General features: G+C 36.0%; 48 protein-coding genes and 10 pseudogenes (1 of these 58 only partly in view). 23 read left to right on the top strand and 35 right to left on the bottom strand.

Annotation, left to right across the window (positions count from 1 at the left end):
- Positions 1-242: 242 nt before the first annotated feature.
- From ACQH1X_RS07035 to ACQH1X_RS06995, 9 genes and pseudogenes are all read right to left on the bottom strand, one after another.
- Entirely contained in the window at positions 243-1,472 is a 1,230-nt protein-coding gene (locus tag ACQH1X_RS07035) for an IS256-like element ISWpi15 family transposase (RefSeq protein ID WP_425385843.1), read from the bottom strand.
- Between the two features lie 85 nt (positions 1,473-1,557).
- The gene (ruvB, locus tag ACQH1X_RS07030) at positions 1,558-2,538 is read right to left on the bottom strand and encodes a Holliday junction branch migration DNA helicase RuvB (RefSeq protein WP_425386103.1); all 981 of its coding nucleotides are present in this window, start codon (positions 2,536-2,538) and stop codon (positions 1,558-1,560) included.
- Positions 2,535-3,107, bottom strand: coding sequence for a Holliday junction branch migration protein RuvA (gene ruvA / locus ACQH1X_RS07025; protein WP_425386688.1), 573 nt, complete (start codon positions 3,105-3,107; stop codon positions 2,535-2,537). Before ruvA ends, ruvB begins: the two co-directional genes overlap by 4 nt.
- 190 nt (positions 3,108-3,297) lie before the next feature.
- A pseudogene (locus ACQH1X_RS07020) lies at positions 3,298-3,987 on the bottom strand (transposase); the annotation flags it as partial.
- 212 nt (positions 3,988-4,199) lie between these two features.
- A pseudogene (locus ACQH1X_RS07015) lies at positions 4,200-4,391 on the bottom strand (IS110 family transposase); the annotation flags it as partial.
- 39 nt (positions 4,392-4,430) lie between these two features.
- A complete protein-coding gene (locus tag ACQH1X_RS07010) occupies positions 4,431-5,660 on the bottom strand; it encodes an IS256-like element ISWpi15 family transposase (RefSeq protein WP_425385843.1) in 1,230 nt (409 codons plus the stop codon).
- A 123-nt stretch (positions 5,661-5,783) separates the two neighbouring features.
- Positions 5,784-6,956, bottom strand: coding sequence for a CCA tRNA nucleotidyltransferase (locus tag ACQH1X_RS07005; protein WP_425386102.1), 1,173 nt, complete (start codon positions 6,954-6,956; stop codon positions 5,784-5,786).
- Positions 6,957-7,031: 75 nt separating this feature from the next.
- Positions 7,032-7,373 (bottom strand): annotated as a pseudogene (locus ACQH1X_RS07000) (hypothetical protein); the annotation flags it as partial.
- Positions 7,374-7,798: 425 nt separating this feature from the next.
- Positions 7,799-8,065 (bottom strand): hypothetical protein, encoded by a 267-nt coding sequence (locus ACQH1X_RS06995; RefSeq protein WP_425386101.1) that lies wholly within the window; start codon positions 8,063-8,065, stop codon positions 7,799-7,801.
- 118 nt (positions 8,066-8,183) lie between these two features.
- Between ACQH1X_RS06995 and ychF the strand changes: the two genes are divergently transcribed.
- The 5 genes from ychF (at position 8,184) to ACQH1X_RS06970 (ending at position 16,513) form a co-directional block, all read left to right on the top strand.
- Complete coding sequence (gene ychF, locus ACQH1X_RS06990; RefSeq protein ID WP_425386100.1) at positions 8,184-9,278, top strand: redox-regulated ATPase YchF; 1,095 nt, start codon at positions 8,184-8,186, stop codon at positions 9,276-9,278.
- 751 nt (positions 9,279-10,029) lie between these two features.
- Positions 10,030-11,223, top strand: a complete 1,194-nt coding sequence (locus ACQH1X_RS06985) for an ankyrin repeat domain-containing protein (protein WP_425386099.1) — start codon at positions 10,030-10,032, stop codon at positions 11,221-11,223.
- Positions 11,216-13,021, top strand: a complete 1,806-nt coding sequence (locus ACQH1X_RS06980; protein WP_425386098.1) for a pentapeptide repeat-containing protein — start codon at positions 11,216-11,218, stop codon at positions 13,019-13,021. The genes ACQH1X_RS06985 and ACQH1X_RS06980 overlap by 8 nt, the downstream gene beginning before the upstream one ends.
- Positions 13,005-13,610 carry a guanylate kinase gene (gene gmk / locus ACQH1X_RS06975; protein WP_265026619.1) on the top strand — a complete coding sequence of 202 codons (606 nt, stop codon included), beginning with the start codon at positions 13,005-13,007 and terminating at the stop codon, positions 13,608-13,610. The genes ACQH1X_RS06980 and gmk overlap by 17 nt, the downstream gene beginning before the upstream one ends.
- Before the next feature lie 302 nt (positions 13,611-13,912).
- Positions 13,913-16,513, top strand: coding sequence for an ankyrin repeat domain-containing protein (locus tag ACQH1X_RS06970; RefSeq protein ID WP_425386097.1), 2,601 nt, complete (start codon positions 13,913-13,915; stop codon positions 16,511-16,513).
- Positions 16,514-16,532: 19 nt separating this feature from the next.
- Here the strand turns inward: ACQH1X_RS06970 and ACQH1X_RS06965 are convergent, their stop codons facing one another.
- The 4 genes and pseudogenes from ACQH1X_RS06965 to ACQH1X_RS06950 form a co-directional block, all read right to left on the bottom strand.
- On the bottom strand, positions 16,533-17,762 hold the full coding sequence (locus tag ACQH1X_RS06965) for an IS256-like element ISWpi15 family transposase (RefSeq protein WP_425385843.1): 1,230 nt from the start codon (positions 17,760-17,762) through the stop codon (positions 16,533-16,535).
- A 90-nt stretch (positions 17,763-17,852) separates the two neighbouring features.
- Positions 17,853-19,658: a succinate dehydrogenase flavoprotein subunit gene (gene sdhA, locus ACQH1X_RS06960; RefSeq protein WP_425386096.1), complete on the bottom strand. Its 1,806-nt coding sequence runs from the start codon at positions 19,656-19,658 to the stop codon at positions 17,853-17,855.
- 612 nt (positions 19,659-20,270) lie between these two features.
- A complete protein-coding gene (locus ACQH1X_RS06955; RefSeq protein WP_425385766.1) occupies positions 20,271-21,218 on the bottom strand; it encodes an IS110 family transposase in 948 nt (315 codons plus the stop codon).
- 223 nt (positions 21,219-21,441) lie between these two features.
- Positions 21,442-21,764: pseudogene (locus tag ACQH1X_RS06950) on the bottom strand (IS4/Tn5 family transposase DNA-binding protein); the annotation flags it as partial.
- A gap of 84 nt (positions 21,765-21,848) precedes the next feature.
- Here ACQH1X_RS06950 and ACQH1X_RS06945 point away from each other — a divergent pair.
- Positions 21,849-22,672: pseudogene (locus tag ACQH1X_RS06945) on the top strand (IS630 family transposase).
- Between the two features lie 110 nt (positions 22,673-22,782).
- Here ACQH1X_RS06945 and ACQH1X_RS06940 read toward each other — a convergent pair.
- The 8 genes from ACQH1X_RS06940 to ACQH1X_RS06905 all read right to left on the bottom strand — a co-directional run bounded on the left by ACQH1X_RS06940 (position 22,783) and on the right by ACQH1X_RS06905 (position 27,666).
- Positions 22,783-23,217, bottom strand: coding sequence for a transposase (locus ACQH1X_RS06940; protein WP_425386687.1), 435 nt, complete (start codon positions 23,215-23,217; stop codon positions 22,783-22,785).
- A 78-nt stretch (positions 23,218-23,295) separates the two neighbouring features.
- Positions 23,296-23,505: a hypothetical protein gene (locus tag ACQH1X_RS06935; protein WP_425386095.1), complete on the bottom strand. Its 210-nt coding sequence runs from the start codon at positions 23,503-23,505 to the stop codon at positions 23,296-23,298.
- Positions 23,474-23,599 carry a hypothetical protein gene (locus tag ACQH1X_RS06930; RefSeq protein ID WP_265026112.1) on the bottom strand — a complete coding sequence of 42 codons (126 nt, stop codon included), beginning with the start codon at positions 23,597-23,599 and terminating at the stop codon, positions 23,474-23,476. The genes ACQH1X_RS06935 and ACQH1X_RS06930 overlap by 32 nt, the downstream gene beginning before the upstream one ends.
- Positions 23,596-23,868: a hypothetical protein gene (locus ACQH1X_RS06925; protein WP_425386094.1), complete on the bottom strand. Its 273-nt coding sequence runs from the start codon at positions 23,866-23,868 to the stop codon at positions 23,596-23,598. Before ACQH1X_RS06925 ends, ACQH1X_RS06930 begins: the two co-directional genes overlap by 4 nt.
- A 223-nt stretch (positions 23,869-24,091) precedes the next feature.
- The gene (gene dxr / locus ACQH1X_RS06920) at positions 24,092-25,255 is read right to left on the bottom strand and encodes a 1-deoxy-D-xylulose-5-phosphate reductoisomerase (protein WP_425386093.1); all 1,164 of its coding nucleotides are present in this window, start codon (positions 25,253-25,255) and stop codon (positions 24,092-24,094) included.
- 72 nt (positions 25,256-25,327) lie between these two features.
- Complete coding sequence (locus ACQH1X_RS06915; protein ID WP_425386092.1) at positions 25,328-25,831, bottom strand: hypothetical protein; 504 nt, start codon at positions 25,829-25,831, stop codon at positions 25,328-25,330.
- A 358-nt stretch (positions 25,832-26,189) separates the two neighbouring features.
- Positions 26,190-26,891 (bottom strand): ABC transporter ATP-binding protein, encoded by a 702-nt coding sequence (locus ACQH1X_RS06910; protein WP_425386091.1) that lies wholly within the window; start codon positions 26,889-26,891, stop codon positions 26,190-26,192.
- Positions 26,884-27,666, bottom strand: coding sequence for an ABC transporter permease (locus ACQH1X_RS06905; RefSeq protein WP_341821248.1), 783 nt, complete (start codon positions 27,664-27,666; stop codon positions 26,884-26,886). Before ACQH1X_RS06905 ends, ACQH1X_RS06910 begins: the two co-directional genes overlap by 8 nt.
- A 351-nt stretch (positions 27,667-28,017) precedes the next feature.
- Between ACQH1X_RS06905 and rpmF the strand changes: the two genes are divergently transcribed.
- From rpmF to ACQH1X_RS06890, 3 genes are read left to right on the top strand one after another with little or no spacing between them, the layout of a single operon-like run.
- Positions 28,018-28,200: a 50S ribosomal protein L32 gene (gene rpmF / locus ACQH1X_RS06900; protein ID WP_425386090.1), complete on the top strand. Its 183-nt coding sequence runs from the start codon at positions 28,018-28,020 to the stop codon at positions 28,198-28,200.
- A 10-nt stretch (positions 28,201-28,210) separates the two neighbouring features.
- Positions 28,211-29,248 carry a phosphate acyltransferase PlsX gene (gene plsX, locus ACQH1X_RS06895; protein WP_425386686.1) on the top strand — a complete coding sequence of 346 codons (1,038 nt, stop codon included), beginning with the start codon at positions 28,211-28,213 and terminating at the stop codon, positions 29,246-29,248.
- Positions 29,241-30,197 (top strand): beta-ketoacyl-ACP synthase III, encoded by a 957-nt coding sequence (locus ACQH1X_RS06890; RefSeq protein WP_425386089.1) that lies wholly within the window; start codon positions 29,241-29,243, stop codon positions 30,195-30,197. Before plsX ends, ACQH1X_RS06890 begins: the two co-directional genes overlap by 8 nt.
- 228 nt (positions 30,198-30,425) lie before the next feature.
- Here the strand turns inward: ACQH1X_RS06890 and ACQH1X_RS06885 are convergent, their stop codons facing one another.
- Positions 30,426-31,178 carry an IS5 family transposase gene (locus tag ACQH1X_RS06885; RefSeq protein ID WP_425385758.1) on the bottom strand — a complete coding sequence of 251 codons (753 nt, stop codon included), beginning with the start codon at positions 31,176-31,178 and terminating at the stop codon, positions 30,426-30,428.
- Between the two features lie 66 nt (positions 31,179-31,244).
- Between ACQH1X_RS06885 and ACQH1X_RS06880 the strand changes: the two are divergent.
- From ACQH1X_RS06880 to ACQH1X_RS06855, 6 genes and pseudogenes are all read left to right on the top strand, one after another.
- Positions 31,245-31,639 (top strand): annotated as a pseudogene (locus ACQH1X_RS06880) (IS4/Tn5 family transposase DNA-binding protein); the annotation flags it as partial.
- Between the two features lie 223 nt (positions 31,640-31,862).
- On the top strand, positions 31,863-32,810 hold the full coding sequence (locus ACQH1X_RS06875; protein WP_425385766.1) for an IS110 family transposase: 948 nt from the start codon (positions 31,863-31,865) through the stop codon (positions 32,808-32,810).
- Between the two features lie 204 nt (positions 32,811-33,014).
- Entirely contained in the window at positions 33,015-33,194 is a 180-nt protein-coding gene (locus tag ACQH1X_RS06870; protein ID WP_425386697.1) for a hypothetical protein, read from the top strand.
- A gap of 45 nt (positions 33,195-33,239) precedes the next feature.
- Positions 33,240-33,958: pseudogene (locus ACQH1X_RS06865) on the top strand (IS630 family transposase); the annotation flags it as partial.
- 74 nt (positions 33,959-34,032) lie between these two features.
- Entirely contained in the window at positions 34,033-34,785 is a 753-nt protein-coding gene (locus ACQH1X_RS06860; RefSeq protein WP_425385758.1) for an IS5 family transposase, read from the top strand.
- 23 nt (positions 34,786-34,808) lie between these two features.
- A pseudogene (locus ACQH1X_RS06855) lies at positions 34,809-35,079 on the top strand (transposase); the annotation flags it as partial.
- 149 nt (positions 35,080-35,228) lie between these two features.
- On the opposite strand, the pseudogene ACQH1X_RS06850 reads toward ACQH1X_RS06855, so the two are convergent.
- Positions 35,229-36,132 (bottom strand): annotated as a pseudogene (locus ACQH1X_RS06850) (IS4-like element ISWosp8 family transposase).
- 489 nt (positions 36,133-36,621) lie between these two features.
- Positions 36,622-37,029, bottom strand: coding sequence for an RDD family protein (locus ACQH1X_RS06845; protein ID WP_425386088.1), 408 nt, complete (start codon positions 37,027-37,029; stop codon positions 36,622-36,624).
- 214 nt (positions 37,030-37,243) lie between these two features.
- On the opposite strand from ACQH1X_RS06845, the gene icd reads away from it, so the two are divergent.
- The 3 genes from icd to metG all read left to right on the top strand — a co-directional run bounded on the left by icd (position 37,244) and on the right by metG (position 41,093).
- On the top strand, positions 37,244-38,671 hold the full coding sequence (icd, locus tag ACQH1X_RS06840; protein WP_425386087.1) for an isocitrate dehydrogenase: 1,428 nt from the start codon (positions 37,244-37,246) through the stop codon (positions 38,669-38,671).
- 27 nt (positions 38,672-38,698) lie between these two features.
- On the top strand, positions 38,699-39,337 hold the full coding sequence (nth, locus tag ACQH1X_RS06835; protein ID WP_425386086.1) for an endonuclease III: 639 nt from the start codon (positions 38,699-38,701) through the stop codon (positions 39,335-39,337).
- Positions 39,338-39,545: 208 nt separating this feature from the next.
- Positions 39,546-41,093 (top strand): methionine--tRNA ligase, encoded by a 1,548-nt coding sequence (gene metG / locus ACQH1X_RS06830; RefSeq protein ID WP_425386085.1) that lies wholly within the window; start codon positions 39,546-39,548, stop codon positions 41,091-41,093.
- A gap of 129 nt (positions 41,094-41,222) precedes the next feature.
- Here metG and ACQH1X_RS06825 read toward each other — a convergent pair whose 3' ends face one another.
- From ACQH1X_RS06825 to ACQH1X_RS06805, 5 genes are all read right to left on the bottom strand, one after another.
- Positions 41,223-42,173 (bottom strand): IS481 family transposase, encoded by a 951-nt coding sequence (locus tag ACQH1X_RS06825; protein WP_425385848.1) that lies wholly within the window; start codon positions 42,171-42,173, stop codon positions 41,223-41,225.
- Complete coding sequence (locus ACQH1X_RS06820) at positions 42,095-42,610, bottom strand: hypothetical protein (protein ID WP_425386084.1); 516 nt, start codon at positions 42,608-42,610, stop codon at positions 42,095-42,097. The genes ACQH1X_RS06825 and ACQH1X_RS06820 overlap by 79 nt, the downstream gene beginning before the upstream one ends.
- 364 nt (positions 42,611-42,974) lie before the next feature.
- Positions 42,975-44,276 (bottom strand): group II intron reverse transcriptase/maturase, encoded by a 1,302-nt coding sequence (gene ltrA / locus ACQH1X_RS06815; protein WP_425385808.1) that lies wholly within the window; start codon positions 44,274-44,276, stop codon positions 42,975-42,977.
- A gap of 26 nt (positions 44,277-44,302) precedes the next feature.
- Positions 44,303-44,689 (bottom strand): hypothetical protein, encoded by a 387-nt coding sequence (locus ACQH1X_RS06810; protein ID WP_246433168.1) that lies wholly within the window; start codon positions 44,687-44,689, stop codon positions 44,303-44,305.
- A 978-nt stretch (positions 44,690-45,667) separates the two neighbouring features.
- Complete coding sequence (locus ACQH1X_RS06805; protein WP_425386083.1) at positions 45,668-46,702, bottom strand: aspartate-semialdehyde dehydrogenase; 1,035 nt, start codon at positions 46,700-46,702, stop codon at positions 45,668-45,670.
- Positions 46,703-46,842: 140 nt separating this feature from the next.
- Here ACQH1X_RS06805 and ACQH1X_RS06800 point away from each other — a divergent pair, with 140 nt between their 5' ends.
- Entirely contained in the window at positions 46,843-47,292 is a 450-nt protein-coding gene (locus ACQH1X_RS06800) for a hypothetical protein (RefSeq protein ID WP_425386082.1), read from the top strand.
- 22 nt (positions 47,293-47,314) lie between these two features.
- On the opposite strand, the gene ACQH1X_RS06795 is transcribed toward ACQH1X_RS06800, so the two are convergent.
- The gene (locus tag ACQH1X_RS06795) at positions 47,315-48,592 is read right to left on the bottom strand and encodes an APC family permease (protein WP_265025817.1); all 1,278 of its coding nucleotides are present in this window, start codon (positions 48,590-48,592) and stop codon (positions 47,315-47,317) included.
- Between the two features lie 122 nt (positions 48,593-48,714).
- On the opposite strand from ACQH1X_RS06795, the gene ACQH1X_RS06790 reads away from it, so the two are divergent.
- Together ACQH1X_RS06790 and ACQH1X_RS06785 are read left to right on the top strand one after the other, a co-directional pair.
- Positions 48,715-50,133, top strand: a complete 1,419-nt coding sequence (locus ACQH1X_RS06790) for a hypothetical protein (RefSeq protein ID WP_425386081.1) — start codon at positions 48,715-48,717, stop codon at positions 50,131-50,133.
- Between the two features lie 343 nt (positions 50,134-50,476).
- The gene (locus ACQH1X_RS06785; protein ID WP_425386080.1) at positions 50,477-51,643 is read left to right on the top strand and encodes an aspartate kinase; all 1,167 of its coding nucleotides are present in this window, start codon (positions 50,477-50,479) and stop codon (positions 51,641-51,643) included.
- Here the strand turns inward: ACQH1X_RS06785 and ACQH1X_RS06780 are convergent.
- The 4 genes and pseudogenes from ACQH1X_RS06780 to ACQH1X_RS06765 all read right to left on the bottom strand — a co-directional run.
- Positions 51,608-51,817, bottom strand: a complete 210-nt coding sequence (locus tag ACQH1X_RS06780; protein ID WP_425386079.1) for a hypothetical protein — start codon at positions 51,815-51,817, stop codon at positions 51,608-51,610. The genes ACQH1X_RS06785 and ACQH1X_RS06780 overlap by 36 nt on opposite strands.
- Positions 51,818-51,828: 11 nt before the next feature.
- Positions 51,829-53,130: a group II intron reverse transcriptase/maturase gene (gene ltrA / locus ACQH1X_RS06775; protein WP_425385808.1), complete on the bottom strand. Its 1,302-nt coding sequence runs from the start codon at positions 53,128-53,130 to the stop codon at positions 51,829-51,831.
- Between the two features lie 26 nt (positions 53,131-53,156).
- The gene (locus ACQH1X_RS06770; protein WP_246433168.1) at positions 53,157-53,543 is read right to left on the bottom strand and encodes a hypothetical protein; all 387 of its coding nucleotides are present in this window, start codon (positions 53,541-53,543) and stop codon (positions 53,157-53,159) included.
- 82 nt (positions 53,544-53,625) lie between these two features.
- Positions 53,626-53,778 (bottom strand): annotated as a pseudogene (locus ACQH1X_RS06765) (IS256 family transposase); the annotation flags it as partial.
- A 199-nt stretch (positions 53,779-53,977) separates the two neighbouring features.
- On the opposite strand from ACQH1X_RS06765, the gene ACQH1X_RS06760 reads away from it, so the two are divergent.
- A complete protein-coding gene (locus tag ACQH1X_RS06760; RefSeq protein ID WP_425386696.1) occupies positions 53,978-54,196 on the top strand; it encodes a hypothetical protein in 219 nt (72 codons plus the stop codon).
- Between the two features lie 3 nt (positions 54,197-54,199).
- Here ACQH1X_RS06760 and secA read toward each other — a convergent pair whose 3' ends face one another.
- Positions 54,200-56,860 (bottom strand): preprotein translocase subunit SecA, encoded by a 2,661-nt coding sequence (gene secA, locus ACQH1X_RS06755; protein ID WP_425386078.1) that lies wholly within the window; start codon positions 56,858-56,860, stop codon positions 54,200-54,202.
- A 249-nt stretch (positions 56,861-57,109) separates the two neighbouring features.
- Between secA and ACQH1X_RS06750 the strand changes: the two genes are divergently transcribed.
- A protein-coding gene (locus tag ACQH1X_RS06750; protein ID WP_425386077.1) for a tetratricopeptide repeat protein crosses the window boundary here: on the top strand, positions 57,110-57,671 show its 5' portion. The gene runs 3,134 nt beyond the window's last position; the window shows 562 of its 3,696 coding nt (coding positions 1-562); it begins with the start codon at positions 57,110-57,112; its stop codon lies beyond the right edge, outside the window.

The raw sequence follows: 57,671 nt of genomic DNA, 5'->3' as shown, positions 1-57,671 counted from the left end.
TGAATAGGAGGGTTTCGTTATGATAGTAATCTATGTAATTCTATGTGTAATCTTTATAGCTATTTTAGATAGTTCACTAGTAACCGTTCACGGAGTATTCCCAATTAAGAAGGAATAGCGACTAAATTCTGTAATTTCTGGACAGGGTTCTGATTATTCAAACGTGAAGTAAAAAATATCGAGAGCATTCTTTCAACGAACTTTTCTCGGGAGTGTTAAATAAACTGTGTCAAACCGCATTTTTAGTTCGACTCAATTTTCAATCTGCCAGGAAAGAAAACATCAAGTTGAGAGATAGTTAATGCCCAATCATGTACAGGCATCGTCCACTTTTCCTCTGCCTTCTTTATAGCACAATATACCTGCTTATACAAGGCATTTATGCTGGTAAATGAGCCTTTGGTCTTAGTGAATTTCCTAATTTGCCTATGTAGCCCCTCTATGGGATTGGTGGTGTAGATTATCCTCCTAACTGGACCAGAATACTTAAAATAACCAGACAAGTTTTCCCAATTATTCTGCCAAGATTTTATAACCATAGGGTACTTTGTGCCCCATTTTTCATCCAATTCCAACAGATAATTCTCGGCAATTTCCTTGCTTGAAGCTTGATATACCTTCTTTAAATCGCTCAAAAAACTCTTCGCATCTTTACTGGCCACATACTTCAGTGAGTTGCGTATCTGATGCACTATACACATCTGCACTTCCGCATTAGGAAAGACACTGTTTATAGCTGCAGGAAAGCTTTTTAGCCCATCAACGCAGGCAATAAGGATATCTTCTACTCCTCTTTCTTTGAGGTCATTTAACACTCCCAACCAGAAGTTAGCTCCTTCACTTTCAGCCAAATAAAAACCTAATACTTCTTTTTTGCCATTTTGATCTATGCCTAATATGTTATACATGCATTTACTTACGCAATGCCCGTCCTCTTTGACTTTAAAAAACATGCCATCCATGAAAACTATCGGATATACAGACTGCAGCGGGCGACTACGCCATTCGTTGATTACTGGTAGCAATTTGTCAGTAATACTTGATATCTCTGCCGCCGATATTTTGTGATCATAAATTTCCTCAACATGTGACACTATATCTCTATAGCCCATACCACTGGCAAATGTGCTCAAAATCTTCGTTTCAAGCTCTGGATGTAAGTTTGTTTGCCTTTTTTTGACTATTTGTGGTTCGAAACTTCCTTCTCTATCTCTTGGTGTTAATAGCTCTGCACTTGTACGTAAAGTTTTTGCATTTCTCCCATTTCTTCGATTATTCTCTTCGCTTTTAGCCGACAAGTGGTTTTCTATTTCACCTTCCAGGCTTACCTCCAGCAACTTTTTTATAAACGGTGTTAATGCTCCATCTCTTCCTGTCAACGGTCTTCCTTCTCGTATAGACGACAGGATATTTGTTTCTAATTCTTTATAATCTACCAAACCGGTAGTTCTGTTTACTACTTTCTGACTCATTGTCAAACCTCCATTTTTTTATATCAATTTATTACTTTTTTTCGGTTTGACACAGTTTATTTAACACTCCCATAAATTATGATGTTTAATGTTGAAAGCTCAAATACTCCTTTGCTTGGTCGGTTAGAACGCGTCCTCTTGGTGTGCGCTTTACAAAACTAATTTTGATTAAATAAGGTTCTACTGTTTCTTCAATATTGCCAACATCCTCAGATAGTGCAATAGATATAGTGTCAATTCCAACAGGTCCTGAGGTGTTGAATAAAAATCTTAGATAATGCATATCAAGTTTATTAAGTCCCATTTTATCTACACCCAATTTTAGCAATACAGAATCAGCGACTTCACAAGTGATTTTTTTATCATCTTTCACTTCAACAAAATCCCTTATTCTTCTGAGTAACCTCAAAGCAATTCTTGGAGTGCCACGTGCACGGCAGGCAATTTCCCGTGCTGCATTCTCTTCAATTTCAGTAGAAAGAACTCTTGCGCCTCTTTTTATAATATCGACTAGCTCTTCAAAAGAATAAAACTCAAGATGCAAAGGAATGCCAAAGCGATCTCTGAGTGGCGCAGAAAGTAATCCAAGCCGTGTAGTTGCTCCGATTAACGTAAATGGTGGTAGATCTATCCTTAAAGTGCGAGTAGATGGACCTTCACCTACTAATATGTCCAAGCAAAAATCTTCCATAGCAGTATATAAAACTTCTTCGATGCTGCGATTTAATCTATGGATTTCGTCGATAAATAGAACATCTTTTGCATTTAAAGTGGTAAGCACTGCGGCCAAGTCTCCAGCTTTGCTAAGTAAAGGACCAGAAGTTGCGCGAAAGCTTACCCTTAATTCTTTAGAGATAATTTGTGCTAAAGTTGTTTTGCCAAGCCCTGGAGGACCATATAATAAAACGTGATCTAAAGCTTCAGTTCTCGTCTTTGCAGCGTTTATAAACACTTTTAAATTTTGTATTAAGTCTTTTTGCCCGACAAAATCATCAAGTTGTTCAGGTCTGATGTTGATATTGCGTACATCTTCAGTATATTCTTTATCGCACGATATTGATTTCATAGTGTTTTAAGCGCCATGCGAATAATATCCTTAGTGTCCAGATTTGACGATTCGTCTTGTATTTTTTTTATCGTATCATAAGCTTTTGTTTTTTCATATCCGAGATTGATCAATGCTGAAAGGGCATCTTCATTGATTGGATGAAAATTATTGTTATTTATTTCTAATTTACTCACTTTGCCACTTAATTCAGTGATGATTCGATTTATGAGTTTTAGGCCAAGACCACTCATCTTGAGTGCTACTTTATCTTCATTCATAATTGCCAAAAATAGCTGTTCTGGAGTTAATTTACTCAAAATTGACATTGCAGTTTTATAGCTAACGCCGCTTACTTTAACTAGCAATCTCAAGCACTGTTGTTCTTCTTTGCTTATAAAACCATATAGCTGAGTAGTGTTTTCTCTGTTATTTGCATGGGTTTCGATAAGTAATTTGATTCTACTTCCAATTGCACAAGCACTTAAAGTTTTGGCTGAAAGATACACCATATAGCCAACATCATTCACATTCAGGATTATGTGATCGCTGCGCACTTCATCAACTATTCCGCTTAGATTTCCTATCATTTTTAGCACTGTATAGAGTTCAGTTTAAATACTCCTGGATCTTAGGTCAAGCAAACGAACATTATAACAGAGAGCCAAGTAGCCCCTTTTTTGTCATCCGAGCCCCTATGATGTCATCCCAGTGCGTGACACTGGGATGGCTTTGTTGCATAGCACCTTAAGCAGTGATGGTTTACGACAAATTTATGTAATGTTCTGCTGCATCCTTTTTTGGTAGAACTTTTGTCTTTATATCGTATTTCTTACACAATTTATAAAGTTTGTGCCTATCGTATGCCCTATCTGCATATAATGCTTTTATTTTGTGCTGAAAATTAACTTCTTCAAGCAAATCGCAAGCTCCATAGTGGTCAGAGTAGACGCCATTACTGTATCTTGCAGCTATAGCTTTTTTACTATTCACACTTAACATAACATGTAACTTTCTTACTTGCTCGTAGCTTCGGTACTTTCTATCTGCACTGTTTTCCTTACTGTGGCCAGGAGTGTTACTGTAAATGCTGATACTTGTGCTATCTATGATAATTTCAATATTTTCCATGTTGCTTTTATCAACCCTGCAATCATTTATCTTAATATTAAGTTTTTTAAACCTTCTTGATGCTTGTGAATAGCTGATAACTGCCAAATTTTTTCCTATTTGTTGCAGATATCCTTTTATAAACCCCACCGTTTGTCTTAAACCAATTCTAAAAAGATTGACAATTATATGCACCAAAATTACGACTTTATCACTGTAAATATAGTTGCCGCCCTGCATTTTTGGACTATTTTCATACCAATTTTCGATAGCTTCATCGATGTAATGAAAAATATTTCCCCTTTTTTCAAGGAATTTGTTATATTCGTTTTGGTTACTGACTTTCATTTTCTGTGGCATATTTTTTCTTCAACAGTTAAATGGTTATTTATAATGAATTTTGTCAGTAGCTACCAGATTTTTTCGGTTGCTATGCAACAAAGCCCACTGGGATCCAGATTGGGCACTAAGTTGGTAAGCATAAAAGTGGCTGATCTTATGTTAAAACACAACGTTCTTGATGAGATTACGGCAAGGCTGGATTCCAGTGTCAAGCACTGGAATCTACCGTCTTAGGAGTCAAGATAAAAATTGTTATTTTTTATCATGGCATTCAAACAAACGATAATTTTTCTCATGACAGCAACTAAAGCAACTTTGCCAGAGTTAACTAAACGCTGATAAAGTACTTTCATTCTCCTGTTATGACGCATAGCAACAAGAGCTGACATGTATAGTGCTTTTCTTGCATGAAACCTACCTCCTTTGAGGGAGTGTTAAATAAACTGTGTCAAACCGCATTTTTAGTTCGACTCAATTTTCAATCTGCCAGGAAAGAAAACATCAAGTTGAGAGATAGTTAATGCCCAATCATGTACAGGCATCGTCCACTTTTCCTCTGCCTTCTTTATAGCACAATATACCTGCTTATACAAGGCATTTATGCTGGTAAATGAGCCTTTGGTCTTAGTGAATTTCCTAATTTGCCTATGTAGCCCCTCTATGGGATTGGTGGTGTAGATTATCCTCCTAACTGGACCAGAATACTTAAAATAACCAGACAAGTTTTCCCAATTATTCTGCCAAGATTTTATAACCATAGGGTACTTTGTGCCCCATTTTTCATCCAATTCCAACAGATAATTCTCGGCAATTTCCTTGCTTGAAGCTTGATATACCTTCTTTAAATCGCTCAAAAAACTCTTCGCATCTTTACTGGCCACATACTTCAGTGAGTTGCGTATCTGATGCACTATACACATCTGCACTTCCGCATTAGGAAAGACACTGTTTATAGCTGCAGGAAAGCTTTTTAGCCCATCAACGCAGGCAATAAGGATATCTTCTACTCCTCTTTCTTTGAGGTCATTTAACACTCCCAACCAGAAGTTAGCTCCTTCACTTTCAGCCAAATAAAAACCTAATACTTCTTTTTTGCCATTTTGATCTATGCCTAATATGTTATACATGCATTTACTTACGCAATGCCCGTCCTCTTTGACTTTAAAAAACATGCCATCCATGAAAACTATCGGATATACAGACTGCAGCGGGCGACTACGCCATTCGTTGATTACTGGTAGCAATTTGTCAGTAATACTTGATATCTCTGCCGCCGATATTTTGTGATCATAAATTTCCTCAACATGTGACACTATATCTCTATAGCCCATACCACTGGCAAATGTGCTCAAAATCTTCGTTTCAAGCTCTGGATGTAAGTTTGTTTGCCTTTTTTTGACTATTTGTGGTTCGAAACTTCCTTCTCTATCTCTTGGTGTTAATAGCTCTGCACTTGTACGTAAAGTTTTTGCATTTCTCCCATTTCTTCGATTATTCTCTTCGCTTTTAGCCGACAAGTGGTTTTCTATTTCACCTTCCAGGCTTACCTCCAGCAACTTTTTTATAAACGGTGTTAATGCTCCATCTCTTCCTGTCAACGGTCTTCCTTCTCGTATAGACGACAGGATATTTGTTTCTAATTCTTTATAATCTACCAAACCGGTAGTTCTGTTTACTACTTTCTGACTCATTGTCAAACCTCCATTTTTTTATATCAATTTATTACTTTTTTTTCGGTTTGACACAGTTTATTTAACACTCCCATGAGTCCCCTAATATTGCAAGCATACATTCATTGAGCAGCCGGAAAGCAGTTAGAGTATGCTCTTAGCATAAAGCACCAGCTCCTCTTTTGTTAAAATATAGGAGCTATCTTCCCAATGTTGTTTTAGCAACTCCAAGCTCCTACCCAAACTTTTTCCTGGCTGGTGACCTATACTTATTAAATCATCGCCAGATAAAGGAAATTTTGGAATATTGAATGTATTAGCAAACGAAATGTATTTATCAACATTTTCTCCAGACTCAACACCACAAATTTTTACTAAATCACAATATAATTCTCTACCAAATAAAGATATGTATTTTTTTTGCTCTTTTTCTGAGAGTTCTGTTTTGATATTGTTGGATAGTAAAAACGACAGCTTTTTCTTTTGCTTGTTCGAAAGACGTAGAAACTTGCTTACATATTCTCCAAGACTTAGCCTGTCATTTTTGGTAGTCCTAAGGAGTAACGCTAATTTTACTAGTGCATCAGTGCCCAAAAGAAGTGACGAAGACAGAATTTCGCATTTTACTTCTTTTGGGATAATCTTTTGCAAAACATCAGATTCTTGCATGCTCTTAAGTGTTGGAAAAGGATCATTGCACTCCAGCAATTTAAGTATTTCATCTCTTATTCTCTCTCCAGAGAGGTTTTGGATCATATGCGAACGCTTTTTGCATACGCTTAGTATTTCATCACTAAAATCTCCGACACATATTTTTGCATGAAAACGAAATGCTCTTAAAATACGTAGATAGTCTTCTTTAATTCTATCTTCAGCGTTGCCTATAAAGTTTAACCTTCGCGCCTTTAAGTCCTCTATACCACCAAAGTAGTCATATATATGGCCATGCTTATCTGCATATAGAGCGTTAAATGTAAAGTCACGCCTTGAAGCATCAGCTTGCCAATTATTAGTAAATTCTACTTTTGCATGCCTGCCATCACATTTCACATCATGCCTTAGTGTTGTGATCTCAAAAGATCTTTGATTTAGAACCGCAGTTATAGTCCCATGTTTTAAGCCAGTTGGAATAGTTTTTATATTACGGAGTTTTAGCGCTTTAATCGTTTGATTGGGAAGCAAATTAGTAGCTAAATCGATGTCGTGGACATCACGCTGCAAAATTGAGTCTCTCACACACCCGCCGACAAGCCTAGCCTCACCACCAAATTCCTCTATGGCATCAATAATTAAACTAGTTTCATGGTCAACTTGCATTTAGGTTAGTACGTACTGCAAGTTCATATTATATGAAATGCTTGCAAAAGCCCTATATAAAAATATACAGGGCTATTAAAATTTTACAAGTTGTGGTTGTTGATGAAATGTTTTTTCTATTCTTGTTTCCTCGATACCACATCTTGGTAAACTTGAAGGGTTTTGCTCTTCAGAGCGCTCTATGTGCTGCTTTATATCACTAACGCACTGCTCCACAACATCACCAATTTTTCCATCAGCATTTTTTGCCAATAACTCATCAAATCTCTTCCCAACCTCTGCTCTCTCAGAGATATCCTTTGAAAGGTTACAATACTCTAAGATCTCATCTAGCTGCAGTTTTTTTGCTAATAGGAAATCTTCTTGTTCTTGCTCTTGTTTAAGTTTGGTTTCCTCTTGCAGTTGTTTTGCTAAACTTTTGTTTATATCAAGCAATGGTTCGAAATGAGAATAGCCTTTGTTTATTATATGCACAATACTACTATCATTATAATCAACTTTATTGTATTCACCTGCACTTTTTGAACCTGAATTGTCTATTAATTCATGCAAAAACCGATCTTGTTGGGTGTCAATAGCATGCAATGGGTTACTCTCTATAACATGTAATTTTACACCATACTTTTCACAAAGTATCCTAGCTTCAACATAAGAGCTACCCCACCCACCGTTACGCATAATGTCTGCTGTATAATCATCTACAGTTTCACTACGGTGCTGGCCATCATTATCGTAACTGTTAGCAATAGAATGTACAAACCATTCTGGCGGATTGTTTTGTGCAAATTCCTTGCAGTCCACCCGTAGCTGTTCAACAGTAACTTTTATCTCTTTCTGCTGCTCTAACCCCTGTCTAAACGAGTCAAAAAACAGCTTCCATTATCAATTGCTTGCCCGACATAGAAATCATCAGGGCAAGAGTTACTATTTAAAAGAGGTATTTCTTGCTCGGAGCTCCTGGACCTTTTCACACTTTCAATACCGTGAAAACCACTTGATGATTTCCGTTTCCTAAGTACATTCATTTGCCCTGAGATCTTGGGCCTTTTTATTTCAACCTCAACATCATGAAAATCACTTGATAGTTTCCGTTTCCTAGATTCAGCCATAATTTTTACCTTAATTTAAGCAATATATTACTATACCAACAAAACTGTCAATAAGTAACTAATTAAGTATAGCAGAAATTTTTAAATTATGCAATAATTATAGCTTTAAGTAGCAAATATGAGCTTTAACTGCGGTATAGTTGGGTTACCAAACATAGGAAAATCAACCTTATTTAATGCGCTTACAGAGTCAAGTGCAGCCGAAGCTGCAAATTATCCTTTCTGCACAATCGAGCCAAATATAGGCAAGATTTCGATAAAAGATCAGCGTTTGAAACAAATCGCAGCAATTGCAGGCTCAGAGAAGGTAATCTACAACCAATTAGAAGTTGTAGATATTGCAGGCCTCGTAAAAGGCGCAAGCAAAGGTGAAGGGCTCGGCAATAAATTTTTAAGCCATATCAGAGAAGTTGATGCCATCGTTCATCTGCTCAGGTGCTTTACGGATGACGATATCAGCCATGTACACAGTAAAATAGATCCAATATCAGATGCTGAAGTGGTAGAAATGGAATTAATCCTAGCTGATATTGATAGCATAGAAAAAAGGCTTCCTCAATTGGAAAAGAAAGCAAAGCAAGGTGATAAAGAGCTAAAGAGACAACTTGAATTAATGCAAGAGGTATTAGCTACTTTAAAATTAGGTAAACCTGCAAGAAGCTTGGAGAATATCGATGGAGATGAGATGAAGTCGCTTCAATTGCTCACAACAAAGCCCGTTATGTACGTTTGCAATGTTGAAGATACAAATGTTATAACTGGCAATGAATTATCTAAAAAGGTAGAGAAAGTGGCGGAGGAAAATAAAAGCAAATTTTATTGCATTTCAGCAAAACTTGAAGCAGATATTGCAAATCTTGATAGTGAAGAGGAAAAACAGAGTTTTTTATCAGAATTTGGCTTACAAGAATCAGGCCTTGATGGAGTAGCGCGTATTATGTATGAAGTGCTGAGTATGATAACTTTCTTTACTGTGGGCCCCAAAGAAGCACGTGCATGGCCAGTAAAAATAGGATCAACAGCTGATAAGGCAGCAGGTGTAATCCACACTGATTTTGAGAAAGGCTTCATAAAAGCAGAAACTATAAGCTTTGCAGACTACATAAAGTATGGAAGTGAACCGGCTTGTAAAGACGCAGGAAAAATTCGCTTTGAAGGCAGAGATTATATCGTACAAGATGGCGATATAATGCACTTTAGGTTTAATGTGTAGCTTTCTGGGGAGAAGAAACTCTCCTTCTACAGTGTATCCGTTTAGGGGAGATATCTGTTCAGATGCATGGCTAATGTACAAATATTGAAACAAAAATTCCAGTGCTCCCTTTCTTGTCATCCAAGTAGCTGACATTGGGATCCAGAAAACTTAACTTTAAATAAGTGGCTGCATAATAAAGACTAGATTCCAGACTGGAATGACAGCAGTCCTACGTCATACCGCGATTCATTCCATAGCTGTACGAACATTCATTTTTGAAGGTAAATTGCACAGCAAATGGTCAGTGCTTGGCACTGGAATAACGTCCTCCTTTGTCATCCCAGTGCCCAGACACTGGGATCCAGTTTTCCATATAATCTCATCGAAAATGTTGTAACCACTTTCTATGCTAGTTTGCTTGCTTACAAGCAAACTTTTCTGGATCCCAGTGTCTGGGCACTGGGATGACAGGAGAAGGAGGCTACTTGCATGACACCATTCTTTTTTCTGGATCCCAGTGTCTGAGCACTGGGATGACGAGAAAGGAGCACTGGGATGACATCCTCCCTAGCGGAGATTGCTCTCAAATCACAATGTTCGTACAGTTATATGTCAAGCACTGACCACTTTGCTTCAATATTTGCGATATCCCTGAACAGATACAAAAAATCTATTGTTTTTTTATAAATTAAATCCTAAGGCATTTTTTACTGTAGATTAATCATTTGATTATAGTATCATCTTAATTAAGCTTATGCTTGGAATATTTATGAAGAGTATTTTATACTTTGTATTATTAGTTGTTGTATTTGGATCACTGAGCCTATTTGCTGTAGAGCAATTTGAAGAAAAGAAAATCGAATCAGTTCATAAAAACGAAAATGTAGGTGTAAGGAAGCAAGATAGCACAAATCAAAAAGATGAGTTGAAAAGCAACGTCGATGCTAAACAAACACAAGAAGCTGAGAGCAAAAGATTAGACGGCACTACCGATAAAGAGAAGCTGCAACACAACGAGAACAAGGCTTCCGTAGTCGAAAAAACTATAAGTGAGGGTGAAAAGATTGATAAAGATTTGCCAAATGACCCGCTAGAAGAAAGCACAGACAAATTTACTCGAAATTTACCAAATGTGGCCAATAAAGAAGTGAATAAAGATTTAAAACCAGAGCCTTTGCCTTTAAGTGCTGATTTAAATGAGAATATAGCTGATCTGCAAAAAAATCTACAAGCTGATCAGAAGATTGATATAAAAGATAATGAACTTTCAAAAAGTGATGCGAGTCAATTATTAGAGGAAAAAAAAGAAAAAGTAGAGAGTCAGTTTGAAGAAAAAAAAGTAAAAAGAAGAAGTAATAATTCTAAGGACCGCAATAGAGTAAAACCTATAACTAAAAAAGATGAAGAAGAGCAAAGTGAAAAGAAAAATTTACAAAAATGGACAAAGCTAAACAGAGAGCCAATAAAAGAATGGGGTCATAAAGATATACAAAGCAAGTCAATATATAAACGACAATATGATAGCCTTAATGAGCATCTTCCTACGACTATATTTATTGACGATTACAGTAAACAAATTTTTTACTGCATTAAGAAGAACAACTTAACTTGCTTAAGAGGAATAATAAGTAAGCTAGAAAAAATTGGATTAACAACTCAAGAGATACTAAGGTTTAGAAATAAATTGGGTGACACTTCTCTAATTTATGCAGTGAAGCAAGGTGAAATAGACACAGTTCGTTTTCTCTTATTACAAGGTGCTGATCTTAGAGTAGTTAATAATAATTTTCAATCCCCAATTGATATAGCAATCGAAAGAAAGCAGGTCAATATAATAAACGTGATTGCCGAAATGATGCCACACCTTTTGGAGGATAGAAAAATAGACAATAAAGAAAGCTCAGCAATGTACGATTGGGCTGTGAAAACGAAAGAAATACAGTGCGATAAGCAAGATGATTAGATTCTTGATATTAATTTTAGTTGGTCATTTATGTTATGGAAACGAAACAAATGATGAAAAAAATCAGATTAGTGATTTTTTAAACGCTCTGCATGATGCAAAATACGTATCTTACAGTAAAAAAGACTTTGCTGAATTTTTGGTGCAGTGCTACAAAGAGGGCGTGCCAGAAGATTTTAAGAAAGGTTTTGGTTCTAACTTAAATGGAGCTAATTTTAGCCAACTGTACCTAAGTAAATCTGTTTTTGATGGAGTCAGTCTGATTGGTGCTGATTTTTCTAACACCGATTTATCCGACGTGTCTTTCATTAATGTTGATTTACGTGGTGCTAATTTCTCCAATGCTAATTTACATGGCATTAAAATAAAAGGTACAAATTTGAGTTTTACAAAATTTGTTTCTGCAAATTTAACAGATATCGTATTTGACCAGTCTAATGTTAGTTATGCTGATTTTATCAGTTCCGATCTCAAAAAAGTGAGTATGCACAACGTAATTGGTTTGCATACTAATTTCTCGAATGTGAAAATGAATTTCTCCAACTTATCAAACTTGAATGTTAGCCACATAAATTTTAGTGATAGTGAAATAAACGATACTGTTATGCAGAAAAACAACCTTGATAATGCAAGTTTCTTTGGAGTGGATGCATATAAATTAAAGATACAATTTTCTTCATTAAAAAATGCTAACATATATGGTGCAGAGTTAAAAGAATCAGACTTTACAGGTAGCAATCTTTCCGATGCCTGCCTTAATTCTTCTATCATAATTAACAGTAACTTCGACGAAGCTAATTTAAGCAACACACAAATTTCCTATGTGAATGACGATAATTCAAGTTTTGTTCAATCTATACTAAATGGTTCCAAGATAAAACATGTATATGTTTCTGGAGCAAGTCTTCAGGATGCTGATTTATCCAATATTGATTTTAGTTTTAGTGAACTGCATCAAGTTAATGTCTCTAATGCTGACATTCGTCACGGAAAGTTTCATAATACTAAAGTTGCGAATTCTAACATGAATGGCTCATTTTTTGACCATTCGCTATTCACCTCTGCGAAGATAGAAGATTCAGACCTTTCTACAACTTCAATGTATAAGATAAAAATCCAAGACTCTCAAGTTTATAACAGTACACTTTCTCGCCATAATATTGATTCCAGTGAAATAGAAAATTCAACATTCTTTAATTTATTAGCTGATAATTCAAGCTGGTCTAATTTAAAAGTAACTAATTCAAATTTTATTGAAAGCGATTTCAGATCTTCTTTGCTTCACGCTAATGCCTTTAGGAAAACTAGCTTTTTTCTTAGCAATTTGAGCAATTCAACAATTAGTGATATGTCTTTTCTCTCTTCAAGCATATATAAAAGTTCAGTTGTTGATGCTCACTTAACAGGTTGCAAATTTGATAATTCAATTTTGATTGACAATAAAGGACAGAAAAAACTTGCAGGTTCAGAAAATGCTATAACTTCTATTAAAGATTTGCAAGAGAAAATATCACAGGGTGAAAAATTTAATGTAAATTATTCTTACTTTGAATTTAAGAATATGAATTTAGAAAATGCCGATTTTTCTAATTCAACATTGAGTAGAGCAAAGTTTGTAAACGTTAATTTGAATAAGGCAAATTTTGAAAAAGCCGATTTGCGCTATACTGTCTTTGATAATTCTTCTCTTATTGGCACCAACTTATCAAATTCTAATTTAGAAGGTTCTAGCTTTTTAAACTCTGATCCAAAAAGTGCCATGTTAAAAAATGCAAAGAAAAATGACCGTAAAAAGTGAGGGCGTATTATTGGTTCTATCCTCCCCTTCTGGAGCTGGAAAAACTACCATATCAGCAAAATTACTTGAGCGATCAACTAATTTAGTTAGGTCTGTTTCTACGACTACGCGCAAGCCTCGCCCCGGCGAAATAAATGGAAAAGACTATTTTTTCGTTACCGAAGAAAAATTTCACGAGTTATGCAAAGCTGGCCAAATGCTTGAATACGCCAAAGTTTTTGAGAATTTTTATGGTATACCAAGAGATTTTATAGAGCAAAACCTGAGCAGTGGAATAAGCGTTTTACTAAGCATAGACTGGCAAGGAGCATTTCACTTATTCAAGCTCATGAGAAAAAAAGTTGTGAGTGTTTTTATACTTCCCCCTTCAATGGAAGAGCTTAGGTTGCGTTTGCAAAAGCGTAATAGTGATGATGCAAGCGAAATAGAGCGCAGATTAGCCGAAGCTCAAAAAGAGATAAGCAAACGTGATAAATATGATTATGTAATAATCAATGATGATATTGATAAAAGTGTAGAAGAGATAAGCTCCATACTAAATAAAGAAAGACTTAAAAAACTAAAAGAAAAACCAAGTCTGGAAGACTGATAAAAACATCAATTTGGATATTTGCAGCTATAGTTTCTTATCCTATTTTAGCCAATAGCACGTTTCACAGTTACTCACTTTAGCTATATTTATTATTTTTTAAGATTAAACGGTTAAAATAGTAGCAACTGTTCAAGTGAGGTTTAACTATGACGGCAAACTTTCTTACAGAAATTAATTTTCTGCCTTTCCACCTATATTTTGATCACATATACAACGTTTAGCTCAATTTAAAAGTCAAACTTCTTGGTTGTTAGTTTAGTGCTGACAACTTAAATAGCTTTTAATATTGAGGTTTTAGTATGGGTATAGATATAACTGCACTAACTACTAATGCAGATAAATTAGGTGAATGCATAGATAAAAATAAAAAGCAAGAGCGAGAGCAGGATAGAAAAGACGAGCAATTGCACTGCACTATAGAGAGAAAGGTAAAAAAAGAAGAACACAAGCGTGAAAAACCAAGAGGTCAAGATGGAACCCTCAAGAAGTGTAAAAGGTTATTTGAGAAAGATGCTAGTCCTGAAGTATTAACTAAATTAGAAGAATCACTTAGAGAACAAGAAAAATATTATAGGTATTATGTCCAATGCTTCCTTCCAGTGCTAGATAAAGCAATAGAACGATCGAAAAAAATATCAAATGAAACAAAAGAGCGAGTAAAGCAAGCAATTTCAGAAATTACTTATAATAGCAAATATTGTAACCAAAATGATCGTAGGAATAGTGAAGACAGTGGAATTGAAAGTGACTACAGTAGCGATGCTGGTGATGATTATGAGAAACATTCAATCAGTAACCCTAATACAGCAAATGAAGATCAAGAAGTAGAGAAAAGCAACGAAATAACAAATAGCAATGCTCTGTTATTAAAAGCGATCAAAAACGGAAATAACAGGAAATTAAAAAAATATCTAAAAGATTGTACGGATATTAATAGTGTGAAAGGTGAAAAAGACAACAATATTTTACACCTTATCGCGTCGTTGGAAAAGAAACAGAAATGCAAATTTCTAGGTACCTTAATAAAAACGGTCACCGAGGAAGATTTAGCACAACTTGTTGATAGTGAAAATCAGGACGAAAAAACTCCTCTTCAGGTGGCACTAATCAACAAGATAACAAAAGAAAAACATGAGTCTCATACAATCCAAGATAACGATAACACACTTAAGTTTCTTACAAAATTGTTAGAGCATGGAGCTAGCCCTGATAATTTAGGATTATCTACAAAAGAATTACAAGGTTTAGATGAAAGACAAAAAACATACTACCGTAATCTCTTAGGAAAATTAGCAGAGCAAGGAAAGAAATCTAAATTAAAGCCAGAAATAAAAATCAATACAGAAGCAAAAATTAAAGAAATTATACCACGTACCATAAATACTCCAGATAGTAATGATAATTATCAATTACATTTAGCAATTAAAGATAATGATAAAGAACGTTTTGAAGAGTTATTGCAAAAAGGGGCAGATATTAGCCTTAAAGACACAGATGGTAATAATGCTTTACACTTGATTGTTAAACCTGAAACAAAACAAAAACTTGAACTTCTCAATATATTGCTAGAAGCAGGTCAAAAAGAGCAATTTATAAAAGCTGTAAATGATAAAAACAAAGAAGGGCAAACACCGCTCTATCAACTACTCCAGCGCATACAAGAAAAGAGTAAAGAACCTTCATTGAAAAATAAAATAAAAAATGTAGTAAAAAAAGAATTTAAGGATACTGGCAGGTATAAAACCTTAGAGTTATTTCTACAAAACGGTGCAGATATTACTGTGCAAGATAAAGATGAAAAAAATGCTCTGCACTATATTGCTTCATTCAAAGGAAGACAAAAAGTTGCATGTTTGGAATTGATTTCAGATAAAGATGGATTTAGTAATGCTGTAAATACTACTAACAAGGAAGAACAAACACCTCTTCATCAGCTGCTTCAGCATATAAAAGAAAAGAATGAGGATCGATCATGTACAGATAGAAAATTTGAAAAAACAAAGAGGTATAAAGCCTTAGAGTTATTTCTACAAAATGGTGCAGATATTACTGTGCAAGATAAAGATGAAAAAAATGCTCTGCACTATATTGCTTCATTCAAAGGAGAACAAAAAGTTGCATGTTTGAAGTTGATTTTAAATTCGGTGGAAAAAGAGAAATTTAGTAAAGCTGCAAACGCCACTAACGAAAAAGAACGAACACCACTACAAGTAGCGTTAATTACTAAGACGACAAAAGATAAACATAATTTGGTCAATCCTAAGAGCCGTGATAACACGATCAAGTTCTGTGTAAAATTATTGCAAAATGGTGTTGATCCAAAGCAGTTAATACTACCCAAAAGATTATGGAGCAAAGAGTATTATAAAACTATAAAAGGAATAGAGAAACCAACGGGTAGAGCGCTTATTCCAGATGATATGAGAACTGAACTGAAGTGCAATTTTGGCAAGAAGTTAAAAGCACGCGATATTGTGAAGTATGTCAATAATGTTGTTTGTAAAGTAGTGACAACGCTTGTATTTGCTGCTTTAGCCTGTGCAGTAATATTCAGTACTTCTCAAGGAATTATTACAATTGCAACTGCCTCATCTATTATAGCAGTTATTGGAGTTTGTTATCTTATTTACTTGAATTTAGAAAATATTTATGAAGGATTTGGAAAAATTAAAGGAAAGTTTACTGAAGAAAAGCAACTTACACTTCAAGATAACGCACCAAAAAATGATACACAATGCAATAACTCTGTTAAAGATATAGAAAATAAGTCCAACGATTTAGAAGAGCAAGAGGTGCAAAAATCATCAAATCAATCAGAATATACAGAAAATCCGGCTACTAAAATGAGCGATGTATCAATACTACGTCAATTCATGAATAAGCTAGGGAGTGTTAAATAAACTGTGTCAAACCGCATTTTTAGTTCGACTCAATTTTCAATCTGCCAGGAAAGAAAACATCAAGTTGAGAGATAGTTAATGCCCAATCATGTACAGGCATCGTCCACTTTTCCTCTGCCTTCTTTATAGCACAATATACCTGCTTATACAAGGCATTTATGCTGGTAAATGAGCCTTTGGTCTTAGTGAATTTCCTAATTTGCCTATGTAGCCCCTCTATGGGATTGGTGGTGTAGATTATCCTCCTAACTGGACCAGAATACTTAAAATAACCAGACAAGTTTTCCCAATTATTCTGCCAAGATTTTATAACCATAGGGTACTTTGTGCCCCATTTTTCATCCAATTCCAACAGATAATTCTCGGCAATTTCCTTGCTTGAAGCTTGATATACCTTCTTTAAATCGCTCAAAAAACTCTTCGCATCTTTACTGGCCACATACTTCAGTGAGTTGCGTATCTGATGCACTATACACATCTGCACTTCCGCATTAGGAAAGACACTGTTTATAGCTGCAGGAAAGCTTTTTAGCCCATCAACGCAGGCAATAAGGATATCTTCTACTCCTCTTTCTTTGAGGTCATTTAACACTCCCAACCAGAAGTTAGCTCCTTCACTTTCAGCCAAATAAAAACCTAATACTTCTTTTTTGCCATTTTGATCTATGCCTAATATGTTATACATGCATTTACTTACGCAATGCCCGTCCTCTTTGACTTTAAAAAACATGCCATCCATGAAAACTATCGGATATACAGACTGCAGCGGGCGACTACGCCATTCGTTGATTACTGGTAGCAATTTGTCAGTAATACTTGATATCTCTGCCGCCGATATTTTGTGATCATAAATTTCCTCAACATGTGACACTATATCTCTATAGCCCATACCACTGGCAAATGTGCTCAAAATCTTCGTTTCAAGCTCTGGATGTAAGTTTGTTTGCCTTTTTTTGACTATTTGTGGTTCGAAACTTCCTTCTCTATCTCTTGGTGTTAATAGCTCTGCACTTGTACGTAAAGTTTTTGCATTTCTCCCATTTCTTCGATTATTCTCTTCGCTTTTAGCCGACAAGTGGTTTTCTATTTCACCTTCCAGGCTTACCTCCAGCAACTTTTTTATAAACGGTGTTAATGCTCCATCTCTTCCTGTCAACGGTCTTCCTTCTCGTATAGACGACAGGATATTTGTTTCTAATTCTTTATAATCTACCAAACCGGTAGTTCTGTTTACTACTTTCTGACTCATTGTCAAACCTCCATTTTTTTATATCAATTTATTACTTTTTTTTCGGTTTGACACAGTTTATTTAACACTCCCATAAGCTAGATGGGCTGACTAATAAACCCTCTTCTCTGGCGCTATGAAATCAATCTCATCGCTCAGAGTTTTTTCAGCAACTTTTTTGTAGTCAATTTTTACGTTAATTTGCCCTTTCTTTTCTTCAAGCCACGCTATAGTGTGCTTCATCCAGTTTTTGTCATCACGTTCAGGAAAGTCTTCACGAGCATGTGCACCTCTGCTTTCCTTTCGATTGGCTGCGCATTCCATGGTAATAACCGCTTGTGGGATCATGTTAGCAAGCTCCAGCGCTTCAACTAAATCACTGTTCCACATCATACTGCGATCCTCAAGTGAAACATCAGGCATCATTTTTGCTACCTTTTTTATAGCTTTTTTACCTTCTTCTAAAACTTCAGCAACACGGAACACTGATGCGTACTTTTGCATAGTGTGCTGCATTTCGCTGCGTATTTTTGCTACTTTGAGCTTCCCAGAAGCAAATCGCATTTTATTAAACCTATCTATTATCCAATCTGTACAATCTGAGCTCAACTTTTTATGTGGTGTACAGGATTTTAGTTTCTCTTTTGCTCTGAGCGCTGCAGCTCTGCCAAAAACCACAAGATCAAGAAGCGAGTTAGAACCAAGTCGATTTGCACCGTGCACAGAGACACACGCAGCTTCTCCAATTGCAAATAGTCCATCTACCACTTCTTCCTTACCTTGCTTCAGCGTGATCACTTCTCCATAATAATTGGTTGGAATGCCACCCATGTTATAGTGAACAGTCGGAATGACCGGTATTGGATCTTTAGTGACATCAACTCCAGCAAAAGTTCTTGCGGTTTCGCTAATGCCCGGCAATCTGAGTTTTATTACTTCCGGATCAAGATGTGCTATAGTTAAATACATGTAATCTTTTTTCGGTCCAACTCCCCTTCCCTCTCTAATTTCAATTGTTATTGCGCGACTTACCACATCACGAGAAGCTAAATCTTTTGCTTTTGGTGCGTAACGTCCCATAAACTTTTCGCCCTGAGAATTAACGAGATATCCCCCTTCGCCACGGCACCCTTCTGTCATCAAGCACCCTGAGCCATATATTCCTGTTGGATGAAATTGTACAAATTCCATATCTTCAAGTGGTAATCCAGCCCTTACTACCATGCCATTACCATCACCTGTGCAGGTATGCGCACTTGTTGCAGAGAAATAAACACGTCCATATCCACCTGTTGCTAGCACCACTCTATGCGCACGAAATCTATGTAATGTGCCGTCGCATAGCGACCAAGCAAGAACTCCGCAGCATGCTCCGGTTTCGCTATCCATAATTAAATCAATCACAAAGTATTCAACAAAAAATTCAGCGTTGAATTTAAGACACTGCTGATATAGAGTGTGAAGGATTGCGTGCCCAGTTTTATCTGCCGCTGCACAAGTGCGTTGAGCTGATTTTCCTTTACCAAAGTGAGTTGTCATTCCACCAAAAGAGCGCTGGTATATTTTGCCATCTTCTGTACGAGAAAAAGGTACGCCAAAATTTTCAAGTTCAATAACAGATTTAGCAGCGTTTTTACACATATATTCTATTGCATCTTGATCGCCAAGCCAGTCTGAACCTTTTATTGTGTCATACGCATGCCAGCGCCAATTGTCTTCACCGATATTACCTAAAGCTGCACTAATTCCGCCTTGTGCTGCAACTGTATGACTTCGTGTAGGGAAAATTTTAGAAATGCAGGCAACTGAAAAATTAGTTGCAGCCATCCCAAGCGTTGCTCTGAGCCCTGCTCCACCTGCACCTACTACTACCACATCATACTCATGTTCTATGATCTCATACGCTGACTTATCCATATTTACTTATTTTATCATTACGGGCTTATGATATCACAGAAGTAGAAAAAATCTATACAAGTTTTCTATAGCTATACCACCGCGAACCGTCATACCGCCGCGGTATCTCTTAACATAGATCCCTTACTTAACCGTCATACCTTAACATAGATCCCGCTAACAAGCAGCGGGATGACGGTTGTCGTTTAGCTGTAAATATTAAGAAATTTACCAAACGAAAAAAAAGGCAAAAGAAACCCCGTGGTTATTATCCGCTTTAAAATATTGGCGTTTTTTATGTTTTAAACGCTTGACAAGCGAAATTCAGCTGCTTTTAATTGCAACTAACCTACGCTGCAAATGTTTAAGAAATTTACCAAGCAGAAAAAAAGACAAAGAACCCCCGAGTTAGCTAGTCTTTTACTATCAACTATGTTTTTTTTAAAATTTTTTATTTGTGTAATTCTGTAACTTTGTTCAATCATGTAGGCAATAAAAACCCGTGTGTCATAGAAATAAAATTTTATATCAAACACTGCCACAACAATTTCTGCTTAGCTAATGAATATGTGCTTTAAGTCTGTGTGGACGCACATATTCATTAGCCAATTTCAGTTACCGTTGTGAGGATTTTTAAGTATGCAAATTAATTGCTTCTTTAAGTTTTGCATTAGCAATTACTATAATTTTTCGCATTAGAGCTGTTATAGCTACCATTTTCTTCTTACCACTTTCAACAAGCTTGGAATAAAAGGCACCAAGTACAGATTTGGACCTTGCAGCAGACATGGCAGCTATAAAAAGCTTTTTACGGACATTACTTCTACCACCTATAATCCTTCGATAACCAACAGCTTTACCACTTTCCCTAGGATGAGGTGCAACTCCGGCAAGACTTGCTACTTCTCTTCTGTTTAAGTAACCAAGCTCTGGTATTAAACACAGAAAATCTTGTGATAACTTTTTACCTATTCCAGGAACTGTTTTAAGGATTTTTTGATGTTCTTGTAACTCATGGCTTTCATCAATGATTTTTTGTATAGTATTACTGAGTTCATCTATTTGGCTATTAAAGAATTCAATAGTTTTTTGACAACTTTCCCTTATATGGTCGTTTTCAGGTGCTTCCAGTCTACATTTTTCCTGAGTTCTCATTTGCGTGATGCCATCACGACGTTGACAAAGTGCAACCAAGGTTGATTGTTTTTCAGAAGTAGGTACAAATAGAGAGAGAGTTCTATGGCGTTCAAATCCATATTGAGCAAGAGCCCTTGCATCTGATTTATCGGATTTTGCTAAAGTTCCGTGAGATAAAATAAAACTTTTTACTTTGCGGGTATTAGCTCGATGTACGGTGATATTCTTGTCAATAAGAAAATGCGACAAACCAAGCTCATATTTTCCTGTGTTTTCTAAAGTCACTAAAGAATTAGGTAAGATATCTGAGAATTTTTGAAACAATTGTTGCCAACCAGAAGTATTATTGTCAAATTCGACAGCATTTTTCTGTTTGTGAACCGCAACAACATTCTTGAATTTTCCGATGTCAATGCCAATAAAATTTTGATAAGATGTAACCATGATAACCTCGATAGTTTTATTAATTTAAGATTGTAAACGGGTGCATATATATGTCCCATACAACTATTCAAACGTATCGAGAGATGGGCTAGTGTACCTTGATAGGAACGGTTGTAATACCAATCTTTGTTCGGTCGCACACGCCCGTGATAGCCCTATTCCTATAGTGAGTAGGGTTATCTTCCCTCTTGTTTCTTTTATAACATGTTTTTAACTTACAATCTTCTGTTGTAATTGCAAACGTTGTATGCATCATAGGTTTTAAAATTAGTTGTTTTAGATGTTAATCTTGCTGCTATAATCCCTAATCCTTCGGTCTTTTTATGATTTTTATATGAAATATAACTCGTGTCTTGGATAGCTAAGATAGTTTTTAACTCTTTCAACAGTTTTAATTATATGACTGTCTAATATCTTTCTTTCAGAAATGGCATCGTTTTGGAAAAATCTATAAGCTGCTTTACTTTGATGCCAATCTTCACAAGCTTGATTTATTGAACGCTCAGGCGATTCAGCAAAACTATTAACTATTTTTAAAAGCCTCTCATACCAATTCCCATTACACGGCAAACAGATGGACAATGATGGAAAAAAAGCCATAATGAAGTAAGTAAAATAGTTGAGGTATAAATGGCATTAAGATCAAAATTATTGGATGAAAAAGTAGTAGAATCAGCAAAAGAAATGCTGAAGAAAGTAAGGAATAATGCATATGTTTCAAAAAAACTAAATGCTGTAATTGCAGCAAAAAAGTACAGTATAACGGCTGTAGCAAAAATATATTGCATTTCAAGAAGCACACTAACTTCGTGGGTAAAACTCTTGAAATTTGGCAGAGAAGAAAAACTGTTTGCTCCTCCACAACGCCGTAGAAAAACTAAATTAAATCAGGCTCAACTACAACAAATTGAAGCATGGATAGAAGAAAATCCTAATATTACCATTAAAGAAATGAGAATAAGAATCCAGGAAAAGTTCGGATTAAATATCAGTAAATCTACAGTACACCGCCATATGCAAAAGATGAAATTCTCATATATTACACCAAGACCAGTTCATAATGAACAAGATAAAAGCAAACAAGAGGAATTCAAAAAAAAATCTCAATGGAGCTATTAGCAAGTATCCAGAAAAAGAGCTATTTTTCTTTGATGAATCACGGTTTGGCACACATTCAAAGGTTGGACATGGGTGGTTTAAAAAGGGCACAGGTTAAAACAAAATTAGGTAGGCAAAATTTCTATCTCTATAGTGCGGTTAATCCTAGAAATGGAGAGAGTTCTAGCTCAAATGTCAACACTGATTGTATGAATATATTTCTTGAGCAGATGTCGCAATATTTAGGAATACGAGAGGCTTTTCTTGAGAGCGCTTTGTGCAAATTTATTACTTCTCTTGCCAGCTCCACAATTAAACAACTCTGTAATGTTTCCTATTTGACTGGTCAACAATGAGAATTGGTATTACTTAATCTTATATCACCAAAATTAACAATTCCAAATTCACTTTCTGCCCATTCACCAGTTGAGGTGCTTATATTTCCTTTCATCATATATCTCCATTTTTAGACCATAGATCTATTTATAGTAAAAAGTTGAATTAGTAAAATAGCAGCTTTTTCTCCATTTTTAGATTTATGGGTAATAGTAAGGTTCTGAAGTCGAGGGGAGAAGGCATAAGTGTTGAAAGTACCAAAAATGGCGTTATATAAGGTGATTGACGGCATCCTCCTGATATTAGGATAATTGAGCGTATAAAAAGAATCATTAAGGTCTAACGTAAACTGTAATAGCGCTATTTTAAATCCGCGTAAGTTGTTTCTGATTTTATAAACGAGAAATAACAAAGCTGTAATAATGATCATATAAATATACACTTTTATCCCATTCATGGCATGACTTAAAAAGTGCTTATATCCAAGGTTTTGCTTTATAAACTTAAAAAATACCTCTATGTCCCACCTGCGCCTATATAGTTCTGTTACTTCATAAGCTGGCATTTCAAACAAGTTGGTTAAAAACCGTATTTCATTTCCAGTCTTGTTTCGTATTTTTATTAAACGTAGGTCATTGCCACTTTACTTTTTGCTTGATAGAGATTGACTGTTATATCCTCCAAAATTTCTTGGTTGTTGTTTTTGAGCAATTTTATTCTTTTCCATAATGTCATACCTTCTTTTTAAGTGAATTCTTGTAATAAATTTATATTCCTTTTTATCAAACTCAATGAAAGTTCCGGTTTTTGCAATTCCCCTATCAAATATCCTCTTTTTCAACTTTAGCTTCATTAATTGCTCTTACCAATGCTATATCTTCGCTACCTTCTTCTTGCCCTTTACAAAATCTTATGCTTGTCGGCTTTAATCCAACACTGACTTTCACTTATTACTCTTACCACCTACTTTTAACCCATCTTTTATAAGGTAACCTGATAAATTTATGATTGTTGAATCAAATCTATGTAAGTTATTAGATGTTTTTTTAGGTAATAATGTTTCAACTTTATTTATTAAATCGATATATATCCCTTTAAAATAATTAGAACTTTTAACCTTTTCGACAAACCGCTGTATGTTTTCATCATCATTTTTATCTATTACACATCTGTTTATTACCACTTCTAGCGCTCTTAGGCTTGTTTTCTGCCCCATTAATATTAGCTTCATTAGACCCTTAAATATAACTTTGCCCAATAGTTTACTTATCTACCTCACTCCAATCTTTCTAGGTCCTCATCTTTAATTAATTTTAGTATTCCTTCTATTTGATCCATTATTACCTCCATTTTTTTGTAATAATAGCTCTTTACATCCTTTCAGCACCACTTTCAACACTTATGGGGGAGAAGGGTGACTTTCTCTCCTTAGATAACCTCTAGCTATACGCAACAACTTTACTTTCAACAATTTTATTAGCAATAATACGACTTTCACAATCAATATTTATTATATCAGATAGTGAATTAATATCAGTATAACTATCAAAACTTTCCATTGTTGATTCCACTACCTCTACTATTTTTAAAAAGCCGATTCGTGACTTCAAAAATTCATTAACAGCTATTTCATTTGCAGCATTGAGCACAATACTGTTTGTTTGTGGAGCAGAAGAGTTTAACACTGCCATGCTAAGCTTTAGCGCAGGGAAATGCTTATGGTCTGGCTCTTGAAAGGTCAATTTTCCTTGCTTTGTTAGGTCTAGTTTATAATTTAAAGCTGATCTTTCTGGCCAAGATAGAGCATATGAAATGGGAATTGCCATGTCAGTCTCTGCAAGCACAGCAAAGTTGAAACCATCCTTATAAACTACGATTCCATGTACTATTGACTCAGGATGCACTATTGCTTCAATTTTATCCGGGCTGATGTTAAACAAGTTATGTGCTTCTATTATCTCTAGTGCCTTATTCATCATTGTTGCACTATCAACCGAGATTTTCTTTCCCATATTCCAAGTGGGGTGACTAAGCGCCTTATCTACCATAACATTTCTTAATTGCCCAAGGCTATAATTTAAGAATGGTCCACCAGAAGCAGTAAGTATGATCTTTTCTACACATTTATCGTCATTTTGCAAAATTTGAAAAATTGCGTTGTGCTCAGAGTCAATAGGGATTATTTGTACGTTTTTTTCTTTAGCTTTTTTGAGTAATAACTTTCCACCGCAAACAATGCTTTCTTTGTTTGCTAATGCAATGACTTTGGTACCACTTTCTATAACCTCCATAACTGGCCCAAGGCCTGCAATGCCAACTATTGCAACAACTGAGAGATCAACAGGTATGGTAGCAATATTTGTAGCGCCAATTGCTATTTTTACATCTGTACCAAGTAGACTTTCTTTTAAATCTTTGTAAAACCTTTCATCGGAGATAGCAACATATTTTGCATTCAGCAGTTTTGCTTGGTGTGCCAGTAGAGCAAAGTCTGAATGGGCACTTAGTGCTTCCACTTGGTATTCTTCTTTTCTCTTTGAAAGCAAATCTACAGTCTTTTTTCCAATGCTTCCTGTTGATCCTAAAACTGAAACCTTTTTCACTAAGACAAACTCATAACAATAGCAACTTTTCTTATTAGGCCTTCTCCCAACTATTCAATAGCTTTTAAGCGTTTAACCAAGTTCATGCCCGTGGTCATCGCCAACAGACGGTGAAGGACCAGGTGAAAAAGATTGACCATGATGATCACCTGCATCATGCATGTCTTGCAAACCATCAGCATTATGAGCCATTTCATTATTGGCATGAGGGTAATCATCTGAGTGAGGTCCATCATCACCATGAGCCATATCCATTCCTTCTGATGGCATATCTTCTCCACCTCCACCTCCACCTGAAAAATATTCTGCAAGGCCTTCAAGAAATTTTATGCCAAACATATTACCTGATTTTCCAAACAGTGTTACTAAACTACTGCCACTTACCAAACCTTCAAACACATTATTATAAGCAGCAATCGCCCCTTCATGAAAGTTGAACAACCATTTCATTCCATCCACGACTGTTGAAACAGAGTCACTATGACCAAGACCAAAACCACTTTTCCCACCAGCGGCTTCTTGGTGTTGCTGCTGCGCTTGCCATTCTGCAATATTTGGACCTTGAGCTTCACTCATAAATTTTTACTCTCAACCTTAAGCTATTATTTTATCACAAATATTGCAAAATATCAATAGAGCTTTTGAATATAGCTAATACAAACAATTTCTGTCATCCTATATATAGCTAAACTGACTTAGATTTACCGACAATTTGAAAAACCGTCATTCCGCTACTAGTTAGCGGAATCTATCCTTGGCGGTATGACGAGAAAGGAGCAGCAGGATAACGGTTAAGTATCCCGCTACGTGTTAGCGCCGCGGTGGTATAGCTATAGGATCCAGTTTGAAAAAAATCTGAATTCCAATGTCTGCTACCTTTTACAAAGTTAAAACTCAAAAATATGATTGTTAGCAATAGTGTATATATCTTTAGCTATATATAACGAATGAATTTTTTTATATATTCGTTATTAGCATTTTGTATTTCCTGAACAGTTCCATGGGAAATGATCTCCCCTTCATATAATACTGCTATTTTGTCAGCTATTTTAAATGCGCTATGAATATCATGTGTAATCGTGATAATTGTAGTGTTAAGATCTTTAGATAATTTTATTATTATCTCGTTTACTATATCTGACATAATTGGGTCCAATCCTGAAGTTGGCTCATCTAATATGATGATTTCTGGATTGTGTGCAATTGCCCTTGCAAGTGCTACTCTTTTTTTCATTCCGCCTGACAGCTCTATTGGAAACATATCTGCTATGCTTTCCTCCAGTCCAACATCATTTAACTTCTCGATTGCTAGCTGTTTTGCCTCCTTTTTGCTGATATTAAAGCGCTTTTTATAATTAAAAGATATATTTTCCCACACTGTAACGTAGTCAAATAAAGCGGAATTTTGAAATAAAGCCCCAAATTTATTTTTGCTTTTACTATTTATTTTAACAGACCCTGAGTCTGGAGCAAGCAAGCCGATAATTGTTTTTGTTAGTACAGATTTGCCGCTTCCTGAGCCGCCAAGTATGACTAATGATTCCCCTTTTAATATATCGAAACTTAGATCTTTTAGTACTGTCCTATCATCAAAAGATAAGCTTAAGTTCAATATTGATATTATGGGATTACGCATGTATCAAAGTAATCATGTAGTTTGCTAAAATGATCAGTATGGACGATAAAACAACAGTTGATGTTGTAGCAACACCTACTCCTCGTGCACCTTCTTTGCAATGGTAACCGTAATAGCAGCTTGAGACAGAAATTATGGCACCAAATGCAGTTGCTTTAGCTAGCCCAGTTATAAAATCGTACGTATTAAAGAACTGAGCTGTGTATTTAATGTATATATTTAAATTGTGGTTAAATTCGAAGACTGCAGTGATACATCCTCCAAATATTCCTATTAGATCTGCACATACTGTAAGTATGGGAAATACTATGATTGACGCTAAAATCCTTGGTGCAATTAAATATTTGAAAGGGTTGATGTTCAAAGTTGTAAGGGCATCTATTTGCTCGGTGATGCGCATTGTACCAATTTCTGCTGCAATTGATGATCCAACCTTCCCTACCATTATTAAGCTGATCAAAACTGGTCCTAACTCTTTAATGATAGTGATCGTAACAAGTTTGGGTATTATCTGCTCTTGGTTAATTAATGAGTCACTCAAGCTGCTTTGTAAAACTATCGCCGCTCCTATAAAAACTCCAGTGAGCCCAACAATTGGCAGAGAGAAAAAGCCTATCTCTATAATTTGTTTTGCTACGTTGCTAAAATAATATGGTGGCACAAAGCAGTGGTATAGAGATTGAATAAAAAATATGAATGCACTACCAAGCCTTAACAAAAAATTGATAAAGTACCTACCAATTATTCTAACACTATTTATATCAAAAAAGCTCACTTTGTATTCATTTTAGCTAGAGGTTAGTCTTACTGATTTTATTAAAATTTTTATTAACTTTATCGCAAAGTATAGCTGAGATATGTTTTAAGTTCAATATACTTGATGTTTTAATTTAAAGCTCATATAGCTAACCCAAGAAAGGTTTCCCTACGTCATACCGCCAAGGATAGATTCCGCTAATGAGTAGCGGAATGACGGTTTTTCAAATTGTAGGTAAATCTAAGCCACTTTAGCTATAGAACTCAATTACATAAGCAAACCTTACTTATTTTACTATCCCTGTTTACTTCCTGTAAAAAACATGTTACTAATAAATTGTAGAATTTTCAATAGACAACGGAGGAAGTTTTGGCAGTTCCAAAAAGAAAAAAGTCAAAGTCAAGGCGTAATATGCATCGTTCTCATCATGCTATTGAGCCTAAGAATGTTGTGGTATGTTCAACAACTGGGGAATTCATGTTGCCTCATAATGTGGCAGTTGATGGCAGTTACAAAGGAAAACGAGTTTTCATTAGGCAACAGGCAGAATGACTATTATGATATGTTATCTACGGTCAATAATAATATAGTTATTGCACTTGACGCTATGGGGGGCGATTTTGCGCCTCTTTCCGTAATTCAGGGTGCTGGTTTTTTTTTGGATAATCTTGTTGACCCGGGCATTAAAGTTTTTTTTCATATTTATGGAGATAAGGAAGAAGTATCTCCTTTGCTTTTGAAATATAAAAAAGTAAGTAACAATTCTGAGTTTACTCATTGTTCTGACAATGTCCTTGCAAATGATAAGCCATCTTTTGCGCTGAGACATCGTAAAGACTCAAGTATGAAAGCTGCAATTGTTGCAGTGAAAGAAGGTAAAGCTTTCGGAGTGGTATCTTCAGGCAACACCGGGGCGTTGATGGCAATTTCCAGATTTATTTTAGGAACATTACCAAATATTTATCGTCCTGCTATTGTATCCATCTGTCCAACTAAGACAAAAAGCTTCACCTTGCTTGACCTTGGTGCAAATGTTGATTGTAATGCCGACTCATTATTTCAATTTGCGTTAATGGGTAGTATATTTGCAAAAGTAGCGCTAAAAATTGACAATCCTGAAGTTGCTTTGCTAAATATCGGTACAGAAGAAGTTAAAGGTAATGACTCAGTGCGCGGCGCTTTTGAGTTGCTTAAAAACGCTCCAGGCATTAATTTCAAAGGGTATATAGAGGCAAGTGAGTTCTTAGAGGGTAATATAGATGTGATTGTTGCTGATGGTTTTGTTGGCAATGTAATGCTCAAAACAGCTGAGGCAACCGCTAGTACCTTTATCAATCTAATAAAGCAGGAAGTATTCAACTCGTGGATAGCGAAAATGCTTGTTGGTATATTATTAAAATCCAAACTAAATAAAGCATTAACGCGTTTTAATCCCAAAATTAGAAGTGGAGCTATGTTTTTAGGGCTGAATGGTATCATCATTAAAAGTCATGGAAATTCTGATGCTGTTTCTTTTGCCCATGCTATAAAATTTGCAGTAAATGCAATTAGTGAAAATTTAAATCAAAAGATAATCAACGGGGTAAGTCATATTGAATAAAAGTTTCATATTAAGCACTGGATCTTACCTACCAAGAAAAACGTTAAGTAACAACGAAATTGCATCGATAGTTGAGACAAGCGACGAATGGATAAGGCAGAGAACAGGAATAGCTCAAAGGCATATAGCAGATGAAGGAGAACTAACGTCGGATCTAGCTGTAAATGCAGCAAAAAGTGCTATAGAAAAAGCTAAAATTTCAGTAGATGAAATTGACTTGATTATAGTTGCAACAACAACGCCTGATAAAACTTTGCCTAGCTGTGCAACGATTGTACAAAGTAAGTTAAAATGTAAAAACGCATTTTCTTTTGATGTACAAGCAGCATGCTCTGGTTTTATATATGCAGTTACAGTTGCTGATTCGCTCATAAAATCTAACAATAGAATTAAATATGCGCTCGTTATTGGTGCTGAAATAATGTCTAGGATTGTTGACTGGGAAGATAGGTCAACTTGTGTACTCTTTGGTGATGGTGCTGGTGCGGTGATAATGAAATCAGAAATGGGTAGCAGCGGCATCATATCAACAAACTTACACTCTGATGGCAATGTGGACATATTATGTACGAACGGAGGGGTATCCTCCACCGGTGATTCTGGAAAAATATGCATGAATGGAAGAGAAGTGTTTAAACATGCAGTAGATAAGTTAACAGCTTCAGTAGAGGAAACACTAAGATGCAATAATTTGAAAATCACTGATATTGACTGGTTAATTCCCCATCAAGCAAACATTCGTATTATTGAAGCAGTAGTAAAGAAATTAGATTTTCCTATAGAGAAAGTGATTAATACCGTTGATAAGCATGCAAACACCTCAGCAGCATCAATTCCACTGGCCTTAGACTATGCAATACAAGAATCAAAAATAAAATCAGGAAATCTGGTACTGCTGATTTCAATAGGTGCAGGCCTGACCTGGGGTTCCGTGTTGCTGCACTATTAGACTTCCTGCATTACCTCCTGTCACCCAAGTAGCTATACTTGTAGAACATCACAGATTGCACCCATAGGGCACAGCCCTTACTATTACCCACAAATCTATAAATAATAAAGATGAAGGCTTTTATTTTATTAATTCGACTTTTTACTATAAAAAAAACTATAGTCTAAAAATGGAAATACATGGTAAAAAGAAATTTAAGCACCTCAGCTAGGCTCTGTGGACAAAATTTTAGAGAAGCCATACAAGAGCCCCGACAAAATTTAGAAAACCCATAAAAACCTCAGCCGTTTTATCGAATCTGGAAAAAATACGCCTAAAGTTCTTAATTTTACCGAAAAAACACTCAATTAAATGACGCTCTTTATAAATGTGTTTATCGTAACCCCTCTGCACTTTTCGATTACGCTTCGGAGGAATAACTGCTGTACATCCCTTGCTTTCAAGACTCGTAACAAAAGCATTGCTGTCATAGCCTTTATCAGCCACTACAGTGGTATTATAGACACTTTCAGTTAATGTTGCTGCTTGTGTAATCTCATTTCTTTGACCAGGGGTCAGAGTAAATTTAAGTGGATTTCCAAGTGCATCGACAAGCGCATGTATTTTAGTTGTAAAGCCACCTTTGCTCCTCCCTAAAGCTTCTTGATCCTTGGAGTTTTTTGTATATCCAGATGAACATGGATGGGCTCGGATGATCGTACCGTCGATTATAGCAACTTCTAAATCAGGCTCTTGTTTAGTATATTCAAGCAATTTTTCCCAGACATCTCTTTCACACCATCTTTTAAATCGCTTATGTATACTCCTGTAATTACCATAAGTTTTTGGTAAAAGTCTCCATTGGCAACCACTTCGGACTATGTACCACACTGCCTCTATGAATATTCTTAAACGTTTTTCATCTTTGCTATGCATTCCTTTTACGCTTTTTATGAACTCTAAAATTTGTTTCCAATTTTCCTCTTTGATGTAATATTGCATATGGTAGTTTCTCCATTTTTTACCTATTAAGCTAAACTACCATCTTTTTCTCTCTTTTCATATTTTTTGTCCACAGAGCCTAGTGAGTGGGCAGAAAGTGAATTTGGAATTGTTAATTTTGGTGATATAAGATTAAGTAAGAGGCTTTTAAAAATAGTTAATAGTTTTGCTGAATCGCCTGAGCGTTCAATAAATCAAGCTTGTGAAGATTGGCATCAAAGTAAAGCAGCTTATAGATTTTTCCAAAACGATGCCATTTCTGAAAGAAAGATATTAGACAGTCATATAATTAAAACTGTTGAAAGAGTTAAAAACTATCTTAGCTATCCAAGACACGAGTTATATTTCATATAAAAATCATAAAAAGACCGAAGGATTAGGGATTATAGCAGCAAGATTAACATCTAAAACAACTAATTTTAAAACCTATGATGCATACAACGTTTGCAATTACAACAGAAGATTGTAAGTTAAAAACATGTTATAAAAGAAACAAGAGGGAAGATAACCCTACTCACTATAGGAATAGGGCTATCACGGGCGTGTGCGACCGAACAAAGATTGGTATTACAACCGTTCCTATCAAGGTACACTAGCCCATCTCTCGATACGTTTGAATAGTTGTATGGGACATATATATGCACCCGTTTACAATCTTAAATTAATAAAACTATCGAGGTTATCATGGTTACATCTTATCAAAATTTTATTGGCATTGACATCGGAAAATTCAAGAATGTTGTTGCGGTTCACAAACAGAAAAATGCTGTCGAATTTGACAATAATACTTCTGGTTGGCAACAATTGTTTCAAAAATTCTCAGATATCTTACCTAATTCTTTAGTGACTTTAGAAAACACAGGAAAATATGAGCTTGGTTTGTCGCATTTTCTTATTGACAAGAATATCACCGTACATCGAGCTAATACCCGCAAAGTAAAAAGTTTTATTTTATCTCACGGAACTTTAGCAAAATCCGATAAATCAGATGCAAGGGCTCTTGCTCAATATGGATTTGAACGCCATAGAACTCTCTCTCTATTTGTACCTACTTCTGAAAAACAATCAACCTTGGTTGCACTTTGTCAACGTCGTGATGGCATCACGCAAATGAGAACTCAGGAAAAATGTAGACTGGAAGCACCTGAAAACGACCATATAAGGGAAAGTTGTCAAAAAACTATTGAATTCTTTAATAGCCAAATAGATGAACTCAGTAATACTATACAAAAAATCATTGATGAAAGCCATGAGTTACAAGAACATCAAAAAATCCTTAAAACAGTTCCTGGAATAGGTAAAAAGTTATCACAAGATTTTCTGTGTTTAATACCAGAGCTTGGTTACTTAAACAGAAGAGAAGTAGCAAGTCTTGCCGGAGTTGCACCTCATCCTAGGGAAAGTGGTAAAGCTGTTGGTTATCGAAGGATTATAGGTGGTAGAAGTAATGTCCGTAAAAAGCTTTTTATAGCTGCCATGTCTGCTGCAAGGTCCAAATCTGTACTTGGTGCCTTTTATTCCAAGCTTGTTGAAAGTGGTAAGAAGAAAATGGTAGCTATAACAGCTCTAATGCGAAAAATTATAGTAATTGCTAATGCAAAACTTAAAGAAGCAATTAATTTGCATACTTAAAAATCCTCACAACGGTAACTGAAATTGGCTAATGAATATGTGCGTCCACACAGACTTAAAGCACATATTCATTAGCTAAGCAGAAATTGTTGTGGCAGTGTTTGATATAAAATTTTATTTCTATGACACACGGGTTTTTATTGCCTACATGATTGAACAAAGTTACAGAATTACACAAATAAAAAATTTTAAAAAAAAACATAGTTGATAGGATTATTGGATCAAAAAATTAGTACTAGACCTTCCTTAGCTGAAGACCTAAAAGAGTTGAAAAGAAGAAGCCATAATACTGCTCTTCCCATAGAAGAGAAAGAAAGCATAAGGTATCGCTTAAAGACTCTACTAATACCAATTCCCATTACACGGCAAACAGATGGACAATGATGGAAAAAAAGCCATAATGAAGTAAGTAAAATAGTTGAGGTATAAATGGCATTAAGATCAAAATTATTGGATGAAAAAGTAGTAGAATCAGCAAAAGAAATGCTGAAGAAAGTAAGGAATAATGCATATGTTTCAAAAAAACTAAATGCTGTAATTGCAGCAAAAAAGTACAGTATAACGGCTGTAGCAAAAATATATTGCATTTCAAGAAGCGCACTAACTTCGTGGGTAAAACTCTTGAAATTTGGCAGAGAAGAAAAACTGTTTGCTCCTCCACAACGCCGTAGAAAAACTAAATTAAATCAGGCTCAACTACAACAAATTGAAGCATGGATAGAAGAAAATCCTAATATTACCATTAAAGAAATGAGAATAAGAATCCAGGAAAAGTTCGGATTAAATATCAGTAAATCTACAGTACACCGCCATATGCAAAAGATGAAATTCTCATATATTACACCAAGACCAGTTCATAATGAACAAGATAAAAGCAAACAAGAGGAATTCAAAAAAAAATCTCAATGGAGCTATTAGCAAGTATCCAGAAAAAGAGCTATTTTTCTTTGATGAATCACGGTTTGGCACACATTCAAAGGTTGGACATGGGTGGTTTAAAAAGGGCACAGGTTAAAACAAAATTAGGTAGGCAAAATTTCTATCTCTATAGTGCGGTTAATCCTAGAAATGGAGAGAGTTCTAGCTCAAATGTCAACACTGATTGCATGAACATATTTCTTGAGCAGATGTCGCAATATCTAGGCTCTGTGGACAAAAAATATGAAAAGAGAGAAAAAGATGGTAGTTTAGCTTAATAGGTAAAAAATGGAGAAACTACCATATGCAATATTACATCAAAGAGGAAAATTGGAAACAAATTTTAGAGTTCATAAAAAGCGTAAAAGGAATGCATAGCAAAGATGAAAAACGTTTAAGAATATTCATAGAGGCAGTGTGGTACATAGTCCGAAGTGGTTGCCAATGGAGACTTTTACCAAAAACTTATGGTAATTACAGGAGTATACATAAGCGATTTAAAAGATGGTGTGAAAGAGATGTCTGGGAAAAATTGCTTGAATATACTAAACAAGAGCCTGATTTAGAAGTTGCTATAATCGACGGTACGATCATCCGAGCCCATCCATGTTCATCTGGATATACAAAAAACTCCAAGGATCAAGAAGCTTTAGGGAGGAGCAAAGGTGGCTTTACAACTAAAATACATGCGCTTGTCGATGCACTTGGAAATCCACTTAAATTTACTCTGACCCCTGGTCAAAGAAATGAGATTACACAAGCAGCAACATTAACTGAAAGTGTCTATAATACCACTGTAGTGGCTGATAAAGGCTATGACAGCAATGCTTTTGTTACGAGTCTTGAAAGCAAGGGATGTACAGCAGTTATTCCTCCGAAGCGTAATCGAAAAGTGCAGAGGGGTTACGATAAACACATTTATAAAGAGCGTCATTTAATTGAGTGTTTTTTCGGTAAAATTAAGAACTTTAGGCGTATTTTTTCCAGATTCGATAAAACGGCTGAGGTTTTTATGGGTTTTCTAAATTTTGTCGGGGCTCTTGTATGGCTTCTCTAAAATTTTGTCCACAGAGCCTAGAAACACGAGAGGCTTTTCTCGTTATGGACTGTGCTAGTTGGCATAGGTCAAAAAATTTAAAGGTACCTAAAAATATCGACATTATATACCTACCTCCATACTCACCTGACTGTTGAGAGGCTTTGGTTGTATATAAAACAGAACATTTTGCGCAATAAAATATACGATACAATTGCTTTGCTTGAGGGTGCTTTGTGCAAATTTATTACTTCTCTTGCCAGCTCCACAATTAAACAACTCTGCAATGTCTCCTATTTGACTGGTCAACAATGAGAATTGGTATAAGACGGTAGATTCCAGCGTCAGCTACTTGCATGACACCATTTGTTGTAAACTCACTTTTTCTTGATTTTTTGGTTTATCTTGTCTACCTATTTTGCCATGCTGCTGAACGGACAATGGCGTCAACTTAAGAACTTTCATTAGCAAACTCTCCTAAAGACATGATGGCGTTTGGGCTTATCTACCTTATTGCGGCTGTCCTGGTCGGATTTTAACTTTAGCGCGTATACTTGCTCTATCAAAAAGGGCTTGAAAGTTTTTTGGCGCAATAAGTACCTGATAGAGTTTCTGCCTCATTACACCAAATAAAACTGAAAAATTTATCAGCAATTTTATCTGGATTCCAAGGCCCTTGTGATATGAAGCAACAATATATTACACATGACTAAGTTTGCCCAAAATTCTTGTAATACAGCCTCTAAATTTACGCCAGAAAAATTCTCTAACTCTGCACCTATTTTGAATCGTTTATAGCGCTCTTCTATATGCCACCTTAACACATAAGCTTTGCTCCAAAGTCTCGGTCAAAAACTCTGTTTCCCCATTGGCTAATGTAAGCACTATTACTCTTACTTTTTGGCTTTTCGTTTTATTTTCTAGCACAAAATCTAATTCACCAGATGAACCATAGCTTGCTATAATTTCTTTTTTGCGAGCGAAAAATAAAGTCTACTTTCAATTCATAATGCTGCTGAATAAATTTTAATGAAGACGGTCGTAGATAAATAATTTGATTTAATGAACGCATTTGAGTAACGACTTCAGGTTTCTGCTAACGTTTGCTCAATAGGCTGTTTGGATGCTTAAATTCTTTAAGACCTGTATTTATATCTTGCTTTAGAAAAAGCTTGCTTTGAGGGTGGAACTTAATGAGCTCACATTCTATTTCCTAAACTTTTCTTAATTAACTTTAAAATCATAGAAAATACTGTCGTAAAAGGAAGTTTTCTTGTTCGTGTAAAACTCAACACAATGGATTCTCTGAAAAGCTTTCGAGTATATTATATTTTTAATTTGTAGAATAAGTTTTTTTCCTTTTTGCATGTTTCACCTAAAAAGGACATATTTTAGACTTCTTTGTTGAAATAAAACAGAAACAAAAGTGCTGTTTATTGCAGCTTTTGGGTAATTTAATGGTAAAAAATTTAGAGAGAAGTTTTATACACAATCACTGATATTTTCCCTTAAGTTGACGCCATTGGCTGAACGGATACCTTTAAATTGGCGCTGTAATAATTTGCTGACGCTTAGTTTAAGCGCGGTTTGGCTGAATGTAGAAAAAATTTAAAAGACATGCAGCCGCTATAATTTTATGTAATCCGCAAAAAAAATACCCTAAGTTTTTTACTGAATTTTGTCATTGAACCTGCGCAGATCAAAAATAAGTTTTGAGTCAGAAATACCCTTAACACCATGATAAGGGGGCTGGCAAAATGTGTCAAGTAACTTTTTGTAGCTTTCATGGTTTTTGGATTCTAACTAACGTCATGTGCTGGAATGACACCCTTGGAGGCAGACAGCTAAAGGAAAATATCAACTAGGTTTATAATCTATCACTACCGTGTTTGCAATTTTGTCATAAAAAGTCTGCTTGTGTTGATCAAATATTGCAAACATTAAAACTAAAGTTAGTATAATAAAAAGGCATCCAGAAACATAGCCAGGCAGAAGATAAGACAGAAAATTATAAATAACCCAAATGCCTTCCCTAAAAATGTATCTTATTGTTGCTTGCATTAGAGTAACGTTTTTAAATGTATTTGCATCTTTTATACGTACGCCGCACAGTAGTCTTCCTGGAGTGCAACCGTACTTCGTTATTGTTAATATATTAAATACTATATATATTATAAGCAATGTTGCCATAAGGATTATCCTATGGGTAGATATATCATCTACATCGTAATTTAGAAAAAGGAGTGAAACAAGTGCTATTATCATCCAAAAACACCGTCGATCGCACATGCTGAAACTCGCCTCAGAATCCCTGCATAACTTACTTTAGTATCCATACTCTGCCCATGTTCTACTGTGACATAACTAGTATGAAAATATGTTATTAAATAACCGTAAATATACTAATTTGGATAATACTAGCTGCTTGTGCCACTCTATTATTTGAATTAACATTAAATCATTTATAACTAGGGAAGTTATGTCAACACCAATCACAGTTGCATATGGTGATGGTATCGGACCAGAAATCATGGAAGCGGTGCTGTCGATATTGCGCAAAGCGGAAGCAAAAATCTCAATGGGTATTATTGAAATAGGGGAGCGTGTTTATAATAAAGAATGGTCTCACGGAATTTCTCCAAGTGGTTGGGAATCAATTGAAAGGACAAAAATATTATTAAAATCTCCGACAACAACTCCTCAAGGTAAAGGCCACAAAAGCTTAAATGTAGCACTCAGAAAGAACCTAGGGTTATATGCAAATATCAGACCATGCGTTTCATATCATCCTGTTATAGAAAATAAATTCGATAAGTTTGATATCGTAGTAATACGTGAAAATGAAGAGGATGTTTACACTGGAATAGAGCATAGGCTCACTGGTGACTTTTACCAATGCACTAAAATTATTACTAGATCTGGCTCAGAGAAGATATGCAGGTACGCTTTTGAATACGCGAAAAAACACAACAGAAAAAAAGTAACTTGCCTGACTAAAGATAACATAATGAAAATGACTGACGGAACTTTCCATGCAGCGTTTGATTGCATTGCAAAGGAATACCAGGACATAAAGGCAGAACATTATATAGTTGATATTGGAATGGCACGTGTTGCCACAGAACCGGAGAATTTCGATGTTATAGTAACTGAAAATCTATATGGCGATATATTATCGGACATTGTGGCACAAACTTCAGGGTCTGTAGGGCTTGCCGGAAGTAGTAACATTGGCAACGAATATGCGATGTTCGAAGCAGTGCATGGTTCTGCTCCTGATATTGCAGGAAAAAACATAGCCAATCCTTCTGGCCTTTTAAATGCTGCAGTGCATATGCTAATTTACATAGGTCAAGTGAGTACTGCAAAACTGGTTTACGATGCATGGCTCAAGACTTTGGAGGATGGAATACACACTGCCGATTTATATAAGGAGAGAAGGAGTAAACAGAAAGTTGGTACAAAAGAATTTGCAGAAGCTGTTATAGATAATCTAGGAAAGAAACCTGGAATATTACCTGAGCTTATAATTGGCAGTGGTTCGGATAGTAAAATAAATAAAGTACAAGACAATTACGAACAAGATTACAAAGTTAAAAAGCTAGTGGGTAGTGATATAACTCTCGCTTGGGACAAATCCAGTAATGTTGATCAAATAGTAGGATTATTTGAATCGAGTAATCCGCAAATTATAGCAATATACTCAAAAGGACTTGCGATTTGGCCAGGAAACTCAAAATCTTCAAGTGACCAAATAACCTGTAGGTTTATCGCAAATAATGAAAAGCAAGCTATTACAAATAGTGATGTAAATAACTTGCTAATCAAACTCGAAGAAAATAGCTTTGATGTGGTGAGAATGGACAAATTGTATTTGTATGATGGGAAAGAGGGGTTCTTCGTTTAAATATTTAAAAGAGGTGTGGTAAATGAAATGGACTCAAAAAAAGTAGAATTGATATTTGAAAAATTTCAGCAATCAAATCCTACGCCAAAAATAGAGCTAAATTATACCAATCATTTTACGTTACTGATTGCGATAGTTTTATCAGCACGGACAACCGATGTAAGTGTTAATAAAATTACAAGAGAACTATTTAATATCGCTAATACGCCAGAAAAAATGCTGAGCTTGGGACAAAATGAGCTGAAAAAATGCATAAGCAGTATTGGTTTATATAATTCTAAAGCAAAAAACATAATCGGGCTCAGCAAAATATTGATTGAGCGGTACAATAGCAAAGTGCCTACTGATTTCGATGATTTGGTGTCTTTACCAGGGGTTGGGAGAAAGAGCGCTAATGTGTTCTTAAATTCGGGACTTGGCATTCCAACATTGGCGGTTGATACTCATGTTTTTAGGGTGAGCAATAGAGTTGGACTTGTGAAAGAAAAAGATGTGTTTAAAACAGAGCAATCTCTTTTAAATGTAGTTCCAAGAGAATACTTGCTTTATGCTCATCACTGGCTAGTTTTGCATGGTAGATATGTTTGCAAAGCACAGAAACCTTCGTGTGAAACGTGTATAATTCATGATTTATGTGAATTTGAGTGCAAAAGGTATAAGGTCTAGTATTTCTTCTTTTGTCATCTAAGTAGCTCATAGAAATGCAAAAATTCCTTGACACCCTTTTGGATGGAAATCAGTGTCAGCTATTTTCATGACACCATCTGCTGTGCGGATTGCTTTCTAAAACAAACGTTTGTATAGTTATACATAGTGTACTACATATTGATTTTTATTATTAGCACAGATACGATAAAGCTTTAAGCACTGGATAATGAAGCAATTCGAGAACTTTTACATCACCACGCCAATATATTACGTAAACGATAAGCCGCATATCGGTCATGCATACACTTCTCTTTTGTGTGATGTTGTGGCAAGGTTCATGAAACTAGCTGGAAAAAATGTCAAATTTACCACCGGTACAGATGAACATGGACAAAAAATAGAAAAAGCAGCTAAAGCAAAGGAAATGCAGCCAAAAGAATTTACAGATGAAGTGAGCGTTTCATTTAAAGAATTGGCTATGTTTATGAATTTTGAGTATGACGATTTTATTCGCACTACGGAGGAGCGTCACAAAAAAGCAGTTATAGCTTTATGGAATAGACTTGAAGAGAGAGGACAAATATATTTGGATTCCTATTCGGGTTGGTATTCAGTTCGTGATGAAGCATTTTATCAGGAATCAGAACTGACAGATGGCAAAGCACCAACAGGTGCTGAGGTTGAGTGGGTAAAAGAAGAGAGCTACTTTTTCCGCTTGTCAAACTGGCAAAATAAATTACTGGAACTCTATAAAAATCAGCCAAATTTTATCTTTCCTGAGAGCAGAAAAAATGAAGTGGTATCGTTTGTAAGATCAGGACTCACTGATCTTTCAATCTCTCGTACTAGTTTTAACTGGGGAATAAAAGTACCAGGTAATGACAAACACGTAATCTATGTCTGGATAGATGCATTAACCAATTATCTTACATCAATAGGTTTCCCTAGCACAGAAGATGAAGGATATAAGAAGTTTTGGGCAAGTGACAGCTCTTCCAACGTTCATGTAATCGGCAAAGACATATTACGCTTTCACGCTGTATATTGGCCAGCAATTCTCCTTGCAGCAGGCCTGCCACTGCCAAAACAAATTGCAGTTCATGGTTGGTGGTTGAACGAGGGAGAAAAAATATCCAAGTCCCTTGGTAATGTCATAGATCCAATCGGCTTGGCTGAAGAGTTTGGTGTTGATCAACTACGCTATTTTCTCCTCAGGGAAGCAAGTTTTGGCCAGGATGGCAACTTTAGTAAGAAAAACATGATCAGCCGAATAAACTCAGAACTGGCAAACAACATAGGCAATTTAGTACAAAGAACAATTTCATTTTTACACAAGCAATGTTCTGGAATTGTACCGACAATCGATCAAAGCCTACTTAAAGGTGAAGAAAGTCTTCCAGGTTGCAAAGCTATACTCGATCAGGTGATGAATCACCTATCAAAGTATGAGTTTAACCAGATTATACTTCTAATTATCAACATCTCTTCTGAAGCCAATGCTTATATAGACAAAAGTGCACCCTGGATATTAAGCAAAACCGATAGAGTGCGTATGAACTTAGTAATCTACAAACTACTGGAATATATCAGGATAATTGGCATTTTATTGCAGCCAATCGTTCCCAAGTCAGCGGAAATGATACTCGATCAATTGCAAATCCCGAAAGAGCAACGTGATTTAAAATCTTTGTGCGACGCGTGCGTAAGTTCAGGCATAACATTGCCTAAACCTACGCCGTTCTTTTCGAAGTTTGATGTTAAAGTGGAGAAATAGTTTTTACACTATTTCTCCTGGATGAGATTATCTCTAGTTAACGACAGTGCACACCGCTGTCTACATATTCAAGTTAGGTGCAAGTGCCTTAGTTATTTTAGCAAAATATGGGTTTAGTAACATCAGCACCTAGGTGTATGGTCCCAGAGTGTAATGGTGTGGATTTAGTATAAATAATTCTGGAGACTGTGTCCACTGATAACATATAAATTCATAAGGAGTAAGACCCTTAAGAGTTTTGAGTCTCTTTGCATAATTATAAGCCATAACAAAGTTATAAAGGTGTTCTTTAAGTTGCTGGTGCGATTGATAGTAATACTTCTTAACTGTAGCATCCTTTAAAGTTTTATTCATACGCTCAACTTGCCCATTTGTCCAAGGATGGCTAACTTTTGTCAAACGATGTTCAATAACATTCTCTTCGCAAACTCTATTAAATATGTGTTGGAAAGCATACTTATGACGCTTCTGGTTTGTAAATTGTATACCGTTATCTGTCAAAATAGTATGGATTTTATACGGTAAAATTCTAATCAAATTACGTAAGAACTCAGCAGCTATGGGTTTTGTAGCACTGTTACGCAACTCAACATAGGTAAATTTGGATGTCCTATCAATAGCAACAAACAAATGTAATTTGCCCTCCTCAGTTCTAACTTCAGCAATATCAATATGAAAGTAACCGATAGGATATTGTTTGAATTTCTTTTTTGACTTAACTTCTCCATCAACAGTTGGTAATCTGCTAATGTTGTGTCTTTGTAAACAACGATGCAAGCTAGAGCGAGTCAAATGCGGAATTGTAGACTGCAGAGCGTAAAGGCAATCATCTAGTGGCAGTAGTGTATACTTGCGAAATGTAACTATTATAGCTTCCTCTTCTAGCGTTAAAACAGTCGATCTTGGATGCTTTGGACCCATATCAGCATCTTTCGTAAATGAACGTTTTCTCCACTTAATAATAGTTTTTGGATTAAGGTTATAATGCTTGGAGAGTTTTGCTATGCTCTCTTTTCTATTTTGTATTGCTCTACGAATCGTCTGTGTTGTTTTGGCGCACCCATGTAATATTTGTCCCATAACTCCTCCTTTGATGGTATTTTTTTCTCATATTTTATCATACCATCACACTCTAGGACTGTACACCCCACTACTACTTCAGTCATTACCGACTTAGCCTTTCCTAGGCTCCATGCAAACCAGCCTTGACCATTTTCTTCTTTTTTAGAGTTTTTGTCAGACAGATTACTAACAGCTACATCATCCAATTTAGCTGGCTCATTTGCTGGGCTAGGAGCCTCAGTATCTTTTGCATCACCAGATTCTGCATCATAAAATACATCCTGATCCTCAGAAAGACTCATTAAATACCTTTTAGCAGCATCAATACTTAAATGATCAGGTTGCTTAGGAACGTCGTTATCAATATTTAAATAATCCAAACTATTAGCTCGTTGCTTTTGCTCACTGGAAGAAACTGCAAGATCTAAGTAATCCGAACGAGTTAGTTCTTGCATGCTAAGTTCAGACCCATCTTCTGCATAACGCTTAAACCGTTCTGCCAGACTAGAAACCTTAGTACCATAAATCCTACTGTACAAGCTGCTTCCAACGCTGTTAAGTGCTCCTTTTGTATACTCAACTAATGTACCATAAACATTTTTTAATTTATTTCCAGCACTATTAAATTTCCCTTTTACATACTCAACTGATGTGCCATAAGCATTTTTCGTACTACCTACGACATTTTTTAAGTGTTCGGTAGAAGCTGTAGCTTTACTCCTCTCGTTTGAGTTTTATTACTACAACTCCCCCTAAAGAACCGTGCTTGCAGATTTCCCGCACACGGCTCATCAATATTAGTTTTCACAGTCGTCCCTCTTATGCATATAAAGAAAAATGTATTTTTGGCTTTGGTAATGGATTTACTTCTACGTAGTGTACAAACTGTTCCCAGGTCATACTCTTTTTCTGACTACGCCGATTTATCCATTTAAATGCTAGCTTTCTTACTGATGTGTAAAATTGTTTCAAACACCAATAATTTCCGCTAATACCAAAGTAGTTATAGTGTCCTGTTAATTTAGCCTTCAGTACTTGCCACCAATCTTTAAGTCGAATACTTCCGCGGACTATTTTCAACCACTCCTTGATTTCTTTTAGTTTTCTGGCTAGATTTAACTTTGAGGTTTTATGTCCCATTATTAATCTACCACGACGACTTTTTGCACCATAGTGCGTAAACCCCAGAAAATTGAAACTTTCCGTCCTTCGTTTCTCTCTTATCGCTTGTTGCCACTCCCTCTTGCCAAACTTTACTACTCTGGTCTTGTTTTCAGATACTTCCAACCCAAATTTATTTAGCCTTTGTTTCAGTAATTCCAGAAATTCTTCCGCGTCTACCTTACTTTCGCAACAAACCACAAAATCGTCGCAAAACCTTATTAGTTGTATATATCCTCTGGATCTTGGTTTAAATTTCTTTTCTATCCATAAATCCAACACATAATGTAAGTATATATTTGCTAATACAGGACTTACTATACCACCTTGGGGTGTACCTTGTTTTGTTGCTTCATAATTTCCAGCTTCGACTATCCCTGCCTTGAGAAACCGCTTTACTAACCACAGCAAATTTGGGTCAGTTATTCGTTCCCTTAGACATCTCATTAGCCATTTATGCTGTATATTATCGTAGAACTTCTTGATATCCACTTCTACAATGTAGTTTATTGGCTTGTACATAACTGCTTTATCTAGTGCATTTACCGCTTGATGACAGTTTCTTCCAGGTCGAAATCCATATGAGCTGTCCAGAAAGTTTGCCTCGTAAATATTTTCTAATATCTTCTTCAGCATAATCTGTACTAATTTATCCTCGGTCGATGGTATTCCGAGTCCGCGTTTCTCTTTACTTCCAGCTTTCGGTATATATACCCTCTTTACTGGTTGTGGTTGATATTGCTTCCTCTTCATACTTTCTACTAGCACTTCGAGTTTCTCATTCAGATTTTCTCCGTATGATTCCACTGTTATCTGGTCTACTCCACAAGCCTTGTTACGCTTCAGTTCTTTATAACATCTCGCAAGATTCTCTGTATTTATCAGATGGACTAACGATGTGAATTTTAGTCGCTTATCTTGCTTTGCTCTTACTGCTATCTGGTTTAGTTTATTTTGCATGTTATTCCAACCTCCGTTGTATTGGCCTAGCAATCCCTATTCCAGTTACTATATTGCTGATCGCTTCCCCTTGTACGTGGCTTTCCCACATTCTGAGTACTATCAATCAGTCCGACTTCCCCTGCATCTTCCGCTAGTTCTTGCCTTTGTTGACTTGTTCCAGCGTACCTTTGTAGGAATGCATAGGATCTCCCAAGTTCACTTGAAGTCCATTTCAATACATGGCACGGTCTCAGATCCCGATAGAGTGAGTGATAACTTGCCTTTACGTTATCCTTCATGCTGTCTTCCATGGCCATGAAAATGTCGACCTCTATGTCTTCAGGTATTTCGGAACTCAATCCCTTCACTTTCGTTGTACCCTGCATTGTCCATCCCACTAGCTCTATTACACTCGTTACCTCATGCAACATAGTGGTCTGTTCCAAACTGTTGGCTAGACTTTGTTTGTGTTGGATTTTCACCAACTGTTCTCCAAGCACTTCTTGGCGCACCATTAGCAAACCCTCCTATGGATTTTCTGAAAAATTTTTGAGTATATTGTATTTTTCATTTGTAGAATAAGATTTTTTCCTTTTTGCATGTTTCACCTAAAAAGGACACATTTTAAACTTTTTTGTTGAAATAAAATAGAAACAAAAGTGCTGTTTCTTGCACTCTTTGGATAATTTAATGATAAAAAATTTAGAGAGAAATTTTATACACAATCACTGATATTTTTCCTTAAGTTGACGCCATTGACTGTTCTCCCTCGTCATACCGTCACGGTATCTCTAGATCCCGCTAACACGTAGCGGGATACTTGACCTTTACAGGGATGACGGTTGTCGTTTAGCTATAAATATTTAAGAAATTTACTAAACGAAAAAAAAGGCAAAAGAAGCCCCGTGGTGGTTGGCTATTTACTATGTACTAAAATATCGGCGTTTTTTTTATTCTAAAACGCTTGATTAAGAGCGTTTTAGCTGCTTTTAACTTGCAACTAACCTACACCGCAAGTGTTTAAGAAATTTACCAAGCAGGAAAAAAGGCAAAGAAAACCCAGAGTAGCTAGTATTCAAATTCTCCCTTGTCAATTTGACGTTTTTTGCTGTCTTAAACGCTTTGTAAGCGCGTTTCGGCTTATATAGGTAAAAACCTAAAAATTTTTAAAGACATGCGATGCACGTAGTGCGAAAAATTAAACATGAGACGCCAAATACCCTAAGTTTTTTGTCATTAACCTGCACAGATTGCGAAGATAAATAAATAGCTTCACTATCATGATAAGGGGGCTGGCGAAGGGTGTCAAGTAAGTTTTCGTAGCTCTCATGGTTTAAAAAGCTGGATTCCAGCGTCACGCGCTGCCATGTGGTATACAAATTTCCTTCGAATTACAACGTACGTGCACTCTATATGCACTTGATTGACAAATGCTCTCTTATCAAAATCTCAAGAATCTGCACTATATTTAGTGCTGCACCTTTGCGCAGGTTATCAGCCACTATCCACATATTTAATCCGTGCTCAACAGTATTGTCTCGTCTAATACGCGATACATATACAGCATTCTCCTGTACGACATCAATTTGAGTTATGTATTCACTGTCTTCACGCCTGTTGTATACTAAAACTCCACTATCTTCGGCTTCACTTAGCACTTCACGAGCTTGTTCTTCAGTGATATGTTGACCAAATTCCACATTTACTGCCATAGCGTGGCCGATAAAGACGGGTACCCTTACACAAGTTGCAGTAACTTTTATATCTTCCTCTAAAATTTTTTTTGTCTCCTCTTGCATTTTCCATTCCTCTTCTGTAGAACCATTCTCCATGAATTCTCCTACATGGGGAATGCAATTAAACGCTATTTGCTTAGGGAATATCTCAGGCTTTTTAGTCTCATTCATGAAGATTTTTTTTGTCTGATTATAAAGTTCATCCATTGCTGCTTTACCTGCACCAGAAGTTGATTGATAAGTTGAAGCAACGATTCTCTTTATTTTTGCTTTCTGGTGTAATAGATGTAGTACTAGCAACATCTGTATTGTAGTACAGTTTGGGTTGGATATTATGTTGTGGTTTTTATATTCCATAATTTTTTCTTTATTAATCTCTGGAATAATGAGCGGCACACCTTCTTTCATTCTAAAATGGGAAGTGTTATCTATTACGATGCACCCAGCCTTAATTGCAGTCGGTACGTGTTTCTCAGAAACATGAGATCCGGCACAGAAAATGGCTACATTAGTTCCAACGAAGTCATAATCCTCAAGGCATAAAACTGTTAACTCTTTGTCACCAAAACTCACCTTCTTCCCTTCTGATTTTTTCGACGCAAGTGCAATAACAGAATCTATCGCCTCATCTTGAAACTCAGCAAGCGTGCTTAATACCTCACGCCCTACTCTTCCGGTTGCTCCAATAACAGCAATTTTGTATCCCATATAGATGAACCTCTAACTTTAAAATTATATTATATTTTTACTGACAAAAATTACAATTATTTTAATATTTTCACCTTGCAATTAATTGTAATTTAGCTATTATTATGCAATATTAGTAATATTACATAATAAAATGAAAGATGAGTAAAGAACACGATGAAACTAAGGTTAAACCTGCAATGTCTACACCTCAAGAGCCTGAAAGAACCAATGGATTAAAGGCTCAAAATGTTCTTTCGAAAAAAAGAAAGCCTGCAATAAATTTTGATGATAAAAAGTATGGTGTAAAAAAACTTAAAATAGACCAACAGTTCCTAAATAAAAGACAAGAACCTTCAAAGCTAAGAGATTTCTTAAGATCAATACCAATAATAGGGAGATTTTTAGCAAGGATTTTCACACCTGAAAAAATAGAAATCATCAGTAACCCTATATATGACAACATGGAAGCATATGAAAAATCGCAAGCAGGTCACTCCAGTAAGATAAAAGATGAGACTAGTATAGATGATGAACACGCAAAAGAAGTAGATAGTAAACTTGAGAAGGGTAATGTCGAACAAGTGGACAATAAGAAAAGTCGTTATTAAATAAAAGGCCTTAAACTCTATTTTATTGTGCAGGAGCTCTGCGATACCAAAATAAATAAAGAGGTACGCCACTTGCGGTGAATAAGCTTGCGATCAGCAAAGTATTCACAGAAGTTTCAAATATTACCCAGCAGCAAAAGGTTGTTGCTATACTGCCAATTAAAAATTTGTAACAACTCTTTTCTTGCACAATAACTTTGAGAAAAGCAAGGCTGCATGCAAGGTAAACAAATAAAAATGAAACTACAGAAAAGTCGATAATTGATGTGATCTGTTTAGCAAAATTGTTGCTTGAAGTGAGAATTAGTAGAACTGAAGTGCCAACAGAGCTGATTATTATGCCCCAGAAAGGAGAACCGTGCTTATTTCTTTTAGCAAAGAACTGTGGCATCAGTTTATCTTCTGCAAGGCCAAGAGCCACTTGTCCACTAGCTAGTACCCAAGCATTTAAACTGCCAACACAAACAATAAAAGCAACAATAGAAATGATCAAATGCCAATTACCTGGAAACATAATTTTTATTGCGTCAACATACGGCGCTTTTGAATTAACTAGATCATTGCCGTTTATCAATCCCATGATTGCAAGGCTATTAATGAAATATATAACTGCAACAGAGATTGTGCCAAGCACTATGGCTCTTGGTATAGTCTTGGCTGGATCGTTGACTGATCCTGCAGGTGCTGTTGCTGATTCAAGTCCAATAAAACACCATAGAGTGAGTAGTGTAGAGCGAGCAAGGACTTGAGACATCGTGAGGCTTGATATTTCCTCACTTATGATAAAATTATTCCTATCAAAGAAAAACAACGCTGTTACCGGTATAGCAAGCAGTGCGGTAATTTTGACAGTCATCAATAAAAGCTCAACACATCCAGCAGCAGTGACACCTCTTAAATTTATTAGTGTAATGATCGTAAATAATAGTATTTCTAAAAATAAGCGTATATTTTGAATATCTCCATGAAAAAGCGAAGTAAGATAGCCAATACTTGCAACGATTACTGCTGTCGTGCTAACCCATGAAATTACCCAATATGTCCAACCAACAAAGAAAGCTGCAGCAGGGCCAAAAGCATGCTTTACATAAACGTGAGGACCACCCGTTTCCGGAAATTTTGCACAGAGTAAGGCAAAAACCAAAGCAAGAGATATAGCACCAAGCCCTGATATCACCCAGCTTACAAGGCTGTACATGCCATATGGAGCAAGGCTAATTGGAAGCATAAAAATTCCAGAGCCAATTTGGCTACTAATCACTAAGGCAAAAATAGCCCAAAAACCTATTTTATTTGACACAATAATTTTTATCTAAATAGACTAACGATATAACTGAAGCTCAGAAATTTCAATCGATCTTTATAAAAACTTGCATTTTTTAAATTTATGCATATAATGAAATAGATTATTAGGAGAAGGCTATGAATCCGAGGTTAAAAACATTTTTGGTTGTTTGTGGGTATGTTTTATTAATTGGTGCTGCTATTGGAACATTATTTTATCATGATTCTCTGCTTAAGATCTTTATTAATGCGCTTTATGCATTCCTTCTTGCCAAAACTTCAAGTGAGGTATTAGCTGCTTTTGGAACACTTGCAATTTCTCTTGCTGCCTGTGTTGCATGCTATGGCATACATAAGCTCTGTTCTATCTTTACAGAAAAAATTACAAGCAACTATCAGTCTTTCAAAAATAAAAACAGTGATGATAGTATTTTTTCTGAAGTATATAACGACCCAACAATAGGGTTGAAAGATAAGATTCTATTTTTCTCTATATATTTAATATATTACATTCAATTACCATTTTTGTACTGTGCATCGAAAATATCTGCCCTTAATGGGTGGCTGCTACTGAGTACTAGAAGAGAAATACCAAGTAATCACATATTTCTTGTGCTTATAAATGCTGTATTATTAATTCCAGTAGCACTTCTTGAATTGATAAAGTATCCATTAGTGAGGCTTTTCTCACCTTTGGGTTTGAATGTAAAGCAGCTAAGCTTTTTGTTTAATGTAACTGATGTGGGCACTGGCAGTCAAAGTGTTCACACGAGTAGTTTTGAACATAGTATTTTCCAATGCGCTCAAGAGTTAAAACAGAAATTTGGAGCTCAACCAAATGTACTCAATAAAGAGTTTGAAGACTACATAAATAATTCAGATGAGCTTACAACTGAGCAAAAAGAGCAATTAAAACTTTATCTTAACTTTAATGGTTCCAATGGAGCAGCTTATAGAGAATCAAAAACTAGCCTTACTCTCACACAAGCTGCAAATCTAGTTTTGACTGCAGCTAAGGATCAAAAGTTAGATACAGATTTTCTAAAGTGCATGTTACTGATGCGTTTAAAAGAAGGAAATGGTGCATGTCATCTTGGAATGTTTAATCGTATTATTTATTCACTTAGTTGTCTTGAAGCTAAAAATAACTTTACAGTTGAGGTAAACGCTCAAGTGTACGAGAGAATGCCAAGCATTACAGAAAAATTCCTTAGAAGCTGTAACAATAAAAAAATTACAATTTTAAAGGACAATTTTGATAATTTTTATTCTGATGGTGATATGGATCCTCAAATAAAAAGCAACATCAGTAAACTGATAGAAGAAGCAAAACAATCTGTCTTTAATGAATTATATGTGGATTATTACAATAGGTATGGGCAAGATGTTGGAAGAGGCCCTATAAAACATAAATTAAAAGAGTTAATTACAAGCGACGATGTAAAAGAAGCAATAAGCGCTGTTATAGATGGTATAGAAATCCCTGCAGAACCACCTACTTATCTTGAAAGAATAAAAGTATTTTTTGGAGATCATGCAAGGTCTCCTGCTACTTAGTGGTTTAATTCGTGCTATATAGCTAAAGTGGCTTAGGTTTACCGACAATTTGAAAAACAACAAATTCGTCATTCCGCTACTTGTTAGCGGGATCTATGCTTTGAGATACTGCGGCGGTATGACGTAGGATTGCTGTCGTCCTGCTGCTTGTTAGCTGATGAGATACCGCGAATGAATCGCGGTATGACGGTTCGCGGCGGAATGACGATAAGCTCGTCATTCCGCTACTAGTTAGCGCCGCGGCGGTATAGCTATAGCTTTGTCCTCCCTTTTCTGAATGGCTTGCAAGCTGCTATCTCTACAAAAACTATATTTTCCTTCAGAAGAGAGCTATATTGTAACTATGGACAAAATAATCATAAAAAAATTTGGTGGGACTTCGCTAACTGATTTAAACCGAGTTGCAAATTTGATAAAAAACGATATTGAGAAAGGTTGTAATGTAATCGTTGTTGTATCCGCTGTTGCAGGATTTACTGACCAAATGGCTTTTCAGGCTAGGCAAATCTCAAATTTAAGTTGCAGACAAGAGTTATCAGAGTATGACGTTATGCTTTCAGCAGGAGAACAAATCTCTTGCAGTCTATTAGCTATCACTCTCCAATCGATCGGAGTTAATGCTAAATCGTGGCTTGCCTGGCAGTTACCAATTGTAACTGATGATTTTTATTCTGAGTCTAAAATAAAAACAATAAAGATTGACCGTGTGAAAAGATCTTTTGCTGAGGGTTATACTGCTGCGATCATCGCTGGTTTTCAGGGTATAAATGATGATAGAATCACTACTTTTGGAAGAGGAGGCTCTGATATATCAGCAGTTGCCTTTGCGATAGCCTTTGGTGTTAGAGCTTGCGAAATTTTTACTGATATTGATGGAATATATACAGCAGACCCGAAAATTGTTCCAAAGGCACGCAAGCTCAAATTTATCTCTTACGATGAAATGTTGGAAATTTCGTCATCTGGTGCTAAAATACTGCATAATCGTTCAGTACAACTTGCAATGAAACATAACATTAAAGTGCAAGTGCTATCCACTTTTAAGGAAGTAGAAGGCACCACAGTACTACACAAAAGGGATGTACTAGAGAGATACTTAATTACTGGAATAACTTATAGCACTAATGAAGCTCTTGTAACTTTCACTAACCTTGCAAATAACTTGCGTACTTTAAGAGATATAGTAGGGGCAAACGTTAAAATTGATATGATACATGGGTCAAGTTTTGTTATCTCCAAATTTGATATTGATTTAATGGAAAAGTTACTGAATAAGAATGAAAATTATGCTATAAACGATAATGTAGCTAAAATTTCAATAATTGGTATTGGTGTTATGTCTAACACTGAAGTGATGCACCGCACACTCAAGGTTTTAAGCGAAAAAAAGATAGAAATACTTGCTATCACAACATCTGAAATCAAAATCAGTATAATTGTTCAAAAAGAATGCGCTGTAGCTTTAGTCAAAGATTTACATACTGAGTATGAGCTTGATATGCAGCACTAGGATAGGCTTGACGTCTACAACTGGTATCCGTTCAGCCAATGGCGTCAACTTAAGAGTCTTGTTCGGTAGAAGCTGTAGCTTTACTCCTCTCGTTTGAGTTTTATTACTACAACTCCCCCTAAAGAACCGTGCTTGCAGATTTCCCGCACACGGCTCATCAATATTAGTTTTCACAGTCGTCCCTCTTATGCATATAAAGAAAAATGTATTTTTGGCTTTGGTAATGGATTTACTTCTACGTAGTGTACAAACTGTTCCCAGGTCATACTCTTTTTCTGACTACGCCGATTTATCCATTTAAATGCTAGCTTTCTTACTGATGTGTAAAATTGTTTCAAACACCAATAATTTCCGCTAATACCAAAGTAGTTATAGTGTCCTGTTAATTTAGCCTTCAGTACTTGCCACCAATCTTTAAGTCGAATACTTCCGCGGACTATTTTCAACCACTCCTTGATTTCTTTTAGTTTTCTGGCTAGATTTAACTTTGAGGTTTTATGTCCCATTATTAATCTACCACGACGACTTTTTGCACCATAGTGCGTAAACCCCAGAAAATTGAAACTTTCCGTCCTTCGTTTCTCTCTTATCGCTTGTTGCCACTCCCTCTTGCCAAACTTTACTACTCTGGTCTTGTTTTCAGATACTTCCAACCCAAATTTATTTAGCCTTTGTTTCAGTAATTCCAGAAATTCTTCCGCGTCTACCTTACTTTCGCAACAAACCACAAAATCGTCGCAAAACCTTATTAGTTGTATATATCCTCTGGATCTTGGTTTAAATTTCTTTTCTATCCATAAATCCAACACATAATGTAAGTATATATTTGCTAATACAGGACTTACTATACCACCTTGGGGTGTACCTTGTTTTGTTGCTTCATAATTTCCAGCTTCGACTATCCCTGCCTTGAGAAACCGCTTTACTAACCACAGCAAATTTGGGTCAGTTATTCGTTCCCTTAGACATCTCATTAGCCATTTATGCTGTATATTATCGTAGAACTTCTTGATATCCACTTCTACAATGTAGTTTATTGGCTTGTACATAACTGCTTTATCTAGTGCATTTACCGCTTGATGACAGTTTCTTCCAGGTCGAAATCCATATGAGCTGTCCAGAAAGTTTGCCTCGTAAATATTTTCTAATATCTTCTTCAGCATAATCTGTACTAATTTATCCTCGGTCGATGGTATTCCGAGTCCGCGTTTCTCTTTACTTCCAGCTTTCGGTATATATACCCTCTTTACTGGTTGTGGTTGATATTGCTTCCTCTTCATACTTTCTACTAGCACTTCGAGTTTCTCATTCAGATTTTCTCCGTATGATTCCACTGTTATCTGGTCTACTCCACAAGCCTTGTTACGCTTCAGTTCTTTATAACATCTCGCAAGATTCTCTGTATTTATCAGATGGACTAACGATGTGAATTTTAGTCGCTTATCTTGCTTTGCTCTTACTGCTATCTGGTTTAGTTTATTTTGCATGTTATTCCAACCTCCGTTGTATTGGCCTAGCAATCCCTATTCCAGTTACTATATTGCTGATCGCTTCCCCTTGTACGTGGCTTTCCCACATTCTGAGTACTATCAATCAGTCCGACTTCCCCTGCATCTTCCGCTAGTTCTTGCCTTTGTTGACTTGTTCCAGCGTACCTTTGTAGGAATGCATAGGATCTCCCAAGTTCACTTGAAGTCCATTTCAATACATGGCACGGTCTCAGATCCCGATAGAGTGAGTGATAACTTGCCTTTACGTTATCCTTCATGCTGTCTTCCATGGCCATGAAAATGTCGACCTCTATGTCTTCAGGTATTTCGGAACTCAATCCCTTCACTTTCGTTGTACCCTGCATTGTCCATCCCACTAGCTCTATTACACTCGTTACCTCATGCAACATAGTGGTCTGTTCCAAACTGTTGGCTAGACTTTGTTTGTGTTGGATTTTCACCAACTGTTCTCCAAGCACTTCTTGGCGCACCCAGGCTTACCTCCAGCAACTTTTTTATAAACGGTGTTAATGCTCCATCTCTTCCTGTCAACGGTCTTCCTTCTCGTATAGACGACAGGATATTTGTTTCTAATTCTTTATAATCTACCAAACCGGTAGTTCTGTTTACTACTTTCTGACTCATTGTCAAACCTCCATTTTTTTATATCAATTTATTACTTTTTTTTCGGTTTGACACAGTTTATTTAACACTCCCATGATGGGGAAACACTCCTTTAGATTTGGCAATACAGAAGAATGACATGACAACAGTGAAACTTCTGCTAGGTTACACAGATCCATCATGCATCCATAGACCTAAAGCTACAAAAGCAGGAATTACTGTGGGTATATTAGCTGCCATTGTTGCTCCATTAGCACTCATTTATGCTACTGCATTACCTGCACTAGCAATAGTTGGAATTACTGTGGCATCTGCACTGATCGTTGGTGGAATTTCCTATGGGGTTGCGTATAAGTCATCAGAGCATTCATTAAACAGTAAGCTAAGTGAGGTTAGCTGCAGTAATGTTGATGGAAATAAACAAACTGTACAACCATAGTTACTAATTTACCACAGTAACCGCGCCGTGGCAGTGCTTGTATTTCTTTCCGGAGTTGCAAGGACATTTGTCGTTTCTTGAGACTTTGGGAAGTCTGCTATTTCTAGCAAAATGTAACCTATTGCCTATTTCCTGGTTGTCTGCCAACTTAAAGTGTGCTAAGCGGTGAATGGTGAGTTCCTTCCATTTTTCAAGCATTGACTCAAACATCAAAAAAGCTTCGCGTTTAAATTCATTCAGTGGATCTTTCTGCCCCATGGCACGTAAGCTTATGCTTTGTCTTAGGCTCTCTAGAACTGAAAGGTGTTCCCTCCATAAATGATCAAGTGTCATTATCATCATTTGCTTCACGATCGTATTCCACAAATCTGTAGTGTGCTGACTGTTGAAATATTTTTCTTTCTCAGTAAAAAATTCTTGTATCTTATCATTTATACAATTCAAAGCTTCTTGTTTGTTTAAAAACTTTGCTAAATCTTCTTTATCAAGTGTTATTCCATACCTTGTATGAAATTCTTTGGCTATATCTTCAATATAATCCTCATAATAGCCACTTTGGATTATACCTTCTACTACGCTCTCATTTACTTCGCTATACACTTCAAACAAATCATTGATTTCATTGCCTAAGATATTGTTTCTCTGCTTAAAAATAACTTTACGTTGGTTATTGATTACGTCATCAAACTTAAGCAAAGACTTCCGCACATCATAATTTCTAGCTTCAACTTTCTTTTGCGCTTTCTCGAGTGCCTTATTGATCCATGGATGATGAATAGCTTCGTTATTCTTTAACCCTACTTTTTGTAAAAAGCTTCTCATTCTATCAGAACCAAATATTCTCATTAGGTCATCTTCGAGCGATAAAAAGAACTTAGAAAGCCCAGGATCACCCTGACGGCCAGAACGGCCGCGTAATTGATCATCTATTCTCCTGCTTTCATGTCTTTCGGTTCCAACCACACATAAACCACCAGCTTTTATAGCAATTTCCTTATCTTTTTTTACTCTTTCGACTATTTCTTGGTATTTTTTTTCTCTTTCATCAGCATTTTTTATCTTCTTTAGCTCTACCTTTGCAATCATTTCAGCATTTCCACCAAGTTGAATGTCAGTTCCACGTCCTGCCATGTTAGTTGCTATAGTGATACTACCTGGCACTCCAGCTTGTGCTATTATGTACGCCTCTTGTTCATGATAACGAGCATTCAATACTGAATGCTTAAGAGAATGGCTTTGCAAAAGCGCAGAAAGCTTCTCAGAGTTTTCAATGCTCACCGTGCCAACAAGGACTGGTTGAAGGCATTTGTGGCATTCTTCTATAAACTTCGACACAGCATTAAACTTTTCCTTTTCTGTACCGTAAATTTCATCATCAATGTCTATTCTTTTTACAGGTACATTGGTTGGAATTTTTACTACATTTAGTCTGTATATATCACGAAACTCTTCTGCCTCTGTTGCTGCTGTTCCAGTCATTCCGGAAAGTTTATTGTACATACGAAAGTAATTCTGAAATGTGACCGATGCTAAAGTTTGGTTTTCATGCTGAATTTCAAGATTCTCCTTCGCTTCAAGCGCTTGGTGAAGACCATCGGAATATCTCCTGCCCTCCATCATACGCCCAGTAAATTCATCAATAATCACTACCTTTCCATCTTTCACTATATAATCTTTATCAGCAGTGAACAGCTTATGTGCACGTAATGCTTGGTCTATATAATGAGTCATTATCATGCTGTCAGTATCATAGAGCGAGGAATTTTCAGGAATGAGATTGTATGACCTGAGTAGTTCCTCCACTCGTGAAATACCATCTTCAGTCAAGAATACCGTTCTACCTTTTTCATCTACTTCATAATCAGAGTCAACTAATTTGGTCACTATTTTATTGATGTGCTTATATATCTGATTGTTTTCCTCAACCGGGCCAGAAATAATAAGCGGAGTGCGAGCTTCATCAATGAGTATTGAGTCCACTTCATCAACTATTCCGTAGTGAAAGCCTCTCTGAACCATGTCTTCTTGAGAAAATTTCATATTGTCTCGCAGGTAATCAAAGGCAAGCTCGTTATTTGTGGAATACACGATATCTGCACTGTAAGCCTCTTTTCTCTCTTCATCTGTCAAATTATTCGTAATAAATGCAACAGAAACCCCGAGAGAATTATATAACTTGCTCATCCACTCTGTGTCTCGTTTTGCAAGATAATCATTAACAGTTACAACGTGTACGCCTTTCCCTTCTAAGGAATTTAGATATGCTGCTAAAGTTGCAACGAGTGTCTTTCCCTCTCCTGTTTTCATTTCTGATATCATGCCATTATGGAGCACCATTCCACCAATTAGCTGAACATCAAAATGTCTCATGTTAAGAAACCTTCGGGAGACTTCACGCACAACTGCAAATGCAGGTACGAGAAGATCATTTAACGTTTTCCCATTTTTCAATTCTCGTTTGAATTCTTCAGTTTTACCAGCAAGCTCCTCATCAGATAAGCTCCGCATTTCTGTTTCTAATGCATTTATTTGCTGAACAATTTTCCTAAAGGATTTTATTATCTTCTTATTCGTTGACCCAAATATCTTTCTTATAAAAAAGAATGACAACGTAAAAATGAAAAATATAAGAATGGCTGTCAAAATTAGCGGAGAATCTAGCATAAACTTAAGTAAAGTCTTATTTAATATGAGATTATATTACTAAATGCAGCCTACAGCAATTACATATTAGATTTGAAAAATCTTTGGAAAGTCTTTTTTAAATCAAGAATTAAGAGTTTGCTAAGCAATTCCTATTCTTAAAGACCTTCTATCAAAATATTGAAGATACCGTTGTATTATTTGAGGTATTTGGTAATCTTTAATTCTAGACTAAATAAATTTATTGCAGCCTGTATGGGGTAACTAGTTATGCACGGTAATATCTATCAGTTAAAGGTATTGATGCTGTTTTTGCATCGCGGAGTACTTTATCAGCATTCTTTTCGCTTAGGTACAGAAATAGAAGAAGCCAGAAAGTTTGATGACTTAGTGTTTGAATATACCCAGGGTAGTAAGAAAGCATACCGCTTTTTGCAGGCTAAACATAAACAAGATGAAGATAATAAGAAAATTGAAGTAAGGGACTTACTTACAAAAGATAAAAATAGAGATGAATTTAGGTTAGCAAAGTATTTCATCTCTTATCTAAAGATAAAAAATAATCAAGATTTTGCAGATGGTAACCTGAAAGATTTTATTATCTGCACTAATATCGATTTTGATCTTGATCAAAGCACAGCACAAAACACAGTGAAGAAGTTGAAGGTAAAAACTTCAGGACCAAACAATGAAATAGAAATTTTAGTTGAAGTAATCGACACTAGTGATGTCTTTTTTAAAGACGGCGGCACTAGATATAAGTTCTCTTGTATTCATAATAATATGATTTCGGTAGTGCAACCGGCATTTGAGAGTGCTGTGGAAGAGACGA

The organism is Wolbachia endosymbiont (group A) of Barypeithes pellucidus (genome assembly GCF_964030885.1).
Classification (GTDB): domain Bacteria; phylum Pseudomonadota; class Alphaproteobacteria; order Rickettsiales; family Anaplasmataceae; genus Wolbachia.
This window is presented reverse-complemented; position numbering and strand designations above follow the sequence as displayed.

Bases quoted from the DNA above. Each gene is read 5' to 3' on its own strand.
- ACQH1X_RS07035 (WP_425385843.1), bottom strand. From the start codon at position 1,472: ATGAGTCAGAAAGTAGTAAACAGAACTACCGGTTTGGTAGATTATAAA.
- ruvB (WP_425386103.1), bottom strand. From the start codon at position 2,538: ATGAAATCAATATCGTGCGATAAAGAATATACTGAAGATGTACGCAAT.
- ruvA (WP_425386688.1), bottom strand. From the start codon at position 3,107: ATGATAGGAAATCTAAGCGGAATAGTTGATGAAGTGCGCAGCGATCAC.
- ACQH1X_RS07010 (WP_425385843.1), bottom strand. From the start codon at position 5,660: ATGAGTCAGAAAGTAGTAAACAGAACTACCGGTTTGGTAGATTATAAA.
- ACQH1X_RS07005 (WP_425386102.1), bottom strand. From the start codon at position 6,956: ATGCAAGTTGACCATGAAACTAGTTTAATTATTGATGCCATAGAGGAA.
- ACQH1X_RS06995 (WP_425386101.1), bottom strand. From the start codon at position 8,065: ATGGCTGAATCTAGGAAACGGAAACTATCAAGTGATTTTCATGATGTT.
- ychF (WP_425386100.1), top strand. From the start codon at position 8,184: ATGAGCTTTAACTGCGGTATAGTTGGGTTACCAAACATAGGAAAATCA.
- ACQH1X_RS06985 (WP_425386099.1), top strand. From the start codon at position 10,030: ATGAAGAGTATTTTATACTTTGTATTATTAGTTGTTGTATTTGGATCA.
- ACQH1X_RS06980 (WP_425386098.1), top strand. From the start codon at position 11,216: ATGATTAGATTCTTGATATTAATTTTAGTTGGTCATTTATGTTATGGA.
- gmk (WP_265026619.1), top strand. From the start codon at position 13,005: ATGACCGTAAAAAGTGAGGGCGTATTATTGGTTCTATCCTCCCCTTCT.
- ACQH1X_RS06970 (WP_425386097.1), top strand. From the start codon at position 13,913: ATGGGTATAGATATAACTGCACTAACTACTAATGCAGATAAATTAGGT.
- ACQH1X_RS06965 (WP_425385843.1), bottom strand. From the start codon at position 17,762: ATGAGTCAGAAAGTAGTAAACAGAACTACCGGTTTGGTAGATTATAAA.
- sdhA (WP_425386096.1), bottom strand. From the start codon at position 19,658: ATGGATAAGTCAGCGTATGAGATCATAGAACATGAGTATGATGTGGTA.
- ACQH1X_RS06955 (WP_425385766.1), bottom strand. From the start codon at position 21,218: ATGGTTACATCTTATCAAAATTTTATTGGCATTGACATCGGAAAATTC.
- ACQH1X_RS06940 (WP_425386687.1), bottom strand. From the start codon at position 23,217: ATGCCAGCTTATGAAGTAACAGAACTATATAGGCGCAGGTGGGACATA.
- ACQH1X_RS06935 (WP_425386095.1), bottom strand. From the start codon at position 23,505: ATGAAGCTAAAGTTGAAAAAGAGGATATTTGATAGGGGAATTGCAAAA.
- ACQH1X_RS06925 (WP_425386094.1), bottom strand. From the start codon at position 23,868: ATGGGGCAGAAAACAAGCCTAAGAGCGCTAGAAGTGGTAATAAACAGA.
- ACQH1X_RS06915 (WP_425386092.1), bottom strand. From the start codon at position 25,831: ATGAGTGAAGCTCAAGGTCCAAATATTGCAGAATGGCAAGCGCAGCAG.
- ACQH1X_RS06910 (WP_425386091.1), bottom strand. From the start codon at position 26,891: ATGCGTAATCCCATAATATCAATATTGAACTTAAGCTTATCTTTTGAT.
- plsX (WP_425386686.1), top strand. From the start codon at position 28,211: ATGTTATCTACGGTCAATAATAATATAGTTATTGCACTTGACGCTATG.
- ACQH1X_RS06885 (WP_425385758.1), bottom strand. From the start codon at position 31,178: ATGCAATATTACATCAAAGAGGAAAATTGGAAACAAATTTTAGAGTTC.
- ACQH1X_RS06875 (WP_425385766.1), top strand. From the start codon at position 31,863: ATGGTTACATCTTATCAAAATTTTATTGGCATTGACATCGGAAAATTC.
- ACQH1X_RS06860 (WP_425385758.1), top strand. From the start codon at position 34,033: ATGCAATATTACATCAAAGAGGAAAATTGGAAACAAATTTTAGAGTTC.
- ACQH1X_RS06845 (WP_425386088.1), bottom strand. From the start codon at position 37,029: ATGATAATAGCACTTGTTTCACTCCTTTTTCTAAATTACGATGTAGAT.
- icd (WP_425386087.1), top strand. From the start codon at position 37,244: ATGTCAACACCAATCACAGTTGCATATGGTGATGGTATCGGACCAGAA.
- nth (WP_425386086.1), top strand. From the start codon at position 38,699: ATGGACTCAAAAAAAGTAGAATTGATATTTGAAAAATTTCAGCAATCA.
- metG (WP_425386085.1), top strand. From the start codon at position 39,546: ATGAAGCAATTCGAGAACTTTTACATCACCACGCCAATATATTACGTA.
- ACQH1X_RS06825 (WP_425385848.1), bottom strand. From the start codon at position 42,173: ATGGGACAAATATTACATGGGTGCGCCAAAACAACACAGACGATTCGT.
- ACQH1X_RS06820 (WP_425386084.1), bottom strand. From the start codon at position 42,610: ATGCAAGAACTAACTCGTTCGGATTACTTAGATCTTGCAGTTTCTTCC.
- ltrA (WP_425385808.1), bottom strand. From the start codon at position 44,276: ATGCAAAATAAACTAAACCAGATAGCAGTAAGAGCAAAGCAAGATAAG.
- ACQH1X_RS06810 (WP_246433168.1), bottom strand. From the start codon at position 44,689: ATGTTGCATGAGGTAACGAGTGTAATAGAGCTAGTGGGATGGACAATG.
- ACQH1X_RS06805 (WP_425386083.1), bottom strand. From the start codon at position 46,702: ATGGGATACAAAATTGCTGTTATTGGAGCAACCGGAAGAGTAGGGCGT.
- ACQH1X_RS06800 (WP_425386082.1), top strand. From the start codon at position 46,843: ATGAGTAAAGAACACGATGAAACTAAGGTTAAACCTGCAATGTCTACA.
- ACQH1X_RS06790 (WP_425386081.1), top strand. From the start codon at position 48,715: ATGAATCCGAGGTTAAAAACATTTTTGGTTGTTTGTGGGTATGTTTTA.
- ACQH1X_RS06785 (WP_425386080.1), top strand. From the start codon at position 50,477: ATGGACAAAATAATCATAAAAAAATTTGGTGGGACTTCGCTAACTGAT.
- ltrA (WP_425385808.1), bottom strand. From the start codon at position 53,130: ATGCAAAATAAACTAAACCAGATAGCAGTAAGAGCAAAGCAAGATAAG.
- ACQH1X_RS06770 (WP_246433168.1), bottom strand. From the start codon at position 53,543: ATGTTGCATGAGGTAACGAGTGTAATAGAGCTAGTGGGATGGACAATG.
- secA (WP_425386078.1), bottom strand. From the start codon at position 56,860: ATGCTAGATTCTCCGCTAATTTTGACAGCCATTCTTATATTTTTCATT.